The following is a 57,671-nucleotide window of genomic DNA, read 5'->3' as shown; positions in this document are numbered from 1 at the left end:
GTTTGAGTTTTTCGTCGGCGCTCAAGGCCGGGGTGGCGGGTTGGCCGTCGTTGGTCAGGCCGTATTGCTCACCGACACCGAGTACGCGCATGGCCGGCACCACGATCTGCGCCGACTGCTGCAGATTGCTCGCGTCCTGACGCAGGTAGAGCAGCACATCGACGTAGTCGCCGGGAATCAGTTGCCCGGCGGCGCCGATCACTTCATCCACGGCCACGGTGAGCGCGCGCTCATCACTGTGAATCATCCGCGCCAGTGAGCCACCGGCCTGAAAGCTTTCGTCGTTGAGCCAGGTGCCTGCGCTCAAGTGCCGCCACGGCGTGCGACCCACCGCTTGCTCGACACTGGAAAGGCTGCCGGCTGGCGCACTGCGCAGTTTCTCCACCGCCACATCGGCAGCCGTGAGCGGCGTGAACGGCGGCACATCGTGCAACAGCACGACCACTGGCTGGCGGGTCTGATCTTCGGCGGCGGCCAGGGTTTTTTCCATGGCGACTGCCGGGGCGGCAGGCACTTGGGCAACGGGAGCCGGTTGCCGACTGAGCATCAGGCCCCAGTAGCCGACGACGATTGCCCCCAGCAACAGAACGGCTGCAAGACCCATGGTGACGCGACTGTTCATGACGGCTCTCCCTTTCCTCACTGCACCGACAGCCTGTACTTCCTGCCGAGAGAATTTTTCGCGATCAGGCAGCTATGAACATGCAACGATTTCGCTATTTCCAAGCTAGCTGATCCGAGCCAAAACGCCATTTCTGACAGGAAAATAACTCACTAAAGTATGAGTCCTGGCCAATTAACTGTAGGGTTTGGCTCGACTAACGTTCTGGTTAATCCTTTGTGATTAATCCGTTCTTACAGTTGTTGAGCAGGGGTTTGTTGACAATGCTCTGATAGCACGGTGAAAGCATGCCGCTGTAGCGTTGGATCGGCGCCAGAGGCGCAAAGGAGTGGACGTATGATTCTCGAATATCTGCTAGCCAGGGCCCGTCTGTTTCTCAAAAGCGAGGAAGGGGCGTCGGCAATCGAGTACGCAATCGTGGTGGCAATGGTAGCCGTGGTCGTCGTGGTGTTCGTGACACCTGTCGGCAACAAGGTACTGGCGATTTTCAACTCAGTTCTGACCAGTCTCGGCGGAACGGCGCAGGTCCGGCCTACGCCTTGATCCCCCCCGCTCGCCCCCTTTCAATGCCCGCGCGAGTGAGCAATCGCGCGTCCGGGCGTTGACGAGGCAAGTGAATTTCCAGCGTGTGGCCAAGGGCTGACGCAAAGGAGAATGCTCATGGTGGTTGAATATCTGTTGATGCGTGCGCGGGCCTTTCTGACCAGTACTGAAGGCGCGTCGGCCATCGAGTACGCGATTGTGGTGGCAATGGTGGCGGTAGTGGTCGTGGTGTTCGTGACACCGGTTGGTGCCAAGGTGCTGGCGATTTTCAACAGCGTGCTGGTATCCCTTGGCGGCACTGCACAAACCGCTCCGGTACAAACCCCCTGATGTGAGTCGCGTCCGGCGAATGTCGCGCTACACTCGATCTCACTTCCAGCTTTTCAGGGACTGCCCATGACTGCCTCCTCGCTCCCCCGCCAACAGTTGCTTCTGGTTGACGACGAAGAGGACGCCTTGCTTGAGCTGGCCGAGTTACTGGAGGGCGAGGGCTTTGTCTGTCACACCGCCACCTCGGTGAAACTCGCCCTGCATCACCTCACCCGCTTTCCGGATATCGCCCTGGTGATTACCGATCTGCGGATGCCGGAAGAGTCCGGCATGTCGCTGATCAAGCGTCTGCGCGAGCACACCTCACGCCAGCATCTGCCGGTGATCGTGACCTCCGGACATGCCGACATGGAAGACGTCAGCGACATGCTGCGCCTGCAGGTGCTGGACCTGTTTCGCAAGCCGATCTACCACGTGCGCCTGCTGGAAACCCTGGACAATCTGTTCCCCAAACCGAAGACGCAGGCCGGGTAATTCACTCAGGGTGTTTTGGAAGAATTGACTGCCTGCCCGCGAGGAACAGGCAATCAAGATCAGTGTGCTGTCACACGCTGACGGGCGGCCGAAGCACTCGGTGATAGCGCCAATGCCAACTGGGTGCGGTTGTGCATATGGGTCAGGCGCAAGACCTGCGAGACATACAGTTTCACGGTGTTTTCGGTGATGCCCAACTCGCAGGCGATCTGATAGTTGGTCTGCCCTTTGCCCACCAGCCGCGCCACATCCAGTTGCCGTGGCGACAGCTGATTGAAGATCGCCGGGATCTCCTGCTCGGCTTCGGCGCCGTCGCCGCCGAGCATGTCTTTGACCACCGCCGCCGGATTGCGCCGAACCTTGTCCAGGTCCTGGTAGAGATCATCGATGGATTCCGAGAGAAACTGCAGCTTCTGGTTCAGGTGCCCCAACTGGACATTCTTGTGCCGCTCTTGCAGGGCCGCTTCCTGACGCTTCACGCCTTCGAGCAGTTCATCCAGCTGGATCGGCTTCTGGTAGTAGTCGGCAATCCCGGCACGCAGGGCCTTGATCACGTCCTGTTTGTCGGCGCGCCCCGTGAGCATGATCGCTTCGAACACCCGGTGTTTGCCGCTGATGCGTTGCAGCTCCTGCACCAACTGAATGCCATCCATGTCCGGCATATGCAGATCGCTCAGCACCAGACCGATTTCCGCGTCTTCGCTGAACCGTTCGATCGCCTGCGTGCTGGATTCACACGGCACACAGCGGTAACCGCTGCTTTCGAGAAACTCGCACAACTCTTCGACAATCAACGGCTGATCATCGACCACGAGCACTTTTACCGCCGACGTAAGCTTGTTCACGAACCACTCCATTGCTCGGGCCAAAGCTGACTTTTTCTGCACTTTGGCGATGTAACGACTTCATTTGAAAGTAGACGCACTTTCCGACTATGTACATAGGACTAGTGGCATCTGGCGACTAATGGATCCAATGTATCGAAGCCAGTACACCTGCCAGCACGAACGGTGCAAATGGCAGCTTCTTTGACGCTCCTGGCTCTAAATATCGAAGACGTTCTCTAAGCCATTGACTCATATGAAGCCAGACTCTTGGCGCGACCAGCAGCCAGAGTAAACTGGCGATACCAGCGCCGATAAACGCACAAAGAATGAATAAACCGTTCGTCGCAAGGCCCATGGCTGTCATTAATTTCACATCGCCTGCGCCCATCCGGCCCATGAAATACCCAGGAACGGTCAACATCAGGGCGATCGCGGCGGCCCACCATCCCTGCTGCGCATCGGCTCCGAACCAGGTCGTGCCAGTCGCCAGCAAATGGATCAGCGCCAGCGCTCCTGCACCGAACGTCAGCACATTGGCGATACGCCGTTGCCGGGCATCCTGGGCGGCGCACAGGGCCAGCCAGATCAGGAGAACTAAACTCTGCATCCGGTTAAATCCATCCGATTTTGCTGAATGATTCTATGCTGATACTACGCAGTGAAAGTCAGGGTAGACGCACTCATGAAAACCGGCTTCGCAAAATCACAGGCAGGCGCAGTGGCGATCGAATTCGCCTTGGTATTCGTGATTTTTTTTGCCGTGTTCTACGCGCTGGTCAGTTACAGCCTGCCGTTTCTATTGATGCAGAGCTTCAACGAGGCGACGTCCGAAGCCGTGCGCCGCAGCGTCGCGGTGGATCCGAATACCCCCGGTTATGCCTCGGTGGTGGTGAGCACTGCCAACACAGCGTTGACCCAACAGTTGCAGTGGGTGCCATCCGCGCTGAACCTGGTGGTCGGCGTCGATACCTCGGCGGTGTATGACGCCACTCAAGGTACGCTGACGGTCAGAGTCGATTACCCCACCAGCAAGCTCAATCAGGTCATTCCATTTCTGGTGCTGCCGGGCGTGGGTGCAGTGCCGAGTCTGCCCGCCACCCTCTCCGCCGCGTCGAGCCTGAAATTTTGACCGCCGGCGACAATCTGTTCGGGCGCCTGCTCAAGCGCGCGCCACCGCCGGCCAACGAACTGCCCGATCATCTCGGCGCACCGCCGCTGGGCCTGCACCTGCAACTGAACCACGACGGCGGCGTATTGCAGATCGCCGGGCCGTTGCGCCACCAACTCGCGCTCGCGCAACAGCCACCCCACGACTCGCCGCTGCCGTTGTCGGCTTATTTACTCGCGCACAGTACGTTGGCAATTGAAGGCCGCCCGCAGGACTGGCAAGGGCAAATACTCGATCTGGATTTTCCCGGCCTCAGCGATCAGACCCTGCACCTGCGCGGTTGGGTGCAGCCTTCGGCCGAGGGCTGGATGCTGCAACTGATGGACATCGGCGACCTGCTGCTGGAGCGCCAGCAGTCGCGCAATCGTGAAACCTGTCAGGCCCTCGCCGGGCAGATCAGCGAACACCTGCGCGTCTGCAACCTGACGCGTTTGCCGATGGTGCTCAGCGAGCAATTGCAGGCCATCGCCCAGCGCTGGCATATCCCGTGTCTGGCCATCGCCCTGCTCGACGAACAGGCACAGGGCTGGCAGATCTACGAGCAATATCGCGCCCACGACGCGCCGCTGCTGTGGCAGTATGGCCAGCGTCTGGGCACGCCGCTCGACAGCCTCAACGGCAGCGCGCCGCAACGCCTTGGCGCCCATCATGGTTTGTACGAACACGCGCGGGTGGAGGCCACGTTTGGCAACGCCGATGGTTTCGCCGTGCCCTACAGCGATGATCGTGGGGTGGTCGCGTGGCTGCTCTGCGGCTTCTACAACGTGGACGTTGCCGCCCCGCACCTGAACGACCGCGACTGGATGGCCCTGACCAGCGCACTGGCCGGCCCGTTACTCAGCCGCCTGCGAGAACAGCAACATCATCACTACACCGAACGCCTCGAATCGCTGCAGACCCTGCTTGGCACCGGTTGGTGGGAAATGCTCGGTGACGAGGTGCTGCTGGCCCCGTCGCTGCTCAACGTATTGTCGGCGGACAGTGCGCGCATGCCAGTGCAAGACTGGCTGGCACTGATTCATCCGGCCGACCGCGAAGAACTGCGCAGTCGTCTGCATGCCCTGCAATTGCACGGCGAGCCCCTGACCCTGTGCGTGCGCCTGCACCGCAGCGGCCCCGGACAAACGCCCCTGTGGTATCGCGTTCAGGGCCAGGTCGCCGGCAGCGGTGAACAGCGGCGGCTGGTGGGATTCATGCTCGACATCAGCGACATCCAAAACCAGCAGCAACGCGCCGAAGCCGCCCATGCGCGGCTGGATAACCTGATCGCCAGTTCGCCGGCGGTGATTTATGTGCAGCGCTACGTCGAGGGTGCGCTGCTTCCCGACTTCTTCAGCGCCAGCCTGCAGCCGCTGCTGGGCTGGACGCCGGCCGAGGGCTGCGCCGCCGACTGGGTGCAACTGATTCACCCCGAAGACCGCGAGCTGTATTTCGCTCGCACCCGGCAACTGTTGCGCGAAGGCTCGGCGCGCGCGCGTTTTCGCTTGCGCGACGCACGCGGCGACTACCACTGGCTGCTCGACGAAGCCAAACTGCTGCGCAATGATCTTGGTCTGCCGGTCGAAGCCGTCGGGCTGTGGCTGGACGTCACCGAAGCGACCCTCGCCGCCGAACAGGTCAGACACAGCGAAGAGCGTTACCGGATTCTGGTGGAAGACTCTCCGGCGATGATCTGCCGTTATCGCCCGGACCTGACCCTGACCTTCGGCAACCGGCCGCTGGCGACCTACCTGGAATGCACCCCGGAGCAATTGCCGGGGGTCGATCTGGGCAGTTGGATGTCCGACGAACAACGCGCCGCCTTCGTCCAGCGTCTGGCACTGCTGACCCCGGAGCTACCAGTGAGCACTGCCGAAATCAGCCTGCAATTACCGGGGCGCGAACATGCATGGTGGGTGTGGTCCGATCGCGGGGTGTTCGATGAACACGAGCGCCTGCTTGAAGTGCAGGCCGTGGGCCGCGATAACACCGAGGTGCGACGCTCGCAGCAGCAACTCACGCAAAGCGCAAAAATGGCTACCCTCGGCGAAATGGCCACTGGTCTGGCCCACGAAATCAATCAGCCGCTGAACGTGATGCGCATGGCCATCGTCAACGTGCTCAAGCGCCTGGGTAACGGTGATGTGCAGATCGACTATCTGACCGACAAACTCAATCGCATCGACGCCCAGGTGCAGCGCGCCGCGAAAGTGGTCGATCACATGCGCGTGTTCGGCCGTCGTTCGGAGATCGAGCAACAACTGTTCAACCCGGCCTCGGCCATCGAAGGCACCTTGTCGTTGCTGGCCGAAGGCATGCGCGGCAAAGGCGTCGACCTGCGGATCAGCGAAACCGCTTTCAGCGTGCAGGTGCGCGGTTACGTCGATCAGTTGGAGCAGGTGCTGATCAACCTGATGGTCAACGCCCGCGATGCGCTGCTCGGCAAACGCGAGAAAGACTCATCGTTCAAGCCATGGATCTCGATTTATGCCGAGCGCGATGAGCATAAGGTGCGACTGTGGGTCGAGGACAACGGCGGCGGCATCGACCCGCGCTTGCTGGAGCGGATTTTCGAACCGTTCTTCACCACCAAACCGGTGGGCGTCGGCACCGGGCTGGGGCTGTCGGTGAGCTACGGCATCATCGAAAACATGGGTGGTCATTTGAGCGTGCGCAACTCGCCGGAGGGTGCACGTTTCTGCATCGAGTTGCCGATTGCCCCGGACGCCTAAATCACCAGATAGGCCTTGCCGGTCTGGCCGCAGGTCATGTTGGCGCCGACGTCGACGTCCATCAGGTTGATGCCCAGGCTTTTCAGCAGGTTGTTGAGCAAGGGGTCGAGCAATGGGCTGAGCACGCTGGTCACCACGGGCAACAAACGGCTGCTGACATCACTGATCAACGAGGCCACTCCGGTGACAATGGCACCGAGCGGGTTGCTGCCGACCGGTTGGTAAACGATCAGGTTGATACCCGCCAGGGTGTTGCTCAGGCTACCGACGATATTGTTGGTGGGAATCGCCGATTGCACGCTGGAGGGCAATTTGAGGTTGGGCGGAGTCGCGAACGGCGTGCCACTGGAAAACACCAGGTCCTGTGAATTTTGCGCGACCGGGGTGTCGAGTTTGATCGCGATGCCGCCGGCACCGTATTGAACACGGGTCGCGGCGTCGCAACTGCCGAGGCCGAGAATCTTGTGGCAGGTCACGATGCCCAGATCCACCAGCGGTAAAGGCGAGACCACAGGCTCGGCCGCCGATGAAAAGGCGTTGGTCGGATCAATCTTGCCAAGTTTGAGGTCTGCAATCGACGTGACGGTGTGGGCTGTCAGGCTTTTGGTGCCGGTAGTGCCGGTCGGACAGCTGTAGTCCGTGACATAACTTTTCGCGCCGCCGGCATCCAGCGCGATATCGATTTGCGGGCTCGGCAGCAGTTTCGGATCGAGTTGCTCGCAACCGGCGCCCAGCAGACAGAGCACGGAGTTGAGCGTGTCGACCAGATTCAGACTCAGCAGCGCATTGAGGGTCGGGGTCAGTGTGCCGACCAGCCCCAACACCGCATTGGCCAGCCCGGCCACCCCGGACAACACCGGCAGATTCACCGAGAGCATCGTGCGAATCTGCGCCGTGCGCACATAAATCCGATCCGCCCCCAATGGGTTGGCCTTGGCCCGCGCCGGATCACCAATCGCCGAGAACTGCGGCGGCTCGATCACCTTGACCCGCACCGTGACATTCGCCAGCCCCAGCACGCTGATCGGCAAGGTCGCGGCCACCGCGCTTTTGCTGTTGGCCAGTTGCACCACACCCTGAATCAGTTGCAGCAGTTGCAGGTTGGCATCCAGCCCGGCGGCGGTGGTGCCGGTCTGCAACTGCAGGATGTCGCCGAGTTTGACCGGCGCAGCATTGATCGCCGCAACCTGCAGCTGACCCAGCGCAGTAATCACCGTGGCGGTCGCGCCATTGAGCTGCACCACCGTCGCGGCCGCCTGAATCAGTTGGGTGACCGTGGCCTGGGTGTTGAGCAGTTGCGTGTAGTTGCCGGCGGCGACGTTGAGGTTGATCGCCAGTTGATTGAGGTAACTGAGCAGGTTGATGTCGGTGTTGAGCAGACCGTCCCAACCCAGTGCCGTGAGGTTGACGTTGCCGCCGAGCAGCCCGGAGAACAGCGGATTGAGAATGTTCGACTGGGCGGTGTTGATGCTCGCCAGCGTACTGCGGATGTTCAGTTGCGCAACCGTCGGGGTCGGTTGCGCGGCGACGGCTGAGGCGTTGAGTGTGGTGTTCAGACTGACCGTCGAGCCGCTGAACAGGGCCTGTACGCCGCCGGCAAAACTGGTGGTCACCGTGCGGCTGGCGACCACTTTGATCGCGCTCGACCGGGTGGCATCGACGGTAAACGCGCGCAGCCCGCTGACCGCGGTCTGCACACTGCCGCAGGTCGTCGCGAGGGTGTTGTTGCTATCGATGATGTAGCCATTGCGCACTGCGCTTTGCCCGGCATAAGTGGCTGCACTGAGGCCTGACTGACAATTGCCGCCGCGACTGACCGCTTCCAGCGCCGCACTGTCGACCACCCGCTGCAACTTGCGCTGCTCCATGTACAACCGACCGGTGTCGACCACCAACAGCATCAACACCAGCGCCAGACTGAGGGTGGCAGCCGCCATCAACCCGATCGCCCCGCGTTGCCGGGCCGGGCCGTTGAACTGCGTACGAGGCGACATGGCGCACTCCTTTGCCGGCGCGTTGCCGAGCGCTACCTCCGATGGTGGATTTGAGTGTAGACGGCGCTAATGGCAACGCGCCATTTGGTGCTGCACAAAACCCTGCAGACCTCGTCTTCTCGCGAATGCGCTGTGTCATTCCACATGGATGTGGCTGACACGCCGTCTTCGCGAGCAAGCCCGCTCCCACAGGGAGATTTGTGGTGGGGCAAAAAAATGGGAGCCTCTTGGGCTCCCTTTTTTTACAGCGAACTAGCGCGGTGGATAGTTGGCCAGTATCCGGGCCACCGTTTCGCGCACCGCGTTGCTGCGATCCTGCGGATTGGGCGTGCTGCTGAGCATCTGTTCATCGCTGCCGCGCCACACCAGTTTGCCGTCCTTGCCGTCGAGCAGGTCGATCTGGATCGTTGCCACCTTGTAGGTGATGTTGCGGGTTTCGTTGTACATCGGCGCGCCCCAATACCCGTTCCACGGGCCACCCCAACCGCCGCCGTAGTTGGTGGTCACTTGCTGCTGGCGATCCTCGACAATCAGGTAGGTCTGCACGCTCAGGTCGCCTTTGGCCCCCGCCGCGGCGGGACGCAGACCGCGCTGGTCGAGCTGATCGCTGACGGCCTGGCGGATGCGTTGCTCGGTCAGGTCGCTCTTGATCCGTGGATCATCCGGGCGATATTGCAGCGCGGGTTCTTTCCAGCTCCAGCTGCGATAGGCGGCGAAATCGCGGCTGGCGTCAAAGTCGTGATTGACCTGGTTGGCGGCGCAGGCACTGAGCAGCGCGGCCATGGCCAGTAAAGCGAAACGACGGAACATGGTTGTTCTCCGGTTGAAGGCCTGAACCTGCGAAGCGTTCTCACCTGAAGTCTAGCTCGGCGGATAGGCCGACAGGGCTTTTTCCAGAGCCTCGCGAATCGCGTCGGTGCGCACCAGTTGGCTGCCCTGATTGGCGGTTTCGGCGCTGGCGCTCCACACCGGTTGCCCGGTGCCGGCGTCGAACAGATTGACCTGCACCACCACGACCTGCTCCTGATAGGTGCGAACAATCGGCACAGTGTTGTACATGCCGTAACCGCGACTATAACGATCATAGCCGCCGTACCCACCGTAGTAGCCGTAGTCGTCCTGCACCTGACGCAAGCGGGTTTCCAGACGCAGATTGGCGCTGACCAGCAAGTCGGCCGGACGGTTGTCGTGCAACGGACGCAACCCGCGTTGGTCCAGCGCGTTGCTGACGGCTTCAGCCACTTGCGCCGAGTCGGCCCAGGCCGTGCCCGGCGGCAATTGCCCGTTGAGCCAGGCCCAACTGCGATAGCGCCCGTAATCACGCGGTGGCGCCGGGTAGGCGCTGCGATCAAAGGTGTTGGCCGCTTGCGGCGGCGCCGGCGGCAACGGCCGCGACTGCGCGACATACGGGTTGCTGCCTTGGCAGGCGGCCAACCCCAGACAGATCAGCAATAAACCGGATTGAGCTTTCATGTGGTGCTCCGATCAGATCGGCCGGCAGATCCAGTGCAAGTAACGCCCAAGCCCGGCGAAGCTTGGGTGGCGACGGTGAGCGAGCTCCATCTCCAGCAAATCCACGAGTTCGGCGCGGGCCTGAAATTCCACCGGCATGTAGTCGTGGAAAACCCGGATCCCGCTCTGGGTTTCGACCTGCCACAACCCTTCGAGTTGCGTTGCCAGCTCCCGCGGATCAAGCGGCTGCTGCGGGGTCAGGCTCTGCTTTTCACCGGCCATGGTGTTTTTGCGCATTTTCTTGAAATGGCCCTTGAGCAGATTGCGATAAATCAGCGCATCACGGTTGTAGAACGCCAGCGACAGCCAGCCACCGGGCTTGGTCAGTTGATGCAGCACCGGCAGGATTGCGTGTGGCTCGGCCAACCATTCGAGCACCGCGTGGCAGATCACCAGATCGTAGGGTTCGGTGAGCTGACCGAGCAGTTCCTGCCACGGTGCCTGAATGAACGTCGCGCTCTGCCCGGCTTCGGCGAAGCGCTGGCGGGCACCTTCGAGCATCGGTTCGGCCGGCTCGGTGAAGGTCACTTCATGGCCGCGTTCGGCCAGCCACAGCGACATGTGGCCCAGACCGCCACCGACGTCCAGCACGCGCAGCGGTCGGTCCGGCAATGCTTCGGCCAGGTCGGCCTGCAACACCGCGAGACGAATCGCGCCTTTGGCGCCACCGTAGATTTTTTCGGCGAAGCGGGTCGCCAACTGATCGAAATGCCGGTCGCTCATCAGCTGAACCGCCGTTCGCTGTCGGCGAGCTTGCTGCGCACCACTTCATTCATGTCCAGCCCCAACTCGCTGCACAGCAGCAACAGATACAGGACGATATCGCCGACTTCCTGCCCGGCATGCGCCAGTTTGTCCGCCGGCAACTGGCGTGACTGGTCTTCGGTCAGCCACTGGAAAATCTCCACCAACTCGGACATCTCGACGCTGGCGGCCATGGCGAGGTTTTTCGGGCTGTGAAATTGCCGCCAGTCATTGCGGTCGCGAATGGCGTGCAGGCGTTCGGTCAGTTCAACAAGGTTCATCGGGCTCTCCTGAAGGCGTATAGCTTCGGGGGGATGTCGGCTGAACGCAAGCGGCCATGGCTCGCTCCCACACAGGATTGAGGCAAACCCTCTATAGTTGCAGGGAACTCGGCCACCCGCGCGGTGGCCCAAGGCTCAGCTCTTTCATCAGGATGCACACATGCAGGTAGAAAGCTTTTTCGAATGGCTCGGCCAGGCACTCGGTTCGATCATCCGTTTCATCGTCGACGGCCTCAGCGGCCTGTTCAACATTCTGAGCAACGCCGGCGGCAATTTTGTCGATGGCCTGGCGAAGACGCTGGGCATGGACACTTCGATCATCAGCATCCTCGCGCTGATCGTCGGCCTGATGCTGCTGTGGTCGGCGATTCGCGCGTTCATGAATGCGTCGATCATTGCCGGGATCATCTGGCTGCTGTTGGGGTTGTGGTTGTTGAGCTGGATTATTCATTAGCCCTTGTGGGAGCGAGCCTGCTCGCGAAGGCGTCAGATCAGTCAAAACTGTTCTGAATGACACACCGCTTTCGCGAGCAGGCTCGCTCCCACATTGGTTGCATCGCAGGCCGTACGAATCGCTACAATCCCCGCTCCCCCAAGGAGCCCGCATGTCCAACCTGATTGCCGACTGGCGCGACCGCCCGACTCACCGCAAGGTCTGGGCGCTCGCCGCGCCGATGATTCTTTCCAATATTTCCGTGCCGCTAGTGGCGCTGGTTGACAGCACCGTAATCGGCCACCTGCCCCACGCCCATCAGTTGGGCGCAGTGGCGGTCGGCGCCAGCCTCTACACGTTTCTCGCCTGGGCCATGGGCTTTCTGCGCATGGGCACTACGGGGTTTGCCGCTCAGGCCGCCGGGCGCAGCGACGGCGCGGCGTTGCGGCAGATTCTGTTGCAGGGTTTGCTGCTGGCGCTGGGACTGGCAATCGTGCTCGGCACTCTCGGCGTGCCGTTGAGCGGCGTGGCCCTGCACTTCATGCAGCCGTCGGCCGAACTCGATCAACTGACCCGCGAGTTCTTCCACACCCGGTTATTCGGGCTGCCGGCAGCGCTTGCCAGTTACGCCCTGGTCGGCTGGTTTCTCGGCACCCAGAACGCCCGGGCGCCGCTGGCGATTCTGCTCAGCACCAACCTGATCAACATCGCTCTCAATCTGTGGTTCGTGATTGGCCTGGAATGGGGGGTGGTCGGTTCCGCCCGGGCCTCGGTGATAGCCGAGTGGAGCGGCGCCCTGCTCGGCCTGTGGCTGACCCGTGGCGCGTTGCGCGCCTATCCCGGGCACATCGTCTGGGCCGCGTTGAAGGTGTGGCGGAGCTGGCGCCCGTTGCTGGCGGTCAACCGCGACATTTTCATCCGCAGCCTGGCGCTGCAATCGGTGTTTTTCCTGATCACCGTGCAAGGCGCGCGCTTGGGCGATGCCACGGTGGCGGCGAATGCGCTGCTGCTCAACGGCCTGCTGTTGACTGCGCATGCGCTGGACGGTCTGGCCCATGCCGTCGAAGCGTTGTGCGGACACGCCATCGGCGCCCGCGACCGGCTCGCCCTGCGCCGTTCACTGGTGGTGGCCGGCGGCTGGTCGTTGCTGGCCAGCGTCGGTTTTGCCGCGCTGTTTCTGTTGGGCGGACACTTGTTCATCGAGATGCAGACCGACATCCAGAGCGTGCGCGATACCGCGTTCATCTACCTGCCCTATCTGGCGGTACTGCCGCTGATTGCGGTCTGGAGCTACTTGCTCGACGGCCTGTTCATCGGCGCCACCCGCGCCCGAGAGATGCGCAACGGCATGCTGCTGACCGTCGCCCTGCTGCTGCCGTTTGCCTGGGCGCTACAAGGGCTGGGCAATCACGGCCTGTGGATAACGTTTCTGCTGTTCATGGTCTTGCGCAGCCTGACCCTCGGCGTATTCGCCCTGTGGCTGCGGCGCGACGACGGCTGGTTCAGCGGCGCCGCTCACTGAGCCGGTGTGTGTCTGACGAACCCGACGACCTGATCGAGCACTGGCGCCAGGTGCCGCAGCGGCCGCGACAGACTCGCCACCAGCGTCACATGATTGGGGCGCGAGTAGTACAGATCCTGCACCGGCACACCGGCCTCGCGCAGTTTGCGCGCCAGGCCTGCGGTGTTGCGCGTCGGGTTGACCAGATTGTCCTTGGTCGCGGCGATCAGCAGCGCCGGAGGCTCGCCCTGCCTGACATGGTTGATCGGCTGCGATTGCGGCGGTGAGTCCGGCCAGAAGAATACCGGACGCACCTGCGGATTCTGGATGGGCAGAAAATCATACGGTCCGGCCAGTCCGATCCAGCCGCTGAGGTCTTCTGGCGACATGCCCACCGCACCCAGCAGGCCAGGATCCAGCGCCAGCATCGCCGCGTTGTAAGCGCCGGAACTGTGGCCCATCAGGTACAGCCGTTGCGGGTTGCCGGAGAACTCGCGAATATGCGCCCGGGTCCAGGCCACCGCCCGCGCCGAGTCTTCAAGAAACAACGGATAGCGCACCTGCGGGTAGAGCCGATAATCCGCCAGCACCGCTACAATCCCCCGCGACGCCAGCGCCTCGCCGACAAACGCGTAATCGCCACGATCACCGCTGTTCCAGCTACCGCCGTAGAAGAACACCACCACCGGCGCGTCCTCCAGCGGCTGGCGCGGCACGTAGACGTCGAGCTTCTGTCGCGGATCATCGCCATAGGCAATCCCGGCGGTTTTGTGGAACGTGTCGTCGGGGGTCAGCGCATTGAGCACCTTGACCGGGGAACATCCCGTCAGCACCAGCAGCAGAAACCCGCCGAGGACTGCGCCGAACCGCTGCCACAGAGGATTTGTCATGGATGTCGCACCTCAAGATTGATCGTTCTGCCACTGTCGCCGCACATGCTCGAGCCGTTCCTGCTGGCTCAGCCCGTCCGGCACGTCTGGCAATACCGCTCGGGGATGCTGCAAGCGTAGCCACAACCAGCCATCCAGCACCGTGCGGTCGCTGAAATCCAGGCTCAGCCCCTCCTGCACATGGGAGGCCATGCGCGAGTAGTCGGTTCCCATTGATTGGCACCAGCGCCAGATGTGTTGTTCCAGCAGGCAGCTTTGCAAACGTTCGCGCTGACGATGGGTGAGGCTTTCGTCGATCCCCAGCGGTTCGACCGCCCACTGCGGGTTGCGCAGTTGCTGCCAGCCCTGACTGCCGATGGCGAGGTCGGCCCAGGTGCCGCCGTACCAGCGCAGCAGACGAATCGGCCCGAGCCAGCGGCTCAAGTCGGCGGCGTCACAGGCGTCGAAGAAATAACTTGCCGTCTGGCGGTTGTAATAACCGAGCAAGGCACGGTGATTGAGCCCGAACGAGACCGTCAGCATCCGTCGCAGGTGGCTCAGCATTACTGCCTGCGAGGCATCACTGGCGAACAACAACCCGCGCCAGGTCTGCGGATCACGCTGACACAGCGCCGCCAGTGCCGGGCAGTCATGCAGGTCGACCAGCAGCGGACCGTGCTCGCTTACCGCTTGAAACTCGGTGCCCTGGAACAGCCGCGTGCAACGTACGCTGGCGAACCCCTGGCGCAATGTCGCCAACGCCTGCTGCGCATCGGCGCCATCGAGCAACAGCCACTGTACCTGCGGGGCAAAGCCGACGCCGCTCAAGCGGCGCCGTCCTGATCCAGCGACGCGACCAATCGGCAACTGCAGATCGACGCCGTGCAGTGGTTGTAACTGCCGCCGCCGGGCATCAGACACAACAGCAACAGCGGTTCGGCAGACTTGAGCCATTGCGCCAGGCCCGCGCTCGGCAGCACGTCCGGCAGCGCCAATGGCGCTTCGCAGTCTTCGATCACCGCCGGCTCCTGCAGCACACCACTGATCACCGGCTGATCCGGATCGCCTTCATGAAAACTCACCACCACTTCAACGCCTTCGCGCAACGATGTCAGTGAGGCGTCGCTCAACGCTGCTGCGAGCGGCAGCCAACAATGGCTGGCGGCAGCGCCTTCGCCCTGATAAAGCCAGTCGAACTGCACCGCCACCGGCCGCTGATCGTCGGGCTGCGGTTCATCGACCGTCACTACCCATGCACGTTGCAGACTGTGCATGCGCGGCCTGGCACAGGTGCTCGTCAATGTCGGCAGTTGCGCTTGGGCAGCGGCGACGATCCGGTTGCTGTAAGACGGCTCGCTGGCGGGATCGGCACGATGCTCGATCCGGCTCAGCAACCAGCGGCGGTTGCATTCGGCAAACGGATGCGCGGTCAACGCCAGCCACTGCGCGGCGCGCAAGGTCGGCAGATCGCTGTGGCCATAAGCTTTGCCGGCCTGCGCCGAACCCGCGTCCACATCGCTGGCGTCCACTTGCATCTGCCAGCGTCTTACCGCCGGGGTGCTCGCGCCATCGTCCACAGACGCCGCGCCGGCCACGGGAAAACGCCCTGGATCATCGACAAAGACCAGACAGTGTCCGTCCGGTCGGTGCTCGAAGTAGTAGTGGATCCGCGCCTGCGCGCACAGCCGCTGCACGAATTGCAGGTCCGACTCCCGGTACTGGGTGCAGAAAGTGTGCACCGGGTATTCGCACTGCAAATCAAAACGCCGTTGCGCACCAACGATCCCATGCTCCTTGAGCACCTGCGCGAGGATCTTTGGCACGCACTGGCTGCTGAAAATCCGCTGACTGAAACGCAGCGCCAGACAACTCAGCTTCGGTCCCAGTGTCACTCGACACAATCGGGCGCCCTGATCGTGCTCATGCTGAACGACACTCTGCAATTGCCCGCTCAGGCCATTGTGTCCGGGACCGAACTGCAGGAACGCCGAGCGGTAAAGCAGGCCGACCAGGTCCAGTTGCGGATCATTGATCAACAGATCGATATCAAAGGCGAAGGGTTCGCTGATGCCCTCACTTCCGGTAAAGGCCAGCACCTCGAAGGGCTCGGGCAGCCCCGCTACATCGAGACGAAACGACGGCTCGTTGACTGATTCGAACATGGGCGGATCTCTACAGGAGGGGCGGCCGGGGATTCTCGCCGAGAGCCATGGCCGAGTAGAGAGCTGAAGTACAACTTAGGAAATGACCTACGCGAAAAGCAGACCGGATCACTTCTCCGGCTGTGGCAGGCAATTATTTCGCAGGGGATTTGGGAAATGTCCCACCGGGTCATCCGAATTTTCCACAGCTTGAGGGAAAATTTCAGACAACCCGGTGCAACAGCACCTGACTCAGGAAGACAGGTAGGAGGAGCGGGTCAGACCCAGACGCAAGGCATCGAGGAACTGCGTGCGCTCGCTGGCACTGATGCGGGCACTGGCGCACTTGTCGCGGTAGTGGGTCATCAGTTCTTCCGGCGACAAGTGCACGTAACGCAGCATGTCTTCGATGGTGTCGTGGGTCTCGATACCGGCGTGGTACACGCTGCCATCGGCGTTCTGGTAGATGTTCACCGAGTCGGTGTCACCGAACAGGTTGTGCATGTCGCCGAGGATTTCCTGATAGGCGCCGACCAGGAACACGCCCAGCAGATAGTCTTCACCTTCGTTCAGACCGTGCACCGGCAGGCTGGTCTCGATGCTCTGCTCGTCGACGTACTGGTTGATCTTGCCGTCGGAGTCGCAGGTCAGGTCTTGCAGCACGGCGCGACGCAGCGGCTCTTCGTCCAGACGATGCAGCGGGATGATCGGCAGCACCTGATCGATCGCCCAGGTGTCCGGCAGGCTCTGGAACACCGAGAAGTTGCAGATGTACTTGTCGGCCAGCTTGTCGTTGAGTTCGTCGAGCACCTGGCGGTGCGAACGCTGACGTGCCTTCAGCGAGTTGTGCAGGCGACGGCACACAGCGAAGTAGCACTGCTCGGCCAGGGCCTTTTCCGCCAGGGTCAGTTTGCCGTCGGCGTACTGCGAAGCCACGTCGCTCATGTAGTGCGTGGCGCGCCAGTAAGTCTCGGTGACCATCTCGATGTCGGTCGGGCCGAGCAGGTCCACCAGCCACTGCACGGTTTCCGGCAGGTTTTCCTTGTTTTCGATCAGCGGGATTTCGTCGTTGTGTTTCTCTACGTCGGTCACCTGCACCACCAGCATCGCGTGGTGCGCGGTCAGCGAGCGGCCGCTTTCGGAGAAGATGTGCGGATGCGGCAGGCTCTGCGCGTCGCAGAACTCCTTGAGCATGCCGACCACGACACCGGCGTAATCGTCCATGTCGTAGTTGATCGAACTGGCGTTGCGCGAGTGAGTACCGTCGTAGTCGACACCCAGACCGCCGCCGACGTCGATGTGATCGACCGGCAGACCCAGGTTGCGCAGCTCGCCGTAGTAACGGATCGCTTCCTTGAAACCGTGCTGGTAGTCAGCCAGGTTGGCGATCTGCGAACCCATGTGGAAGTGCAGCAGACGAATGCCCTGATCGAGGCCGGCCGCGCGGAAGCGCTCGACCACCGACAGCAGTTGCGCCGCCGACAGACCGAACTTGGATTTCTCGCCACCAGTGTCCGCCCACTTCGACGACGCCAGCGACGACAGGCGCACGCGCAGGCCGACCTGTGGCTTGACCTTGAGCGAGGCGGCTTCTTCGATCACCAGGCCGACTTCGGATTCTTTCTCGATGACGATGAACACATTGTGGCCGAGCTTCTGCCCCATCAGCGCCAGACGGATGAACTCGCGGTCCTTGTAACCGTTGCAGACGATGGTGCCGCCCTTCGGCGCCAGTGCCAGCACTGCCAGCAACTCAGGCTTGGAGCCGGCTTCCAGACCGATGGAAACGTTCTGGGTGGCGATGATGTTCTCGATCACCGCTTCTTGCTGGTTGACCTTGATCGGGTACAGCGCGGTGTACTTGCTCTGGTATTCCAGGCGCTCGATGTTCGAGTCGAAAGCACCGGTCAGTTGACGGACACGGTCTTGCAGGATGTCGGGGAAACGTACCAGCAACGGCAGAGACAAGCCGCTCTTGCGCAGTTGGTCGACTTGTTCGAACAGGTCGATAGGCGAGCTGCTCGGGCCGTTCGGACGAACTTCGACGCGACCGGCGTCATTGATCGCGAAATACCCGGCCCCCCAATGGCGAATCCCGTAAACACTGCGGCTGTCCGCAACTGTCCATTGGCTGCCATCGTCTTTACGTGTGCGTCGTACGGACATCGAAGTCCCCTATAAAGAAGTCATAGTGCGTCGCCTGATCGCAGGCCGGCGCAGTCTAAAGAATGAAAATGACGGTTCGTCAGCGCGGCGGTAGACCGCGCTGACCGCGTGTAGTTTAGAAACCGGTCATGAACAGGCTCTGTGAAAACCATGGAGACGACGCCGGATCTGAACTGCTTCAGTGCCGGATCAAGCCGCAGATGGATTTCACAGAGGCTGCTAGCCGCCGGACTTCTTCGCTTTGAAACCGTGTTTGATCAGCTCAGCCAAGAGTAGCTCGACATGATCGCCCTGGATTTCGATGATCCCGTCCTTCAACGCCCCACCGGTGCCGCAACGTTTCTTCAACGTTGTCGCCAGCTCCTTGAGGGCGTCTTCGGCCAGTGGCACGCCGGTAATGGTGGTCACCGTTTTGCCGCCACGGCCCTTGCTCTCGCGACGCACGCGGGCAATGCCGTCCCCGGCCGGGATCACGGTTTGTTTGCAGATACAGGCGTCCACCGGTTTACTGCATTCCGGGCAATGACGACCTGCGTCGGTGGAAAATACCAGGCCACCAAGGGCGGCGAAGGATGCGGCTTTTTTGGCCACCGGCAATCCTCTTGGGAGGACAAAGACTGATCGCGACCTTGGGCAAGGTCATCGACCGCGAAGCCCCACTCAGGCAGGGGCAGCGCTACTGCACCGTGCGCTTGAACAAAAGCAGGTCGGTGCAGCTTGAAAAGGTCGCGCAGTGTAACGGCAAAAAGCGCAATTGCTAAGAGCCAATCGGCGCCAATTTATGTGTTCTTTGCGACGCCGCTTTGTTGAGCCTTCAGATAGCGCTTCAACGCGGCCAGAGAGTCCGGGCAGTAAGGCTTTTGCTCGATTTCCTGCAGCACCTGATCGACCGGAATAAAGCGTGCTTCCAGCACTTCTTCCGGCTGCAGTTCCAGCGGGCCGTCCCACACCGCGGAAAATGCCGAGCACCACAGGCGATTGCCGGTGTCCTCGAAGAAAAAATGATCGTGGGCGGTCAGTTCCACCCCGCTCACCCCCAACTCCTCTTCCAGCTCGCGGGCCGCCGATTCGGCGTAGGTCTCATCGGCCTGCACCATGCCGCCGGCTGCCACATCCCAGTAACCGGGATAGATCGCCTTGCTCAGGGTGCGCCGGTGTACGCAGAGCTCACCAGCGGAATTGAACAACATGATGTAGGTGCCGCGCCCGATCAGCCCGCGCTCACGCAGATCGGCCCGCACCAGGGCGCCGAGCAAGTTGTCCTGCTCGTCGACCCAGGCGATCTGTTCGGCATCGGAGGCGGCGCGGTGCGCCGCCTCTTTGGCGCTATCGACCATGACTCAGCCCTGATTGAGCAATTGACGCAGATCGATCACTGCGGCGTTGGCCCGGGAAATGTAGTTGGCCATGACCAGCGAGTGGTTGGCCAGCACGCCGAAGCCGCTGCCATTGAGGATCATCGGGCTCCAGACCGGCTCCTGCGATGCTTCCAGTTCACGGATGATCTGGCGCACGCTGACCGTGGCGTTCTTTTTCGCCAGCACATCGGCAAAGTCCACTTCGATGGCGCGCAACAGGTGCGACAGCGCCCAGGCCTGACCGCGTGCTTCGTAGAACACGTTGTCGATCTGCATCCACGGAGTCTCTACGACTTCCTCGTCAACTTGCGGTACTTCGCCAACCGCCGGCACTTCGGTTTTCAGCGCGGTGTTGAGCTTGACACGGCCGACACTGGCGGACAGGCGTTGCGACAGCGAACCCAAACGGGTGCCGACATCGCCCAGCCAGTTGTTGAGGTTGTCGGCGCGGGCGTAGAACAAGGCGTTTTTCTGCGTTGGATCAGACAGACGCGCCTGGTAACGGCTCAGGGAGTTGATGCCTTCCTGATATTCCGATTCGCTCGACGGCAGGATCCAGCTCTTGTTGTCGAAGTTGAAACGCGGTTCGGCCTTGGCCAGATCAGCATCCTCGGCCGACTGCGACTGCGAACGGGCAAAGTCCTTACGCAGGGCACGGGTCAGGTCACGCACCTGCACCAGCACGCCGTATTCCCAGCTCGGTGTGTTGTCCATCCACAGGCCAGGCGGAAAACGGTCGTTGGAAATATAACCGCCCGGTTTGTTCAGCAACGTACCGGCAACGGTCTTGAGGGTTTCGACCGTGGTGTAGCCGACGACCATCTGCTTGCCTTCTTTCTCGGCAGCCGCCTGGGCGTTTTGTGCCACCGGAAACAGCGCCGGCTCCTGGCTCCAGTACCAGCCAAGGCCGATGGTCACCAGCAGATAAATGCCGATCAGCGTGGCCAGCGCGCGGCTGAACAACAGCCCGCCCACATAGCTGCGGGTGGCCGACTTCGGCTCAGCGGCACGTTCAGGCGCGCTGCCCGCGCGGTTCTTCCAGTCCAGCATGGCGATATCCTTTCAATCACTTGGGTTCAACGGTTCGACCACAACCATACAACAACGTGCCAAGGCCGGCACCCGCCATTGAAGAGAAGCAGAAAATCCACGGAACGCGCGGCATCGACCCGCAAATTCTCTAGGGGTTTCCCTGATACAGCGCCATCAACAAAGCTGCGAAACAGGCATTTGCAGATCAGCGTCTGTCTGCAGCACAGCGTGGTGCACACAGGCTTGTTTACGCTTCGAGCAGCACCATATGCCCGGTTTTCGGGAGGCTCACCGACGAACAGGTTCAATCCGATACCGCCCGGTCAGAAACTGAATTGTGCAGCACCGCAGATTATTGATTCACGACACTCATATAAGGGAAAAGAGGTGCTAGCATAGAGCCACCAGTCGATCTCAGCATGCGCCCTAACTAGTAGTCAGGATATGACCGAGCCAGAAGACCCCAGCCGTGAGCGCCTCAAGCACCACTTTGCCCAGCGGGTAATTCATCAGGCACGTCAGATTCTTGAGATATGGCAGCGCCTGCAACGCAGTGAGTGGTCCACCGCCGACCTCGCCGAACTGAGCGAGGCCAATCTGCGCCTGCTGCGTTTTGCCGAGCGCTTCGAGCAGCCCGAGCACACGCAACTCGCGCGTCATATCGGCCAGTCGCTGGAAGCGGTGGACGCCAATCGCGGACGCCTGAGCAGCGGCCTGATCACTGACCTCAATCGTTTGATGCAGCGTCTGTCGCGCACCGGTCTGCGCCACGGTGATCAACTCGACCAGACCTTCCTGCCGCCGCTGCGCAAACCGATCTACGTCATGTTGCAGGATCACGACCGCGCCGAGCGGCTGGCCAAGCAGTTGGAGTTTTTCGGCCTGACCGCGCAGGCGCTGGACAGTGTCGCGGCGTTTCGCTCCTCGATGGTCGAGCGCTTGCCCGCCGCGATCGTCATGGACGTGGACTTCAGCGGCGCAGGCGTCGGCCTGCAACTGGCTGCCGAAGCCCAGGTTGGCCTGGAAGAACCGCTGCCGCTGCTGTTTTTCAGCCTGCACGAAACCGACACCCCGACGCGCCTCGCCGCCGTGCGCGCCGGCGGCCAGGAATTTCTCACCGGCACCCTCGAAGCGTCGAGCCTGCTGGAGAAGATCGAAGTCCTGACGTGCGTCGCCCAGTACGAACCTTACAAAGTGCTGATCATCGACGACTCTCGCGCCCAGGCCTTGCACACCGAGCGCCTGCTCAACAGCGCCGGTATCGTCACGCGCACCCTGATCGAACCGATCCAGGCGATGGCCGAACTGGCGGACTTCCAGCCGGATCTGATCATCCTCGACATGTACATGCCGGCCTGCACCGGCACCGAACTGGCCAAGGTCATCCGCCACAACGACCGCTACGTCAGCGTGCCGATCATTTATCTTTCGGCCGAGGACGATCTGGACAAGCAGCTCGACGCCATGAGCGAGGGCGGCGATGACTTCCTTACCAAACCGATCAAGCCTCGGCATCTGATTACGACGGTGCGCAACCGCGCCGCCCGCGCGCGCAATCTCAAGGCACGCATGGTCCGCGACAGCCTCACCGGCCTGTACAACCACACGCACATCCTGCAATTGCTCGAAGACTGCTCGTTCCGCGCCCGTCGCGAGAACAAGCCGCTGAGCTTTGCCATGCTCGACATCGACCACTTCAAGCGAGTCAATGACAGTCACGGCCATCCGATGGGCGACCGAGTGATCAAGAGCCTGGCGCTGTTCCTCAAGCAACGCCTGCGCAAGACCGACTTCATCGGCCGGTACGGTGGCGAAGAATTCGCCATCGTCATGCCCGACACGGATATAGAAGCGGCGCACAAAGTGCTCGACGAGATCCGCCAGCGCTTCGCCGAAATCCACTACCCGGCGCAACCGCACGATTTGTGGTGCACCTTCAGCGCCGGCGTGGTGGAAATGCACGAGGATTCCGACAGCCTGATGATGGCCAGCCAGGCCGACGAAGCGCTGTACCGCGCCAAAGGTGCCGGACGCAATCGAGTGCAGACCGCACGCGACTCAAAGCAAAGTGCCACCTTTTCATCGGAATCCACTGATTCGGTCATAACCCTGTAACAGAACCGCAATAAATTCAGGCGCTTACCATTTCTGCCGTTGGTAGCCGTCATGCGCCTGAAGTTGCTCACCAATCTCAACACTCTGCTGCTGGTCACCGTCTGCGTGGCGCTCGGCGCGACGCTGTGGTGGTCGCAAAAAGCCTTGGAGCGTCCGTATCTGTTGATGGAGCGCTACCTCGGCCTGTCGCAGCAATTTCAGAATGACGTGGCACGCAATGTCGAGGACTACCTCGCCAGCGGCGACGCCCTGCGCCTGAGCAGCGCCAGCCAGGCCATCGACGGCCTGCAGAAGGAGCTCGGCGAACTGCCGCCGGCACAGGCCGAGACCCTGCGGCCAAGCCTGTCGAGCCTCGAAGAGTTCAGCAAAACCGACCTGCTCGCGGCCGGCAAACTGGCCGGTGATCCGCAGGCGTTGCTGTTGCAAGCCGAACGCGAACTGAGCGCCAGTCTCGATCAACTCAGCACCTACGCCAATGGCAACGCGACGTATCTGACGCCGCTGCTCGTCGCTTCGCAGCACTTGGGCAAGCTGTCGCTGGCCCGCGACAAACTGGTCAGCAGCGGCCGCAGTGAACTGGCCGCCGACGTCGAGCGCGAAGTCGACAACATCCTCACCCAGGCTCAGGCCATCGACGCCCTGCCCCTGCTCGGCGTGGTCGCCAAGCATGAATCCGGCAGTGATGATTTCGCCGCGATGATGGGCATCGAAAGCACAGAAAAAGCCGCAGCCGAAGACGCCGGGGTCGGCCTCAAGCGCGAACTCAACAGCCTGCTCGGTCGCTACCCGGCGGAGCTGGCACGTACCCGCGAGCAGATCCAGAAACGCACCGATCTGAGCACCGCGACCCATTTGAAGATCGCCGCCGTGCAACAGGCGATCGCCGGGCTTGAGCCGGTGGTACGCGCCCAGCACGGGCAGATTCAGGGCGAAGTGCGCCTGATGCAGGGCGTGATGATCGGCCTGATTCTGGTGATCGCCCTGCTGATCGACACCCTGCAGCGGCGCCTCGCCCGCACCCTGACCAACCTCGCGCCGGCGCTGTCGACCTGGGCCGAAGGCGATTTCAGCAACGACATTCAGTTGGGCAAGACCAACCGCGAACTGCATGACATCGAGGCTTCGCTCAACCGCTTGCGCGCGTATCTGGTGGATCTGGTCGGGACGATTCGCGGCAACGCCGAACAGGTCGCAGGCAGCAGCCGCACCCTGGCCGAGCTGAGCAATGACCTGCACACCGGCGCCGAGCATCAGGCGGGCGACACCGCGCTGATCCGCGATTCACTGGGTGAGCTTGAAGCGACGATTCAGCAGGTCGCTGGCGATGCACGACAGGCCGCCGATGCCAGTCGCCATGCCGGACTGGCCGTCGAGCACGGACAGACCGTCATCGGCCAAAGCCTCACCGGGCTGCACGCACTGGTCGGCGAAGTCCAGGGTAATGCGCAAATGATCGAGCACCTGGCCGAAGAGTCGGCGACCATTGGCGGCGTACTGACGGTGATCCGCTCGATCGCCGACCAGACCAACCTGCTGGCGCTGAATGCGGCGATCGAAGCGGCGCGGGCCGGGGAAATGGGCCGTGGTTTTGCGGTGGTGGCCGAAGAAGTGCGCTCACTGGCGCAACGCACGGCGGGCGCCACGGCAGAGATCCAGACACTGATCGCCGGCCTGCAAACTGCTGCCCGACAATCGGTCGAAGGCATGCGCGCGCAAGTCGAACACGCCGAAGCCACTGCCAGTCAGGCACAAGCGGCGGACGGCGCGCTGGATAAAATCGTCGGCGCGATCCAGACCATTTCCGACACGGCGATCCGCATCGCCGATATTACCGCTCAGCAAAGCGGCGCGGTCAGCGAGATCCGTGATCACAGCGAGCGGATCCATCAATTGGGCGGGGATAACCTGCTGCGCATCGGCGAAGGTCGCGAACAGGGCGAGAACCTGCTGGTATTGGGCGGGCAATTGCATACCGCCGTGCAGGCATTCCGCGTCTGAAAAATCGCCTTCGCGAGCAAGCCTGCTCCCACATTGGAATATGTACCCCTGTGGGAGCGAGCCTGCTCGCGAAGGCGTCAGCACGTTCACTACAAGTGACCGGATCAAATCACTCAGTCATAAATTTCGCGCAAACATCGGTCATCGTGCTGGCTATTGCAGAGAACTGGACAGTCACAAAGCCTTTGCGGCATAGTCGCCGGGTTCTGACGACTGCTCATTCATAACAAGGAACACGCAGATGGCGACGCTACTGGTGCTGCACGGCCCCAACCTGAACCTGCTCGGCACCCGCGAACCGGGCACCTATGGGTCAACGACCCTGGCGCAGATCAATCAGGATCTGGAGCGCCGCGCCCGTGAAGCCGGCCATCATCTGCTGCACCTGCAAAGCAATGCCGAGTACGAATTGATCGACCGCATCCACGCCGCTCGCGGTGAGGGTGTCGATTTCATTCTGATCAATCCAGCAGCATTTACACACACAAGTGTCGCATTACGTGACGCGCTGCTGGGAGTGAGCATCCCATTCATCGAAGTGCATTTGTCCAACGTGCACAAGCGCGAACCTTTCCGCCATCACTCTTACTTCTCCGATGTAGCGGTGGGAGTGATCTGCGGCCTTGGCGCCAGCGGTTACCGACTGGCCCTGGAGGCCGCACTAGAACAGCTTGAAACACAGGCAACGACTTGAACCACAAGCGTTAAACGCCCCTGACCGACCCTTGGGAGTTGATGATTCATGGATATCCGTAAAGTTAAGAAACTGATCGAATTGCTGGAAGAGTCCGGCATCGACGAGCTCGAGATCAAGGAAGGCGAAGAGTCCGTACGCATCAGCCGTCACAGCAAGACCCCGGCTCAGCAGTACTACGCTCCGGCGCCGATGCAGGCTCCGGCCGCTGCACCTGCCGCCGCTGCTCCAGTAGCTGCTGCCGCTCCGGCTGCCGCTGCTGCTCCTGCACTGAACGGCACCGTGGCCCGCTCGCCGATGGTAGGCACCTTCTACCGTAAATCTTCGCCAACCTCGCCAGCCTTCGTTGAAGTCGGCCAGACCGTGAAGAAAGGCGACACCCTGTGCATCGTCGAAGCCATGAAGATGATGAACCACATCGAAGCTGAAACCAGCGGTGTGATCGAATCCATCCTCGTCGAAGACGGCCAGCCGGTTGAGTACGACCAACCGCTGTTCACCATCGTTTGAACTGCGGAGAGCCTTTGATGACTGCGAAGTTGGAAAAAGTTCTGATCGCTAACCGCGGTGAGATCGCCCTGCGGATTCTGCGTGCCTGCAAAGAGATGGGCATCAAGACCGTCGCCGTTTACTCCAAGGCCGACAAAGAGCTGATGCACCTGGGTCTGGCAGACGAGTCCGTCTGCATCGGCCCGGCTTCTGCCGCTCAGTCCTACCTGCACATCCCGGCCATCATCGCTGCCGCTGAAGTGACTGGCGCTACCGCCATTCACCCAGGCTACGGTTTCCTCGCGGAAAACGCCGATTTTGCCGAGCAGGTCGAGAATTCCGGCTTCGCCTTCATCGGCCCGAAAGCCGAAACCATTCGCCTGATGGGCGACAAGGTATCGGCCAAGCACGCGATGATCGAAGCAGGCGTGCCTACCGTTCCAGGTTCCGACGGCCCGCTGCCGGAAGACGAAGAAACGGCGCTGCGCATCGGTCGTGAAGTCGGCTACCCGGTGATCATCAAGGCCGCAGGCGGCGGTGGTGGTCGCGGCATGCGAGTGGTGCACAAGGAAGAAGACCTGATCGCCTCGGCGAAACTGACCCGCTCCGAAGCTGGCGCGGCGTTCGGCAACCCGATGGTTTATCTGGAAAAATTCCTGACCAACCCGCGTCACGTCGAAGTTCAGGTACTGTCCGACGGCCAGGGTCACGCCATCCATCTGGGCGACCGCGATTGCTCGCTGCAACGCCGTCACCAGAAGGTTCTCGAAGAAGCGCCGGCACCGGGCATCGACGAGCAGGCGCGCCAGGAAGTTCTGGCTCGCTGCGTCAAGGCGTGCATCGACATCGGCTACCGTGGCGCCGGCACGTTCGAGTTCCTGTACGAGAACGGTCGTTTCTACTTCATCGAAATGAACACCCGTGTTCAGGTGGAGCACCCGGTTTCGGAAATGGTCACCGGTATCGACATCGTCAAGGAGATGCTCAGCATCGCCGCTGGCAACAAGCTGTCGTTCACGCAGGATGACGTGGTGATCCGCGGTCACTCGCTGGAGTGCCGGATCAACGCTGAAGACCCGAAAACTTTCATGCCGAGCCCGGGCACGGTCAAGCATTTCCACGCCCCGGGCGGCAACGGCGTTCGCGTCGATTCGCACCTGTACAGCGGTTATGCAGTTCCGCCGAACTACGACTCGCTGATCGGCAAGCTGATCACTTACGGCGCCACCCGCGACGAAGCCATGGCGCGCATGCGTAATGCCCTGGACGAGATCGTGGTTGACGGGATCAAGACCAACATCCCGCTGCACCGTGAACTGACCCGCGACGAAGGCTTCTGCAAAGGGGGTGTGAACATTCACTACCTCGAGCACAAGCTGGCTGGCGAGAAGCACTAAGCTTCAGCCCGCACCTGACAAAGCCGCCTTCGGGCGGCTTTGTTGTTTCTACAGCTTTCAAATCCCCTGTGGGAGCGGGCTTGCTCGCGAAAGCGGTGCATCAAATACATTTATTTGTCTGGCACACCGCCTTCGCGAGCAAGCCCGCTCCCACAGGGTGCAATGCAGCTCCCACAAACCCTGCGCGCTCGCGTAAACTTGCGCGCTTCTCGCTGGCCGCTAGGCTGCAATCATATTTTTTCAAAGGTGCCCGCCATGCCTTGGCTGCAAGTACGTCTCGCCATCAGCCCGGAACAAGCCGAAACCTACGAAGACGCTTTCCTTGAAGTCGGCGCCGTTTCGGTGACCTTCATGGACGCCGAAGATCAGCCGATCTTCGAGCCGGAACTCAACACCACCCCACTGTGGGCGCACACGCATCTGCTGGCCCTGTTCGAGGGCGGCACCGAGCCTGCGCCGGTGCTCGCGCATCTGGAACTGCTGACCGGCAGTCCGCTGCCCGAGCATCACAGCGAAGTCATCGAAGACCAGGACTGGGAACGCAGCTGGATGGACGGCTTCCAGCCAATGCGTTTCGGTCAGCGCCTGTGGATCGTGCCGAGCTGGCACGCCGCGCCCGAGCCTGACGCGGTCAATCTGTTGCTGGATCCGGGCCTGGCGTTCGGCACCGGCACCCACCCGACCACCGCCCTGTGCCTGGAATGGCTCGACGGTCAGGACCTGAAAGACTGCAACGTCCTGGACTTCGGCTGCGGCTCGGGAATTCTGGCGATCGCCGCCCTGCTGCTCGGCGCGAAAGAAGCCGTCGGCACCGACATCGACGTGCAGGCGCTGGAAGCCTCGCGCGACAACGCCGGGCGCAACAACATCGCCGATGAGCTGTTCCCGCTGTACCTGCCGGAAGATCTGCCGCAGGTCAAAGCCGACGTGCTGGTGGCCAACATTCTGGCCGGCCCGCTGGTTTCCCTGGCGCCGCAGCTGTCCGGCCTGGTGAAAACCGGCGGTCGTCTGGCACTGTCAGGCATCCTCGCCGAACAAGGTGAAGAAGTCGCTGCCGCCTATGCGCAGGACTTTGATCTGGACCCGATCGCCAATCGCGATGGCTGGGTGCGTATCACCGGCCGTCGGCGCTAGAATGACCGCCTGCATAAACCGGATCGCCGCATGACCGACAGCTTCGTCACCCAGTGCCCGCATTGCCAAACCAGCTTCCGCGTCAGCCATGCTCAGTTGAGCGTGGCCCGCGGGGTGGTTCGCTGTGGCTCCTGCCTGCAAGTGTTCAACGCCGCCAAACAGCTGCTGGAACAACACGCCGGCAAGGAAGCGGTCACTCCGGTGGCGCCGTCCATTGTCCAGCCAGCACCGTCTCAGGCGGTGGTCAGCGAGCCGCCGCCAGTGGTCGAAGCACCCGTCAATGACGAACCGCCCGCGCCGCGCGCCATCAGCCAAAAGCAATGGAGCGCCAGCGAGCTGGACCTGGACAGCCTCGATCTGGACGAAGAACTCGCCCGCCTCGAACAACGGGAAATCCAGCCGACCACCGAATTCGGTCGTCAGCGCGAGGAGTCCCTGAGCGCCCGCCGCGACAGCCCTGAAGCCGATGAAACGGAGTGGCGCGACAGCCTGTTCAGCGCACGCGACGATGAACGTCTGCCCGAGCCCGAAGATGACGTCGAGCCAGATGCCGTCGAACCGGAACCGGTAAACACCGCGCGCACCGAGCCTTCCCTGTCGCTGGAGCCGGTGGATCTGGACGATGAACCGCCGATCCCGCAACTGCGCCTGCACGACCCGATCGATCCGAATGCCCGTCGTGAACGCCTGTCGGCCAACGTCGAGCCGGACGATGACGAGTTGCCATCGGTCGAACCGCTGCGCAAAAAACGTCAACGTGCCGAAGTGTTGCAGGACCTGACCGACGACCCGCTGCAACTGGACTGGCAGAAACGCCGCTCGCCCTGGGGCCGGCGTCTGCTCTGGGGTTTGCTGGTGCTGCTCGCCGCCGCCGGTCTGGCCGGCCAGTACATCGCCTATCACTTCGATGAACTGGCGCGACAGGATCAGTACCGCCCATGGTTTCAGCAGTTCTGCCCGCAGATCGGCTGCACGGTGCCGTCCAAGGTCGACATCGGCAAAATCAAAAGCAGCAATCTGGTAGTGCGCAGCCATCCGGAATTCAGCGGGGCGCTGGTGGTGGATGCGATCATCTACAACCGCGCGACGTTCTCCCAGCCATTTCCGTTGCTGGAGCTACGCTTCGCTGACCTCAACGGTCATCTGATCGCCAGTCGTCGCTTCAAACCCGGCGAATACCTCAACGGCGACCTTGAGGGCATGGCGGAAATGCCGCCGCAGACGCCGATCCACATCGCGCTGGATATCCTTGATCCAGGCCCCAAAGCGGTGAATTACAGCCTGAGTTTCCACTCGCCCGAGTGAGTCGCTTCATCGCTTCAGGTTTGACGGCAGTTTTCTGACTTCGCCCGCGCTTACCAAACCGCTGGTAATAACAGAATAACTGTTCAGATTTTGTTCAATTCAGCCTTTATCCAGTCATCGAGAGCGGGTATCATGCCAACCCTTTTTCGAACTCTCATGATCCGGCCCCACTTCAGGGAAGTCCTATGTCGGCGGTACGCATCGGCCCATATACATTGCAGAACGGTTTGATTCTCGCCCCGATGGCGGGCGTCACCGACCAGCCCTTTCGTCAGCTGTGCAAGCGTTTGGGCGCAGGGCTTGTAGTCTCGGAAATGGTCACCAGTGACATGAGCCTGTGGAATACCCGCAAGTCGCGCATGCGCATGATCCACGAAGGCGATCCCGAGCCACGCTCGGTGCAGATTGCCGGTGGCGATGCGCAGATGCTGGCGGACGCGGCACGGGCCAACGTCGAACTGGGCGCACAGATTATTGATATCAACATGGGTTGCCCGGCAAAGAAGGTCTGCAACAAGGCCGCCGGCTCCGCGTTATTGAAAGACGAAGCACTGGTGACCGAGATCCTGCAGGCTGTCGTCGCTGCAGTGGATGTGCCGGTGACCCTGAAGATCCGCACCGGATGGGATCGCGACAACAAGAACGGCCTGACTGTGGCGAAGATCGCCGAGCAGGCCGGGATCACCGCGCTGGCCGTGCATGGCCGCACGCGCGCCGATCTGTACACCGGCGAAGCCGAGTACGACACGATTGCCGCGATCAAGCAGGCGGTGTCGATCCCGGTGTTTGCCAATGGCGATATCGATTCGCCGGAAAAGGCCCGTTACGTGCTTGACGCGACCGGTGCCGATGGCCTGCTGATAGGCCGGGCTGCCCAGGGGCGGCCATGGATTTTTCGCGAGATCGAACACTTCCTGCGTACCGGCGAGAAATTGCCGGCGCCGGAGCTGAGCGAAGTGGAACGCATCCTGCTGGAGCATCTGGCCGCACTTCACGCCTTCTATGGGGATGTGATGGGCGTGCGTATTGCCCGCAAGCATGTGGGCTGGTATCTCGCAACCTTGCCGGGCGCCAGGGAGTTTCGCGCCCACTTCAATCGTTTGGATGGTACGGAAACACAATGCGCCAACGTTCGGGAGTTCTTCGCCGAGCGTTACAAGAGCCTGACAGGGGACGAAGAAGGGGTGGCCGCATGACGATGATGACCGAGACTTTAGTGAGTGGAACAGCACCCGTGAGCGACAACGTGAATTTGAAACAGCACCTCAATACCCCGAGCGAAGAAGGTCAGACCCTTCGCGGGAGTGTCGAGAAGGCGCTGCACAATTATTTCGCCCACCTTGAGGGCGCGTCCGTCACGGATGTGTACAACCTGGTGCTCTCCGAAGTCGAGGCTCCCCTGCTCGAAAGCGTGATGAACTACGTCAAGGGCAACCAGACCAAGGCCAGCGAGCTGCTCGGACTCAACCGCGGCACGCTGCGCAAGAAACTCAAGCAGTACGATCTGCTGTAAGCATTCAATCAAACCAGAAAGGCGCCCGCGTAAAACCGGTCGCCTTTTTTGCTGACTTCCTTTGCTTTTGATGGAAATTGAGATGACCGACCAGACTACCCGCCTGCCGATCCGCCGCGCCTTGATCAGCGTTTCCGACAAGACCGGGATCCTCGAATTCGCCAAGGAGCTTGAAGCCCTCGGCGTCGAGATCCTCTCCACCGGCGGGACGTTCAAGCTGCTGCGCGACAACGGTGTTGCCGCAGTGGAAGTCGCGGATTACACCGGTTTCGCGGAAATGATGGACGGTCGGGTGAAAACCCTGCACCCGAAAATCCACGGCGGGATCCTCGGTCGTCGCGGTATCGACGATGCAATCATGAACGAGCACGGCATCAAGCCGATCGACCTGGTTGCGGTCAACCTGTACCCGTTCGAAGCCACCATCAACAAGCCCGGCTGCGACCTGCCGACTGCGATCGAGAACATCGACATTGGTGGCCCGACCATGGTTCGTTCGGCAGCGAAAAACCATAAAGACGTGGCGATCGTGGTGAATGCCAGCGATTACGCCAACGTTCTGCAAAACCTCAAGGCCGGTGGCCTGACCTACGCTCAGCGTTTCGACCTGATGCTCAAGGCCTTCGAACACACCGCCGCCTACGACGGCATGATCGCCAACTACATGGGCACCGTGAATCAGGCTGCCGACGTGCTGAGCACCGAAGGCCGCAGCGAATTCCCGCGCACCTTCAACAGCCAGTTCATCAAGGCTCAGGAAATGCGCTACGGCGAGAACCCGCACCAGAGCGCGGCGTTCTACGTGGAAGCCAAGCCTGCCGAAGTCGGCATCGCCACCGCGACCCAACTGCAAGGCAAAGAACTGTCGTACAACAACGTGGCCGACACCGACGCCGCGCTGGAATGCGTGAAGAGCTTCGTCAAGCCGGCCTGCGTGATCGTCAAGCACGCCAACCCGTGCGGCGTGGCCGTGAGCCCGGACGCCGAGGGCGGCATCCGTCAGGCCTACGAACTGGCCTACGCCACCGACACCGAGTCGGCCTTCGGCGGCATCATCGCCTTCAACCGTGAACTGGATGCCGAGACCGCCAAGGCGATCGTCGAGCGTCAGTTCGTGGAAGTGATCATTGCTCCAAGCGTCAGCGCAGAAGCTCGCGCCATCGTCGCCGCCAAAGCCAACGTGCGCCTGCTGGCCTGCGGCGAGTGGTCGGCGGACCGCGCTCCGGCCTGGGACTACAAGCGCGTCAACGGTGGCCTGCTGGTGCAGAGCCGCGACATCGGCATGATCGGCGCCGACGACCTGAAAGTGGTGACCAAGCGTGCACCGACCGAACAGGAGATCCACGACCTGATCTTCGCCTGGAAAGTCGCCAAGTACGTTAAGTCCAACGCCATCGTCTACGCCAAGAACCGTCAGACCATCGGTGTCGGCGCCGGCCAGATGAGCCGCGTAAACTCCGCGCGTATCGCCGCGATCAAGGCTGAGCACGCCGGTCTGCAAGTGGCCGGTTCGGTGATGGCCTCGGACGCGTTCTTCCCGTTCCGCGACGGTCTGGACAACGCGGCCAAGGTCGGTATCACTGCGGTGATCCAGCCGGGCGGCTCGATGCGTGATGCTGAAGTGATCGCTGCAGCCGACGAGGCTGGCATCGCCATGGTCTTTACGGGCATGCGCCACTTCCGTCACTGATACAACTCGATCCAAATGTGGGAGCGGGCTTGCTCGCGAATGCAATCTGTCAGCAACAGCCGTTTTGCCTGACACACCGCTTTCGCGAGCAAGCCCGCTCCCACATAAAGCGCTCCAGTAGCGCCTGACAGAATTTGAGGTTCTTGAAATGAATGTTTTGATCATTGGCAGCGGTGGCCGTGAACACGCCCTGGCCTGGAAAGTGGCTCAGGATCCGCGCGTGCAGAAGGTTTTCGTCGCGCCGGGCAACGCCGGTACCGCGATTGAAGCCAAGTGCGAAAACGTCGCCATCGACGTGCTGGCCCTTGAGCAACTGGCCGACTTCGCCGAGAAAAACGTTTCCCTGACCATCGTCGGCCCGGAAGTGCCGCTGGTGGCAGGCGTGGTCGATCTGTTCCGCTCCCGTGGCCTGGACTGCTTCGGCCCGACCGCCGGCGCTGCACAGCTGGAAGGCTCGAAAGCCTTCACCAAGGATTTCCTCGCGCGCCACAAGATCCCGACCGCCGACTACCAGAACTTCACCGAGATCGAGCCGGCCCTGGCTTACCTGCGTGAAAAAGGCGCACCGATCGTGATCAAGGCCGATGGCCTGGCCGCCGGTAAAGGCGTGATCGTTGCCATGACCCTGGCCGAAGCCGAAGACGCCGTGCGCGACATGCTCGCCGGCAACGCCTTCGGCGACGCCGGTTCGCGCGTGGTGATCGAAGAATTCCTCGACGGCGAAGAAGCCTCGTTCATCGTCATGGTCGACGGCAAGAACGTCCTGCCGATGGCCACCAGCCAGGACCACAAACGTGTTGGCGACGGCGACAGCGGCCCGAACACCGGCGGCATGGGTGCCTACTCCCCTGCCCCGGTGGTCACCGCCGACGTGCACCAGCGCGTGATGGATCAGGTGATCTGGCCGACCGTGCGCGGCATGGCCGAAGAAGGCAACGTCTACACCGGCTTCCTGTACGCCGGTCTGATGATCGACAAGGCCGGCAACCCGAAAGTCATCGAATTCAACTGCCGCTTCGGTGACCCGGAAACCCAACCGGTGATGCTGCGTCTGCAATCGAGCCTGGTGCTGCTGGTCGAAGCCGCTCTGGCGCAAGCGCTGGACAAGGTTGAAGCGCAGTGGGATCCACGTCCGAGCGTCGGCATCGTGCTGGCCGCCGGCGGCTACCCGGGCGACTACGCCAAGGGCGCGGTGATCAACGGTCTGGACACAGCCGCAGGCCTGGAAGGCAAAGTCTTCCACGCCGGTACGGCGCTGAAGGATGGCAACGTGGTAACGGCCGGTGGTCGCGTACTCTGCGCCACCGCCATGGGCGCCAGCGTCAGCGAAGCGCAGCAGCAAGCCTACAAGCTGGCCGCCGCCATCGACTGGGAAGGCTGCTTCTACCGCAAGGACATTGGCTACCGCGCCATTGCCCGTGAACGTGGCGAAACCCAGGAATAAGCTGTCCTTCACGTCCGGCGCGGGATGCAGTCCCTCGCCGGGCTGTTCCGCCGCCGCGCATCGTTATATTCTGGCATCAACCTACGAAGGGATTTCGCCGTGCGCTGGCTCAGGATTGCCATAAGTTTCACCGTCACGTTGCTGACCTTGCTCTGCATGCTCCCGGCCCAGGCCGCGCAAGGCAGTGGCTGGTCGGTATTGCTTGACGATCAGGGTAATCTGCAACTGAGCGACATCCGCTCGGCGCGCTACACCAATCAATTCAGCCCTATCGAACTTGATCGCCTTACGGCGGCCGAGCCCGATGGCGCACTCTGGCTGCGTTTCAAACTGGCACCGGGCAAGCACGAGCAGGTGCTGCGGATCTTCGCTCCCGACCTGTCCAACCTCAGTCTCTACGTGCTGGACGGCGACAAGCTGATCGAGCAACGCACTTCCGGCACCCAGCAGCCACAGGTCGAGCGGCCACTGCCGAGCAGCGACTTCCTGTTGCCGCTGCCGCAAAGCGACAAGTCCCTCGACGTTTATCTGCGGATGGTTTCCGACCATCAACTGCGCCCGCACATCACCCTGCAATCGGCGGTGATGAGTGCCGCCAACCAGAACCAGACGCTGATCTTCGGTCTGCTGTTCGGCTGTCTCGGCATGTTGCTGCTGCACAACATCGTGCGCTACGCCTACTCCCGCTCGCGCAGCAGCCTGTGGCTGGCGGTCTGCGAAGGCCTGCTGGGCCTGAGCCTGTTGCTGTTGCTCAACCTCGCCGGCCCGTGGTTGCCGAACTGGCACGCGATCCAGACCCCGGGCGCCTATCTGGCGTTGCTGCTGACCGCCCCAGCCGGGCTGATGTTCGCCCTGCGCTTCTTCGCCCCACTCGGCCCGCACCCGCTGAACAAACTATTGCTGGGCGACATTCTGTTCATCGTGATCTGCAGCCTGCTGCTGTTATTCGTCAACACCCTGCCGCTGAACATCATCACCTACGCGCTGGTGGCGCTGGCCGGTCTGAGCATGTTGCTGGTCGGCGTCTATCACTGGCAGAAGGGCTACCGTCCGGCGCGGCTGTTCGTTGCCGGGATGGTAGTGTTCAACATCGGCACGCTGATTATTTTGCCGGCCCTGCTGGGGCTGACCCTGGTGGCGCCGCAAGGCCTGATCATGACCCTGATGGGTTTCATCTGCATCAGTGGCTTGCTGATGAGCATCGCCTTGGGTGAACGCCAGCGCAGCATCACCGAAAGCCGGTTCAGCATCAGCCGCGACCTTGCCGCGAGCAATGCCGAGATCAACGCCAAGGCCGAGTTCCTGGCCAAGATCAGCCACGAGATCCGCACCCCGATGAACGGTGTGCTGGGCATGACCGAACTGCTGCTGGGTACGCCACTGTCGGTCAAGCAACGCGATTACGTGCAAACCATCCACAGCGCCGGCAACGAACTGCTGACGTTGATCAACGAGATTCTCGACATCTCCAAGCTCGAATCCGGACAGATCGAACTGGACGATGTGCAGTTCGACCTCAACGCGCTGATCGACGACTGCCTGAGCATCTACCGGGCCAAGGCCGAACAGCAGAACGTCGAGCTGATCAGCTTCATCCAGCCGCAAGTGCCGCGCGTGATCAGCGGCGACCCGACCCGCCTGCGCCAGACCCTGCTGAGCCTGCTGGAAAACGCCCTGAAGAAAACCGACGAAGGCGAAGTGCTGATCGTCGTCGCCCTCGACGAACGCAGCGTCAAACCGCGCCTGCGCATCGCCGTGCAGGACAGTGGTCAGCCGATGGAACCGGAGGAGCGCGATGCGCTGATGCACGCCGAACTGCACAGCAAACACTTCCTCTCGGCCAACCGTCTGGGTGGCAACCTCGGGCTGGTGATTGCGCGGCAACTGATCCGCCTGATGCACGGCGAGTTCGGGATCAAGAGCGGCGCCAATCAGGGCAGCACCTTGTGGCTGACCCTGCCACTGGACCCGGATCGTCTGGAACACCCGACCTCCGACCTCGACGGCCCGTTGCAAGGTGCGCGCGTGCTGGTGGTGGACGACAACGATACCTGCCGCAAAGTGCTGGTGCAGCAATGCAGCGCCTGGGGTCTGAACGTCAGCGCCGTGCCATCGGGCAAGGAAGCGCTGGCGCTGCTGCGCACCAAGGCGCACCTGCGCGACTATTTCGATGTGGTGCTGCTGGACCAGAACATGCCCGGCATGACCGGCATGCAACTGGCGGCCAAGATCAAGGAAGACCCGAGCCTCAATCATGACATCCTGTTGATCATGCTCACCGGCATCAGCAACGCGCCGAGCAAGATCATCGCGCGCAACTCCGGGATCAAACGCATCCTCGCCAAACCGGTGGCCGGCTATACGCTCAAGACCACGCTGGCCGACGAGTTGAACCAGCGCAATAAAGGTCAGGTGGTGTTCCAGCCGCAAGTGGTCACTCCCGCGACGGCGGCCAAGGTGCCGAGCGATTTCCGCATTCTGGTCGCCGAAGACAACACGATTTCGACCAAAGTGATTCGCGGCATGCTCGGTAAACTCAATCTGCAACCGGACACCGCCAGCAACGGCGAAGAAGCCCTGCAGGCGATGAAGGCTCAGCGTTACGACCTGGTGCTGATGGACTGCGAAATGCCGATCCTCGATGGCTTCTCGGCGACCCAGCAGCTACGGGCGTGGGAGGTCAGCAATCAGCGTATACGCACGCCGATTGTCGCGCTGACCGCGCACATCCTCGCCGAACACAAGGAACGCGCGCGTCAGGCCGGGATGGATGGCCACATGGCCAAACCGGTGGAGCTGTCGCAACTGCGCGAGCTGATCGAACACTGGGTAGCCCAGCGCGATCAGCACAACCGTACGGCTTCGACGTTCTGAAAGCAATCCGCTACGAACGTGCCTCGACTGATGGCGTGTTCATGCAGGTTTCACCGCGCAGGGTCAACGTTGCGACATTACCCTGAATCCTGTCTTTGAGCTTCAGAGCCATTTGATGCCTTATAGGCGCATACAACGTTTCCGACAGACTTGCCTGGACGTAACGGCTGCTGATCGGGCCTTGCACCTCTTCAGCCCGATAACAGTAAGGCAACGGGTTGGAGCTCAGTCGTCGATCAGTTTTGAACTCTATACATACACAGCTGAACGAAGTGGGTGTTGGTGCGACGATTACGAGCAAACGAACATCCATCACAGGCGGCGTCGTGTGGGTTGGCTGATCTTCGGGCACTTGTTGCATATACTTGCGCAATAAACTGATCGCCGGGTTGAGCTGCGTTTCGTTGACCATTTGCGATAACACTTCGGCGGTCACTCTCTCTTTATCGACTTCCAGCCGAGACATCGCCGAAACAGCCCACTGAACTGTCGATTCGGCGCTATCTGAAGATATATCAAATTCGTCGCGCGCTTTGGCAGACCACATCCAGACACCACCCAAAACTTCAATATAGGTGTCATACCAACTAGTACCCGGAGTTGATTTCACTCTTTTACTTGCGGCCAGCTGCGCATACAACAACGCATTCACTACATCATCATAAGCAATGACTTCTATCGCCGAAGGCACTATCAAGACTGCGCCCCCTACAATCAACACCGAATGATCACAGTTCATTTCAACACCTCGATAGAGAAAGGACAGCCAACAAATGACCGCCCTTCCCTGCATTCATCAGATATCGTAATCAAGCGTCTCAGTAGCGTAAGCCACAATTTTGGATGCAATGAGCTGCCGAGTAGCTTCAGCCAGGGTTTCGTTCTTTTCGAACGCCGTCTCACCACGATACAGACCGACGTTACGAACATCCGTATCGACGAACAATACTTTGGTCGACGAATTTCCACGTGTAAATCGTACGGTGCCAATGGCAAAGATGTTCGTGCCGTTCACATCAATACACGAGCCTACGGTCACGCCACCGACACCTTGATTCAGAATGTTGCGCTCATAAAGCGTCAACGCGGTATCGCGTTTTTGCAGAGCGGCAATTGCATCACCTGCGGTTTTCAGCATTAATGCAGTGGACGGCCCCGGTACCGTGAGACCTGTGACTATCGAGGCGAGGATCTCCAACACCAACTTGTCCATGCGCACGCTGGTTCCCGAGACATTCAGATTGTTGTAGTACATGCTGAGGCTCATCCAACCCGCTTGCCCCATAACCTTACAGAACTGCGCATACCATTCTTTGCCTTGGTGCTCTAGTGGAAACATTTTGGTTGCAACAAGCGATGCATAGTGATAAGCATTCTGCGCATCTTTCCTGTTTTGGTCAGTAAGATTACCACTAAAGGTAATCAGCCCGTCCCTCACGACCGAAGCCGTGGCAGGAACTTCGACTTCATCTGCCGCAGAAAAAAAACCACGCGCCCTGGAAACAACTGGCACGCCCAGATCGTAACAGTCCAGCGCCTCTACACAGGCATCAATATAGGCTTCACTAAATACATTACTCACAAGAAATTCCTTATACATTAAAACAAGCTCCTCATGAACTTGCCGAGACCAAACAATAATCAACTATCACCCCACCGACAAACTTAAACATGTAACTTCATTTACAGAGAACAAATAAGCAAAAACCATAATCCCTCACACAAAACAAACAACACGCACCTTTAAAACCTGTCCCACAACCAACAGATCGACTGATAAACTCCGGCTCACCCCCTCGGAATGCGAGCGCAAACCATGCTCCACGTGTTATTCAGCGTTTACCTGAAGATGCTGGTGCTCTACAGCCCGTTCTTCGTGTTGTCCTGCTTCATCAGCCTGACCCGTGGCTACTCGCGCAAGGAACAGCGGCGCCTGGCCTGGAAAGTGGCGATTGCCACCCTGGTGTCCAGCGTCCTTTTGTATCTGTTCGGAAGGGTGATTTTCGATGTATTCGGGATCACTGCGGACGCATTCCGCATCGGTGCCGGCAGCGTGCTGTTCATTTCGGCGTTGGGCATGGCCCAAGGCAAGCCTGTGGTGCAGAGTGACAACGTGCAACAGGACGTGACGATCGTCCCGCTGACCATCCCGCTGACCGTCGGCCCGGGCACCATCGGCGCCCTGCTGGTGATGGGCGTCAGCCAACCACACTGGGACGACAAACTGACCGCGATCATGAGCATCACTCTGGCCAGTTTCACCGTAGGGGTGGTGCTGTATCTGTCCAATCACATTGAACGGGTTCTCGGTGATCAGGGCCTGCAGATCGTCAGCCGGCTGATGGGCCTTTTCGTTTGCGCACTGGCGGCGCAAATCATCTTTACCGGGATCAAGGGCTACCTGGTGTCCTGAACGAAAAAGGGCTGCGGAGGAAAACCTCCGCAGCCGGTCTGATCTGCCAACTCGCAATGGCTTACTGGTCGCTGGACAGCCCGATCAACGCACCGAGTTCCAGCAAGGACTCGGTAGCTATTGCACTCATCAGCTCCTCCAGGCTAACGGTCACCGAAATCTCGTCAGGTAACGCAATACCGAGTGTCACCTGCTGTTGCCGTGCCGCCTCCACGCTCGCGGCATTACGCAAGATGATGCTGCTTCCCGAGTCGGGATCCGTCAGCAGCAGGTGACCGCCGGACATCGAGACCAGCCACCGCTGCATCGGCTCCAGCGTCAGCGCCAGATAGATTTTTGCCGCCTCGGGAAAATCGAGGTCGACAATCAGGCAGTCAAGGCTGTCCCAGCTCTGGCGGTCGAGCGAAAGGTAGGAGGCGGATTGCGCAAAACGCAGGACCAACGTATCGACGCCAGCCGGAATCGGCGCAACCTTGCCGGTTGACTTGATGCCATCGATAACCAGCGTATCTGCAACCCGGCTGACCCCTTCCACAGTCATCCATGCATCAATGCGCGTAACGTCTTCACTGGCGTTGCTGAACAATTGGCCCGTTACAGGATCATGCAGCACCAGGGTCTGACCATTCGCCACGCCCAGATAGTGCGGCCAGTCACGGCCTGACACCGTGGCGCTGAGCAGACGACCGGCAGCGACGTCATACCAGCGGCAAAGACCATCACTCCGGCCCGCTGTCAAGTACGGAGCGCTGTGCTGACCTGCAAGCAATCGCGCCAGCTTTTGCTCCCGTGCCTGAAGGGAATCCACATCGTTGAAAAACTCGACTTCAACGCCGACGATACGCGGCGATTCACCTTCGAACAGGTCGAACAACACATGGTCATGCCGGCGGGCGCGCAGACCTGATGCATGGGGCACGGCCCAGGCAAAAGTGTGTCGTGGCATGACTCGCTGCATCGGGGCAAGCAAATGTGCCTGCAGCAAACGTGTTCCCGAACCGAATGCCGTCGCCAGGCTTTCAGGTGTCATGAAGGGTTGACGATAGATTCGACCGGTTGCCCAGTCCATCAACCACGCCGCTTTTTTGTCAGGCGTCAGTCTCAACACGCGCATGGCTTTGCCCGCCGTGTCGGCAATCAGAAATTGCTGATCCAGATAGATGACATACAGCGATGTCTTGCCCGTTGCATCGCTGATACCTCCGACTTCCACGCCATCGGCGGACCCGTTCTGAATGTTGGTCCCGACCGTTTCCCACCACTTGAACCCTTGCCCAGTGCGCTGCTGGCGGGCCCACAGCCATGCGTGATTGAGTCCCACCAGCCGCGTCTGGCCGTCGTCATTCATCTGGAACAGCATGCCTTCGTCAGTGAGGATGACGTATTGTCCGCCCTGGCGGTGAATATGCTGCACCTCAAGCGGCAAGACACTTTGCGCAAAGGTCTCGGGTATCTGATCCGCTGCGGCAATGTGCTGTCGATAAACAAGACGATGGCCCAGATGGTGAAACAACACTTTATCGCCGGTCGATTGAAGCGGATCAAGCAGCACGCAATCGAGGAAGTCAGGTGTACCTTCCGTATCGCGCAGCACTGGTCGAATGAACCGCCCATCGTCGCTGCGTACCCACACTCGGGTGAGAGTACGCAAATTCTCATCGAAGGCATCGAGCGCAATGAACGCGCCCAATGTGAACTCCACCCTCTGTTCATCAAACGGCTCATGGTGCCGATTCATGTGCTGTTCGAGGAACTCCCGGACATTGTCGCGCCCTTCGCGTACGGGGCTTGGCTGATCAGTATTCGTATCGGAAATCGCGGTTATGACAAGAGAGTCTTCCCCGAGCAGGTAAGTGATCTTGTAGAAGCTTTTCCACTGATCTTCAAAGCGCTGAACCACCTGCAGCAAACCCTCTGGCGTCTCCTGAATCGCAACAATGCAGGCGTTGCCCCACGAATGTATTCTCATCACCCGATAAGCGCGCTTGATCTGTCCGGTGACCAGATCCGTACGCCAGATGATTCCCTGCACCGGGCAGTAGTAAAACATCTCCTCGCCGATCGTCGGTCCCATGCAGATCTGCGCCGCATACTGTGGGTCCAGTCCGCGCACCAGGTGCAGGGCATCTTCGGTGTGGTCGTACCAGGCCGTGGTACGAACGCCCGTCAGGGCATCGTGATAGTTGCGGATGACCGTCGGGCCATCGGCCAGACGATGAGCGCGGGCGAGTTCGCGCAAATGCTTGCGTGTGGCCGGGCCGTCGGCATCGTTGAGCGCGTCGAGTTCAGCAAAGAGCAGCGCTCCCGTTGCCCAGCCAACCTGATAGAACCCCTCCGCAAGTTGCAGGTACACGACACTCCTGGCGGGCACCTGCACCCGCATCGAGCCCAACTGAAAAGTATCCAGTTCCAGCTTCACCGCCGCTGCACTCACCCATGGGGCACGCAATGACCAGGTCATTGGATCATCGGAGGAAACCTGCAGCCGCAACGACTTGACGCCCTCGGCCAGGGTGATCGAACAGTGCCCGCCAACGGCATCGATGTCATAGCATAGGTAACCGTGCACCTCTTGCGGCAACGGGGGGACATGCAGAAAACGCTGGTCAGGGCCAATCACCACACTGACGCGGGTTTCCACGTAGTTGGGCACCATTTTTTCCATGATGTATTCGGTCGGTGCCTGGTAAAAGCTGAACCAGAATTGCTGCTCGCCTCCCCGCTTGTATTTTTCCAGTGCCAAAGCCGTTTCCATGTCTTCTCTGAGCGTTGTCGCAAAAGGCAGACCTTCATGGACGAAGCCCAGGAAGCACTCCGGCACACTCGGCAGCACGACGCTTTCAATACCCGGCGCTGTATCGAAGGAAATCGAGTCGCGAAGGTCGAGGGCCTCTCGAATGCTGAATGCCATGCTGCGATCCCCGACGATCCTCGGCTTATGCAGAAAGGAGTAATCTTCCGCGGCGAAAATTTTGTGGCCACCGAAGGTAATGAGCCCTTTGCGCAAATCAAGCCCGGTATAGACCGCACAAGGATTGGCGATATAGGTATCGCCTTGTACCGAGTGATTTTCAGGTCGATAGGCCGCATGCACGTCATTCAGATACCGGCCGATCCGTCTTCCACGATCAGCCCTGGCGCTGAAGCCCTCGACCAAAGCGCCGATGCCCACCGCCAGCCCGCCCAGAATCACCCCCGCGCCGCCGAGAAAGGCCGCCGCCGTGCCCGCACCGGCAACACCCACGCCCAAAGCGCCAACACCCAGCGCCAGCCCAGCTGAATCGAAGGCCAGCTGCGTGGCATAGACCGCTCGCTGGATATCGTTTTGGGCATTGACCAACAGATAAATGTCGAAGCCGATGCTGGCCAGTTGCAGAACGGTTCCGACACCTTCGTTCAAGACGCTGCCCAATGCATTGCTGACGATCGATGAGGTGGTTTTGGCCACCCGCAGACCATCGGTAAAGGCATGACGCACCAGATTCAGCAGTTGTACTGCGTCGACCACCAGCCCGTGAGCCATCTGCGCGTAGGCCAGGTAACCGTGGATGCGCACTGCCGACGTCAACGCGGTCGCCCCCATCCCGGACTCCGCGTTCTGCAACCCGAGCAGCAGGGCTTGAATGGCAAATCCGGCATTGAGCGTGTGCACCGCACCGACATCCGTCGGATCGATCACTGGCGACCCCGCGCGTCTGCCGGACAACGCTTCAAACGTATCGCTCAGGTAAGACTTGATCCCTTGCAGGCGCGTGTCATCGGTCTGCACTGTGCGTGTGCGCTGCGGATCACTGGCACTGACCAGGGTGATTTCGCTGCGCCCTTGCGCAGTGCTCTTCAGGGAGTCGAACACCGGAACGAAGTCACGAGACAGTTGATGCTGGTCCTGTAACCGCAGGGTCGCGCTTTCGATCGTCCGCGCCCACTTGTGGCTGTCCACACTGCTCAGCGCCTGTCCCAGACGCGCGTTCTCTGACAAGGAACGCGCGCGCAAGGCGGCATGCTGACTCCAGGGTTCGACGGCACGCCCGCCACCCAGCGGATCACTGCTGAGCAAATGCTCAACGCTAATTTCCGAAGGCAACGATTTACCGGCAATGCTTGCGCCGTCGAGTTCGATGACTTCGAAAACGCTGGCAGCCCCCTGTTCCAGACCATATAGCCTGGCAATCACTTGCTCCTGCATGAAGCGCTGGACGCCTTGTTGCAGATCCTCGATCCGGGCGAACGCATACAGCCCGAAATTGGGATCGTAGAAGCGATAGGATGTCTCGCCTTGCGCTACAACCTTGCTCACCAGCATCGAATGATTGTCTGTGTTGAGCAACAGGCTGCCGGCAGCGGTTTTCGCTTCCAGCGTCTGCATCACAGTGGCCAGGTTCGCCGCCGGTCTCTTCTCGCCCAATCGCGCCATGGGAACGCCACGCAACTCGTCCAGCACCTTGAGCAGGGCATGGGCTTGCGGTGCGTCGGGAGTGAGGTTGGCGATCGCCAGTTTGCCGATCAGCGCGCGCTCGGCCGAAGCGCCTTTTTCCAGCGCGGCGGCCATCACCAGCGCCAGTGGATAGCAGCGTCGGCCCGGATCCCCTGCACCGCGCAGCAGCAAATCCTGCGGCAATTGTCTGGCCGTATGTGCGCCCGCCGCGAAGAACGCCTCGCGCACTGCCGCGCCCCGCGCAAGGATCGACGCCCGGCGCTCACTGAAGGCAGCGACTTCGACCCGACTCACGTACTCGCGCCATTGCCGCACGCTGATCGGTTCGGCAAATGCCTGCGCCTTCAGCACCCTGGAGTTCTGCCCGAGCGATTCGCGCTCCGATGCATTGACTCGTGCCTCGACCGGTGCAGGATCGCGACTGAGCAGTGTCTGTTCGATCACCTCGTAGCGCGCGACCAGGCCACGCTCGCGCGTATCTTCGGCAAAGGCGACGGTGGTTGCCCAGGCGTCTGCGAACCCGACCTGATCCAGTGTCGCGGCACCGAACAGGCCGCCGAACATCACCCGATGCAACGGGCTCAACTGATCCAGCGGCAACTTGCCCGCCGCGATGCGCGCCAAGGCCTCGTTGAGGTTACCCAGTGACTCGGCCCCCATGGACGTTGGAGCTTTGTCGACTGTCTGGTTCAGCACCTGCTGTCGAGTATCAAAGTCGAGGTGGATGGGAACGTTGAACGTCACATCACCGGTCAAGCGGTCATTCATGGCCCGTACAAACGGCTCACCCAGATCATCAAGCAGTTGCTGCAGGACCGAAGTCAGCAACACTGATTTTCCTTCTATGACCGGCCAGCCAAGTTTGAACGTGAGGGTCCGCTCTTTCAGCAAGTCGGCCAGATTACCGGCGTAGCGCGACTTGACCTTGCCCGAATTCCACTTCTCATGTTCTTTTGCCAGCCAGTCTTCGGGGGTATCCTTGACTGCCCAGCCGGAGATCATTTCTTCTTCGGTAAAGACGTTGAAGCCGTCGACCTGCTTCATATGATGGCGAATGTTGTTCAGCTGTTCACTCTGCAGTTCTCTTTCGACATAGCCGATTACACCGCCTTCAAGTGCGCCCGGACCGGTCATGTAGATGGTGCCCAAGGCGTCGAAACGAATCCCGTCCTGATAATACTGAGCTATGGCGCGTATGAGCTTCTCTGATGAATATTCACGCGATGTATTGGGCAAGCGCCCATCAGCCTGTGCTTCAGAGACGACCTTGATTGCAATATCATCGACTGACGACACATCTGCTGGCGTCACGCCTGCGAGTATCATGCGGCGCTCAACCTCATACAGGCAGTCATAAGCCACCCGGATGAAGTGCATGCTCGCATTGACCATCTTGCTGCCAGGATGAGCCAGAACATAGGCATTCATTTCCTTCGACGACGGATTGCCCCAGGCCGCGCCGCGCCCGATGGCATCCTGGGATAAAGACGTCGGCTGCGGCGAAGCGAAAATCTGCTCCACACCCGGCCTGCTCCGGGCAAATGCGCTCAGTGCCTCGAGATGCTCGGCGGGAATATGCCCGGTTCTGTCGACATAACGTTGCCGATCGCGCCCCGGCATCAAGGTATCGTCATGGTTGAGCAATAACTGCAGGACACCGATCTTCGCGTCTGTGCTGAAACCACTGATGTCCACGCCGCCCGGTCTCTCGATCAGCGGCGGCAAATAATCCATGTCGCTGTAACGCCCGCCCTCGAGAAACTCGGCCTGCAGTCGCACCACGTCACTGGCAGCAGCAAAGTTGCCGCGCATGGCGACTTCGCGCTGGTAGACGTCAGCCAGAAAATGACTGGCAAACTCCTGGCGAACATCGCGCAGGCGCAAGTCCTCACCCACCATGGCCTGATGCGAATCCAGACATTTCTGGCGGAAGGCTTCGAGCGTCGCACGGTCTTTGCCATAACCCCGCACCATCAGGTCGATCCGCGCCTCGTCTGCGCGTCCGGCCCAGCGTGGATGATTCAGGTAGTCGAACATCTGCTGTTTGAGTACCCGTGCGCGGTCTTCGATCATTCTCGACAGTCCCGTCGGGGTTACCTTTTCGTCCTTTAATACCTTCATCGTGTCCGCACGGGCACTGTCGAGAATCACCCGATTCATTTCAAAGGCCAGCAGCGCATCACTGTCATACCAGAGATTGAATGCATATCCCTGCGACGCCAGTACCTTGCGCCAGATGTTCATGTAATCGCGCTGATTCGGCCCGACCTCACTGCCACCGACCCAGACAAAATGCATGATGCGCGGTATCGGTTTGCCAGCGGAGAGCATCTTCACAGTCGCACTCAAGCGGCGGTCGTAGTCGCCCAGTTTCAGGCGCAGTTTATTGACCTGAGCATCCGCGGCGTCCAGCTGTGTTGATTCAATCGCGTCCTTGAGCAATCTGATCGCTATCAATTGTTCTGCAAGACTGGTAGCCGCCGTAGCTCCGTCGTAGTAGCGCAAAGGAGCCTCCCCCAGGCTACCGCTGACGGACTCAAGTTCTGTGCGCGCAATAAGATCGGCGAACACTCTGCCCATCGTGACTTCATCCATAGTGCTCAATGCAATTTCCTTTTTTTTGGCCAAACGAACCCATCGCGACGACATGAACCGTCGCGACACAGAGAAAAAACAAACTTCAAAAAACCCAACGAAGACTTTCGTCAGGCCGGCACCGCTCCCAGCAACTGCGCCAGCGTTGTACTGCCGTCGCCATCATCGACTTCGACGATTTCCCGCAGCCTCTGCACCAGGCTCGATACCGGATAGGAACGCCCGCCCTCGAACCCGAGGAAGACGTCACCGCGCATCGCCGGATCCGCCGAGCACACATCCCGCAGGATCAGGCTGTGCTGGCGATCCGGGTCGACAATCAGCAAGTGCTCGTCGACAAACGACAGTTGCAGTGTTTGCGGTGCGTCCAGCGCCCAGACCAGCTTGCCGGGAATTGCCGGGACCTCGCCCAGCGGGTGACGGCAATCGACAATCACCGAGTCCAGCCGCAACCAGCAGGCCCTCGACAGGTGATACGTGACGCCGCCCTGCCCCAGGCGCAACACCAGACAGCTCACGTCATCAGCGATCAGTGGCAACAGGTCTTCAACCTTGTTCTGGCCCTCGACCACCAACACCTCGGCCTCGCGCCGCATGTATTCGAACGGGCCGATGCTCTGCTGACCGGGGTAGACGTGTACGCGGTGTGCCTGAAGTTCGTGCAGCAGCACATGCCGATGGCGGGTGCCGAGCAATTCGCAATCGTGTGGCAGATCCTGGCCTGCTACACGAATCAGTTGTGCATTCGCCACGTCGTACCATTGCAGGTTGCCCGCGCCAGACTCCACGGCGATGTAGGGCCCATGCTCGGCGGTCTCCAGCAATGCCTGCAGAGACTCCGGCAAATGTTCCGCGTGCTCGCTGGCCCAGTGATGATCGACGCCGATGATCCTTTCAGCTTCCTGATATCGCAGCTTGAGTGACACGCCGTTGACCGATGTCCCGTACAGACCGGAGCCGTCATTGCGCACGGTGCTGAACCGCCAGTCGTCCCACTCGGCCTGCGGTGCCGGCAGCATGTCGCTCGCCAGTAACTGGGCGCCGCTGCCGAATGCTGGCTCGAGTTGCCGGCTGTCGAAGAACCGCTGACTGCAGATTTCACCGTTGACGACATCGAACAGCCAGACCGCCTGGTTGTCCGGTGTGACCCCGAGCAGGCGCATTTCCCGTTCGTGCCCCGGATCGCACAGCAGCAAGCGGTTATCCACATACCAGGCACACAGGCTGCGATCACCGGCGGCGTTGCGCAGACCCAGAATGGCGAAACTGTTGACCGGGTACTTCGCCGCCAGCGTTTCGAGTGCCTGCCACCACTGTGCGCGCGCCCTGAGCCAGCGCTCACTCAAGCCACCCAGATGCACTTCACCCTCTGCGGTCAGATTGAAGAACAGACCGTCGTCGGTCAGGGCCAGATACCCGTCCTGTACCGGCACCACGTCATTCAACCCGTCGGGCTGCAGCCATTGATGTGTCCATTGCGCCGGCCAGCGCTCGCTGCCAGCGGACGCGCTGCGTTGCACCTTGCACAGCTTTTGCGCCAGCCGGTCGTAGATGAAAAACAGCTCGTGCTCATCGTTGACCGGCAGAAGCAGCAGATCACCAAGCTGTTTGATCGAATCGACCCAGCCGCGGTCATGCCCGAAGGCAAACGGATGAATGCACAACAGGTCACGGCTGCGAATCCAGACCAGGTCACGTTTGCCCGGATCGAACGCCCAGCAGACCGACACGTAAGCGGCCGGTTGCCAGTCGACGGTACTGACGCCTGCGCGTTCGGGCACCGGCGATAACGTGAAATAGTGACCAAGCACTACCGACCAATCCGTCAAGGTCGGGTTGGCGAACACTCGCTGGCCCAGCTCACGGTCAATCTCTCGGGTAACTGCCACCAGTTGCAGTTGGCCTTCATGGATCAGGTAGTTGAATTGCGTGACTTGCCGATCGGTACCCAGCCATTGCTGTTCGATATGAATCACGCCCTGCGCATCGACTTCAATACGCCGAATGCTGCACTGCCCCTCCATGACAAGCAGACGGTAGCGGCACTTGAGCAAACCGCTGACGGCATCGATCTGCCAGATATCGTAGTTGTGCAGCTCATAGAAAAACGCAGAATCGTCGACCACCGCCGCCAGCAGCATTTCATCGGCCGCCAGTACCTCTTCACTGCGGATGTACAGAAAACGATCCTCGGCAGCGTCGTACCAGGCCGTGGTGTGACGCGGCTGGCTCTCGGGCTCGAAAGGAATCGGAAAGTGATGAACTGGCGTGTAAGGCAGCACCAGCCGATGCTCCCGGGCCAGTGTCTGGTAATGCGTGAGCAGCGACTGCTCATTCTCCCCGGCTGGCGCGCTCTGCTCGATAATGTCCAGTCGTCCGTCACTGCGGTTGACCTTGAACGATTGCCGCCCGGTCAGCTGAAGCATGACCTCATGCCGACCTCTGCCGCCGAACGTCACCTTCACCCCACCCACCGAAAGAACCCCGCCGACGTCGATCCGCACATCCCTCTCGGTGGCCCAGGCGGCTACCAGATTCCAGCGGCACTGCTGCAGGCTGGGGGACTGCAACTGGAGATTGACCCCGCGATTGAGGATCAGTGAGCAGGCGCCGCCCGCACCCTCGATGCGGTACGACACCTTGTCGTGCCAGACCTGCGGCATCATTGGCACCGCCAGCGCACGTTCGTGGGCATCCAGCCGCACCTCGATCACGGTTGGCCGATACGACGGTGCGAGACGGTTGATGATGTAGTGCACGGGAAAGGAGTAGAACGAAAACAGAAAACGCCACTGGCCAGCCGCATCCTTCTTCTCCAGCTTGCGGGCGGTATCGAAGCCGGTGTCATGACGCAGCGTCGAGAAAGGGAGCGCCTTGTATTCGTAACCGTAGAACGTGGTCGGCGTGCACGGCAGGACGACCAGTTGCGTGCTCGGCGGATCGAAGTGGATGTAGCCGGGAAGACCCAGTTCACGCCGCAGATCGAGCGCTTGTTGATCATCCGGATTGAAATCCGGCACCCCGAAATGGTCGCGCAGCCGATACACCTTCGGACTGTCGAGCACCAGCATCGTGCGATTGAAGTCCAGGCTCTGGACGACCAGCGAGGGGTGAGCGACCCACGCCCCGAGTCCGTCGTCATAACGATAACCGACACCCCGACAGGCCCGCTCCAGATCATCGAAGAACAGCCCGACCTCCTGCGCCTGCTCAGCGATCCTGGCAAACCCCTGGGCCAGGGCCGCCACACCCACGGCCAGTCCGCCCAGGATCACCCCGGCTCCACCGAGCACGGCGGCCGCTGTTGCCGCGCCCGCCGTGGCAGCCCCCAGACCACCGGCGGTCAACGCCAGACTGGCGGAGTCGAAGGCCAGTTGGGTGCCGAATTGCGCGCGCTCGATCTCGTTGTCTGCCGTCGCCAATTGATAGATGTCGAAACCGACATTGGCCAGCCCCAGCACCGCGCCCACGCCTTCGTTGGCGACATGTCCCAGCGCCTCGCCAACCACCGGCGCACAGGTGCGGGCGATGATCTTCTCTTCATTGAGCGCGGTTTTTACCAGACTGATCAGGCCAGCGATATCCGTGACATTGCCATGCACCAGCTGCGCGTAATTGACGTAAGCATGCAAGCGCACGGCGGTGGTCAGGGTGCGGTCATCCCCCTCTCGTCCACGCAGGACGTTCATCAGTGCCTGGATGGTGAAGCCGGTATTGAGCGTGTGTACGGCACCCGCCTCTGCCATCTGTGGCGAGGCTCGGGTGCCCAGTGCCGAAAACTGCTCCGACAGATAATTTCTGATGCGCAGCAGACGGTGATCGGAGCTCACCACCTGCACCACATGCTCGGCCTGCGAGGGATCGATCAGGTTGATCCGGTACTCGCCGGCAGGCGTCATCTCCAGGGTTTCGAACAACGGCACCAGCGGTTTTGCCGCAGCATGCAAGTGCTGTAGAGCGTCAGTCGCCTGGGCAATCTGCTGTCCCCACCAATGACTGTCCAGATCGCGCAGGCTGCGCCCCAGGTGCGGATTACTGACCAGCGAATGGCCGCGAGCACTGTTCAGGCGCCGACGGATCGGTCGCTGTGTATGCTCCGGCAGCACATTGTCGGATTCCAGCAATTGCCCGACGCGCAAACCGCCGGACAGATCCAGCGCCGCTATCTTTTGCCCCTGCAGCTCGATCAGATCAAATGTCGGGCGCGCGTCGTCGCCATAGGCCGCATAGTATTTCGCCATGCCCTGTTTCTGGAAAAGGTCGGTCAGTGCCAGTTGGAGCTGGTCTGGCTGGCCGAACTCGAACACGCCGAAATTGGGATCATAAAAGTGATAGGTGGCGCGCCCACCATTGAAGGTTTTCGCCACCAGCATGGCGTGGTTATCCGAGTTGAGCATCAGCGTGCGCGAGCTGGCGAACGCCTCCAGCGTGGTGCCGAGCTGCTGCAGATCGACCCGCCCCAGCGGCTTGCCGATATCGTGCAACTGCACGCCGCGCAACTCCTCGAGCGCCTCCAGAAATACAATTGAATCGCGCTGCTGCGGCTCGACGGTGGCCAGAAAGAATCGCTCGCGCAAGCGTCGCGACGCCGCCACGCCGTGCTCCAGAGCAGCGCTCATGATCAGCGCCAGCGGGTAACAACGGCCACCGGGATCCCCTGGCCCCTGGAGCAACAGATCCTGCGGCACCAGTTTGACGTCACTGGCCTCGATTTGCCCCAGTACCTGACCCAGCCGCAGGATCACCTGCTCACGATGTTCGCGGGTGGCGATGGTCTGGATATGGGCAACATGACGGCCCCATTGAAACAGCGTGTGCGCCTGCGACAGCGCAGCTCGTTTCAACGTTAGCGCGCTGTCCGACGAGACCATCGGCTGGTCGACATGGCTGGCGAGACCGGCCATGAATTGCGGCGCCCGATGCTGATACAGATGGCGTTCAATGGCCGCATAACGCACCGATGCTCCTACCTCGGCAACGCTGTTGGCGAGGTTGTCGAGCTCGGCCGCGACCTGCTTGAAGCTTTGGTTATCCAGCGAGCGTACGCCCAGTAGCTGGCCCAGCAATACCCTTTGCAAGGCGCTGGCCTGGAACAAGTGCAGCGGCTCCTGCGCAATACCACTGAGCAGCTCATCCAGCGCCAGCCCGTGAACGCTTGCATCGTCGAGCGACGCCGGAGCCTTGAGGCTGGCAGGCTGGGCCTTGATGGCCTGGCGGTCATCGAAGCCGAGCCCCGGTCCGTCAGGGAACCGCAGCGGGCCGTTATGCCCTTCGCGCATCGCGGCCACAAACGGTACACCGAGTCTGTCGATCATCCGTTGCAATACATCCGTCAACAGCACCGGCCGGCCCTCAATGACCGGCCAACCCTCCTCGAACACGATGCTTTGCTGGGTGAGCAATGCCGTTATATCGCCGCTGTAGCGCGCGCTGTACTGCCCTTCGCGCCAGCGTTGCTGCTCGTCGAGCACCCACTGCTCGGCATCACTGGCGTTGTCTTTCCAGGAGTGATCCTGCTCTTCCTCGGTCTTGTCGTTGACCATCCACAGCGGTTCGATAGCCGCCTCCACACGTAACGCTTCCGCTTCGCGCGGGACGAAGTTGTGCCGTTCGTAATCGGCCATGCCATCGCGCATCGCCGCCGGGCCGGTCAGATAAATCGTCCCTTCGCTCTGCGGGCGAATACCGTCACTGAAGTAGCCCGCGATGGCCAGCATCAGAAAGTTGGCCGCCACGTCCTCGGTCATCGACAGTTCGGCCAGAGGGCCAAATGTCTGCTCGAGCACTTCGCGCGCCAGCCCTGTCATGCCGTCAAAGTCGCTCAGTGCGACGCCACGCTCGGCAGCGAGGCGACTCGTCTGATCAATGGCCTCATAATTGAACCGAAACCGCTCGATCACGCTTTTGAGCATCGGCGATTGCGCGTGAGCCATCAGGAACGAGTTGCTCAACGTGTTCTGCACGGCAACCGCACGCAGGTCCTGCGGCCGCACAAGCAGCTCGGCCGGCGCCTGAAACACCTCGTTCAGCGCTGGCTGCTGCCGGGCAAACGCCTCGAGCGCGGCGCGGTGTTCCTCGGGAATTCGGCCCACATAATCGGTGTACCGGTCACGCAATGCCTGGCGTCCCGGCATCCAGTGCGGGTTGTGATCGAGCAGCAATTGCAGCACGCCAAGGCGCGCATCGCCGCCGAACGTACTGATATCGATGCCGCCCATGGTTTTGACCAGTGGCGGCAGATTATCGACATCGACGTAGCGCCCCCCCTCGTCATACACCGCCTCGACCCGCACCACATCGGAGGCGGCGGCCAGATTGCCGCGCAACCGGGTTTCGCGATCATAAATGTCCTGCAATCGCAGGGGTGCGTCGAGGTCACGCAAGTCGCGCAACTGCAGATCCCCGCCTGCCAGAGCCAACAGACTGCGCCGGTTTTGCTCGATCAGGGTTTCCAGTTGTGCCGCGTCCTGGCCATAGGCACGGGACAGCAGGTCGACCCGCGCTTCATCTGCCGATAACCCGCGCTCCAGCGCCGCATTGATGTGCATGAACATCTGCTGCTTGAGGACGATGACCCGCTCTTCGTACAGCGTACCCAGCCTGGCGTCGGTAATATTCTCGCTGCCGCCGTGCTGCATGGCGTCAGCCTTGGCGGCCTCGACGATCAACTTGTTGGTTTGCCAGGCCAGTAACGCGTCACTGTCATACCAGAGATGGAGGCTGTAACCCTGCCCACTCAATACTTGCTTCCACAGATTGAGGTAGTCATGCTGGATCGCGCCCAGACCACCGCCCAGCCAGACAAAGTGCAGGTTCTTTACAACCGGTATTGCGGCAGTCTTCGCGTAAGTCTCGCTGTTTCGCAGACGGGTCTCGAAAGCCTGAATACTGCTGTAGATTCGCGATAAAGCGTCCTTCGGCGGTTCAGCTTGGCCATTGGAGTCACGGCGCACACGCGGTACGCCAATCAACTGTTCCAGCGAATGTTTGAGCAGTGTCAGCGGTTCAATCAATCGCGGTGAATCAAGCAACCCGATACATGCAAAGTAATAGCGCCAGACTGACTGATAAACGTCACTGCCCCGGTGTACCAACAGGGCCCGCTCAAGATCAGTCTGTTTGAACAGGCTGATAAAACTGACATAACCGCTAGCATCTTGAAGTCTTTGATCGTGCATGAAAGCTCCTCCGTTACTTGACCAACATCATGTGTGCAGATGGGCACTTGGATGACGAACAAGCTAACGACTGGCGAACCACCGCTCAAACTTCATAACTTTCAATACATGTCAAAACAGACAAATCAAAAACAACTGATAACGCATGTAACAGCAACAAGTTATTGCGACAAGCCTGATATATAAATCAACACAGCTGGAAAATATTCAGCACAACTGCGCGCGGACTGTTGCTGTGATCTTTCAAGATTCAGAATAAGTCCGACAAGATGTAAGTAACAAGAAAGATCCCACGCGGCGCTGGAGCAGATCACACACGCCCCGCTGAAAAATATGACGCCGGCAAATCCGGAAACACTTTACCTGCAATGTCCGGCATGGCGAGGGGGCAAGCCCCCTCGCCTGCGGTCATGATTGCGGCTTTTCGCCGTACCAGCGCGGCGTGTAGACCCACTCGCCACCTTCGGCCTTGGGGAACGTGCACGTGGTCGAAGAACCAATCAGCACCATGGTGCGCATGTCCACCTGATCCGGGGTCAGTTGCCCCAGTGTGGTGACCCGCAGGGACTGCCCCGGCCGACCGATGTCGCGCCCCAACACCACCGGCGTCGCCGCAGTGCGATGTTGCGCAACGATTTCCAGTGCACGTCCCAGTTGCCACGGACGCGCCCGGGAGATCGGATTGTAGAAGGCCAGGGCCAGATCGGCGGCGGCCGCCAGATCCAGACGCTTTTCAATGATCGACCACGGCTTGAGGTTGTCCGACAGCGACATCACGCAGAAATCATGCCCCAGCGGCGCACCCGCTTGCGCAGCTGTGGCGAGCGAGGCGGACACCCCCGGCAGGATTTCCAGTTCGACGCTGTGCCAGGCCGGATCGCTCGACTCGTGCAACGCTTCGAGCACCGCCGCGGCCATGGCGAACACGCCGGGGTCGCCGGATGAGACCACGATGACCGAACGCCCCTCGGCCGCCAGCCGGAAGGCGTGGCGGGCGCGCTGCATTTCTTCGCGATTGTCGGTGCAGTGCTGCACCTGATCATCGCGAAACGGGCCGGCCATGCGCACATAGGTTTCGTAGCCGAGCACATCGGTGGCCCGCGCCAGTTCCGCCTTGACCGCAGGCACCATCAACTCGGCAGCGCCGGGGCCAAGGCCGATCACCGCCAGGCGCCCACGTTGACGACCGATCTGCGCGACGTCCAGCGGCTGTTCGGCGAGGGCAATCGCCAAGCCGTTGGCACTGCTGATCGAGGCCTGTGGCAGTGCCTGACGAGCCAACTCGCCGAGGTCTTTTTGCGCCGCGACAAAGCGCAGTGGCACACCCAGTTCGAAGGCGGCTTCACGCAGTTCGGCCGACGCCATTTCAGTATCAGCCGCCAGCAGACAGGCCAGCGACTGCTGCGCAACCCCGGCCTGCTGCAATGCGGCGCGCACGGCATGCGGCAGATCGTCCAACTGCGCACTCACCGCCACCGCCACACTGCGTGGATAGATCAGCAGCTCGTTGGCGCTGGCGACACGCTCGGCACTGCCAACATGAATCGAACGTTGCGCCTGCGGGTCTTGCGGCAACTGCGCCTGATCCAGCCACGGCGCCGCCCCTTCAATGCGCACGCTGTGCCCCGCCAGCAGATCGGAAACGAAACGCTTGCCCAGTTCCAGATCAGCCAGCGCATAACCGCTGGGTGGATTGAGCAGGCAGGTGCCAAAACGCAATTCGCCACTGGTGGTGATCGCCGCGGCGACCTGCAATGCGGCAGCGATTTCCCGGGCCATGACATTCACTCCGCCGAGGCCACCGAGCAGCGGCACCACTGCGCTGCCGTCTTCAGCAACGGCGAGCACCGCCGGTTCAGCACCTTTCTCCAGCAACAACGGCGCCAGGGTGCGAATGACAATACCAGCCGCGCACAGGGCAATGATCGGCGTGTCTTGCTGATACAACTCACGCAGGGTCGCGCCGAATTCCTGATAGCTGCAGTCGGCGCCTTCGACGCGTCCGGCGAGGCCGTGGATCTGCGCTGTCGGATACAACTGCTGGATCCGCCGTGCGGTAGCGAGCGCGCCTTGTCCGAGGATGACAATGGCCGGTGTGGATGGCGTCATCAACCTTGCCACCGTTCGCCCGGGACGATGATCAGCGAGAAGTACGGCGAGGACATCGGCTCGACCTGATCCAGCGGCACGATCTTCTGATTGGCCATGGTCGCGCGTTCGACGTACAGCGCCCGCTCGGCCAGACCGAGCTCTTCGAGTACCGCACGGACCTTGGGAAAGTTGCGCCCCAGTTTCATGATCACCGCCGCATCGGCGTCGGCCAGACGGCGCTTGAGATCCTCATGCGGCAGCACGCCGGAGAGCACCGACAGGCTCTGGTTGCGATACACCAGCGGCGCGCCGAGCACCGAGGCGCCGCCGAGCATCGAGCACACGCCCGGTACCACTTCGGCTTCATAGCGCGTGGACAACCGGTCATGCAGATACATGTAGGAGCCGTAGAAGAACGGATCGCCTTCGCAGATCACTGCAACGTCGCGCCCGGCGTCCAGATGCGCCGCAACTTCTTCGGCGGCATCATCATAGAAATCGCTGATCACTTGCTCGTAGGACAGCGGCGCCGGCAGCACTTCGGTGGTCACCGGGTACACCAGCGGCAACAGATTCTGCGCGTCCTGCAGGTGCGCTTCGATAATGCCGAACGCATTGCCCTTCTTGCCCTTGGCGACAAAGTACGCCACCACTGGCGACTCGCGCAGCAGACGCAGGGCTTTGACGGTAATCAGTTCCGGATCACCGGGGCCCACGCCGAGGCCGATCAGACGTCCTTTGGCCTGCATCATTCGATCTCCGTGGCGAGGGCATTGACTGCTGCGGCGGCCATGGCGCTGCCGCCCAGCCGACCCTGCATGATCACGAACGGTACGCCGCGACTGTCAGCCGCCAGCGCCGCTTTCGATTCGGCGGCGCCGACAAAGCCCACCGGGAAGCCAAGAATCAGCGCCGGTTTCGGTGCGCCGGCGTCGAGCATTTCCAGCAGATAGAACAGCGCGGTCGGCGCGTTGCCGATCACCACCACGCTGCCTTCCAGATGCGGACGCCACAGTTCCAGCGCGGCCGCCGAGCGGGTGTTGCCCAGCTCACGGGCCAGCTGCGGCACGCTGTCGTCACGCAAAGTGCAGATCACCTCGTTGTTGGCTGGCAGACGGGCGCGGGTCACGCCTTCGGAGACCATCCGCGCGTCGCACAGGATCGGCGCACCGGCCGCCAGCGCATCGCGCCCGGCCTTGCCGGCACCTTCGGAAAACTGCAGACCATCGACCGCCTCGACCATGCCGCAGGCGTGGATCACCCGCACCGCGAGTTTTTCCAGATCGGCCGGGATGCGCGCCAGATTGGCCTCGCTGCGAATGATCGCGAAGGAGTTGCGATAGATCTCCTGACCGTCGCGGATGTAATCAAGCATCAAGGGGGCTCCGTGAGCGGGCGTCGAGCAGGATCGCGGCCGCTTCAATAGTAAGGTTGCGTGCGTGCAGCGTGCCGAAACCCGGCAGCGCTGCATCGCGAAAATAAAGGTCGTAATGACCGGGGCTGACCGCCAGCAATGTCGCCGGGGCGCAATGGGCCGCCGCACAAGAGCGCGGGCAACCGGACAGGTGCACGTGCTGCGCCTGTGGCAACAACGTCGCCA

43 protein-coding genes (2 of these 43 only partly in view) are annotated in these 57,671 nt (G+C 61.0%); 20 read left to right on the top strand and 23 right to left on the bottom strand.

Annotated features, from left to right (window positions below):
• A protein-coding gene (gene cpaB, locus LVD08_RS17240; RefSeq protein WP_247268743.1) for a Flp pilus assembly protein CpaB crosses the window boundary here: on the bottom strand, positions 1-622 show its 5' portion. It extends 314 nt beyond the left edge of the window; only the first 622 of its 936 coding nucleotides appear in the window; the start codon lies at positions 620-622; its stop codon lies off the left edge, out of view.
• 336 nt (positions 623-958) lie between these two features.
• Here cpaB and LVD08_RS17235 point away from each other — a divergent pair, with 336 nt between their 5' ends.
• From LVD08_RS17235 to LVD08_RS17225, 3 genes are all read left to right on the top strand, one after another.
• A complete protein-coding gene (locus LVD08_RS17235) occupies positions 959-1,165 on the top strand; it encodes a Flp family type IVb pilin (protein ID WP_095138203.1) in 207 nt (68 codons plus the stop codon).
• A 117-nt stretch (positions 1,166-1,282) separates the two neighbouring features.
• The gene (locus LVD08_RS17230) at positions 1,283-1,495 is read left to right on the top strand and encodes a Flp family type IVb pilin (protein WP_096794831.1); all 213 of its coding nucleotides are present in this window, start codon (positions 1,283-1,285) and stop codon (positions 1,493-1,495) included.
• A gap of 66 nt (positions 1,496-1,561) precedes the next feature.
• Entirely contained in the window at positions 1,562-1,969 is a 408-nt protein-coding gene (locus LVD08_RS17225) for a response regulator (RefSeq protein ID WP_095138201.1), read from the top strand.
• 59 nt (positions 1,970-2,028) lie between these two features.
• Here LVD08_RS17225 and LVD08_RS17220 read toward each other — a convergent pair whose 3' ends face one another.
• Both LVD08_RS17220 and LVD08_RS17215 read right to left on the bottom strand, forming a co-directional pair.
• Complete coding sequence (locus LVD08_RS17220; protein WP_096794830.1) at positions 2,029-2,814, bottom strand: response regulator transcription factor; 786 nt, start codon at positions 2,812-2,814, stop codon at positions 2,029-2,031.
• A gap of 118 nt (positions 2,815-2,932) precedes the next feature.
• Positions 2,933-3,403, bottom strand: a complete 471-nt coding sequence (locus tag LVD08_RS17215; RefSeq protein WP_097089922.1) for a prepilin peptidase — start codon at positions 3,401-3,403, stop codon at positions 2,933-2,935.
• 75 nt (positions 3,404-3,478) lie between these two features.
• On the opposite strand from LVD08_RS17215, the gene LVD08_RS17210 reads away from it, so the two are divergent.
• Positions 3,479-3,925: a TadE/TadG family type IV pilus assembly protein gene (locus LVD08_RS17210; RefSeq protein WP_247268742.1), complete on the top strand. Its 447-nt coding sequence runs from the start codon at positions 3,479-3,481 to the stop codon at positions 3,923-3,925.
• Positions 3,922-6,675 carry an ATP-binding protein gene (locus LVD08_RS17205; protein WP_247268741.1) on the top strand — a complete coding sequence of 918 codons (2,754 nt, stop codon included), beginning with the start codon at positions 3,922-3,924 and terminating at the stop codon, positions 6,673-6,675. Before LVD08_RS17210 ends, LVD08_RS17205 begins: the two co-directional genes overlap by 4 nt.
• On the opposite strand, the gene LVD08_RS17200 is transcribed toward LVD08_RS17205, so the two are convergent.
• From LVD08_RS17200 to LVD08_RS17180, 5 genes are all read right to left on the bottom strand, one after another.
• Positions 6,672-8,669, bottom strand: coding sequence for a pilus assembly protein TadG-related protein (locus LVD08_RS17200; RefSeq protein ID WP_247268740.1), 1,998 nt, complete (start codon positions 8,667-8,669; stop codon positions 6,672-6,674). The two genes, LVD08_RS17205 and LVD08_RS17200, sit on opposite strands and share 4 nt — an antisense overlap.
• Before the next feature lie 252 nt (positions 8,670-8,921).
• The gene (locus LVD08_RS17195; RefSeq protein ID WP_247268739.1) at positions 8,922-9,479 is read right to left on the bottom strand and encodes a DUF4136 domain-containing protein; all 558 of its coding nucleotides are present in this window, start codon (positions 9,477-9,479) and stop codon (positions 8,922-8,924) included.
• Between the two features lie 51 nt (positions 9,480-9,530).
• Positions 9,531-10,142, bottom strand: coding sequence for a DUF4136 domain-containing protein (locus LVD08_RS17190; protein ID WP_247268738.1), 612 nt, complete (start codon positions 10,140-10,142; stop codon positions 9,531-9,533).
• A gap of 12 nt (positions 10,143-10,154) precedes the next feature.
• Complete coding sequence (locus LVD08_RS17185; RefSeq protein WP_247268737.1) at positions 10,155-10,904, bottom strand: methyltransferase; 750 nt, start codon at positions 10,902-10,904, stop codon at positions 10,155-10,157.
• Complete coding sequence (locus LVD08_RS17180; RefSeq protein ID WP_007951009.1) at positions 10,904-11,206, bottom strand: MazG-like family protein; 303 nt, start codon at positions 11,204-11,206, stop codon at positions 10,904-10,906. Before LVD08_RS17180 ends, LVD08_RS17185 begins: the two co-directional genes overlap by 1 nt.
• Before the next feature lie 160 nt (positions 11,207-11,366).
• On the opposite strand from LVD08_RS17180, the gene LVD08_RS17175 reads away from it, so the two are divergent.
• Both LVD08_RS17175 and LVD08_RS17170 read left to right on the top strand, forming a co-directional pair.
• Complete coding sequence (locus LVD08_RS17175) at positions 11,367-11,660, top strand: hypothetical protein (RefSeq protein WP_007963021.1); 294 nt, start codon at positions 11,367-11,369, stop codon at positions 11,658-11,660.
• A 151-nt stretch (positions 11,661-11,811) separates the two neighbouring features.
• Positions 11,812-13,161 (top strand): MATE family efflux transporter, encoded by a 1,350-nt coding sequence (locus LVD08_RS17170; protein ID WP_247268736.1) that lies wholly within the window; start codon positions 11,812-11,814, stop codon positions 13,159-13,161.
• Here LVD08_RS17170 and LVD08_RS17165 read toward each other — a convergent pair.
• The 7 genes from LVD08_RS17165 to LVD08_RS17135 form a co-directional block, all read right to left on the bottom strand.
• The gene (locus LVD08_RS17165) at positions 13,155-14,030 is read right to left on the bottom strand and encodes an alpha/beta hydrolase (protein WP_247268735.1); all 876 of its coding nucleotides are present in this window, start codon (positions 14,028-14,030) and stop codon (positions 13,155-13,157) included. The two genes, LVD08_RS17170 and LVD08_RS17165, sit on opposite strands and share 7 nt — an antisense overlap.
• Before the next feature lie 12 nt (positions 14,031-14,042).
• The gene (locus tag LVD08_RS17160; protein WP_247268734.1) at positions 14,043-14,837 is read right to left on the bottom strand and encodes a DUF4123 domain-containing protein; all 795 of its coding nucleotides are present in this window, start codon (positions 14,835-14,837) and stop codon (positions 14,043-14,045) included.
• Positions 14,834-16,171 (bottom strand): contractile injection system protein, VgrG/Pvc8 family, encoded by a 1,338-nt coding sequence (locus LVD08_RS17155; protein ID WP_247268733.1) that lies wholly within the window; start codon positions 16,169-16,171, stop codon positions 14,834-14,836. The genes LVD08_RS17160 and LVD08_RS17155 overlap by 4 nt, the downstream gene beginning before the upstream one ends.
• A gap of 231 nt (positions 16,172-16,402) precedes the next feature.
• Positions 16,403-18,316: an arginine decarboxylase gene (gene speA, locus LVD08_RS17150; RefSeq protein ID WP_003221289.1), complete on the bottom strand. Its 1,914-nt coding sequence runs from the start codon at positions 18,314-18,316 to the stop codon at positions 16,403-16,405.
• A gap of 219 nt (positions 18,317-18,535) precedes the next feature.
• Positions 18,536-18,907: a translation initiation factor Sui1 gene (locus LVD08_RS17145; protein ID WP_007914613.1), complete on the bottom strand. Its 372-nt coding sequence runs from the start codon at positions 18,905-18,907 to the stop codon at positions 18,536-18,538.
• A gap of 188 nt (positions 18,908-19,095) precedes the next feature.
• Positions 19,096-19,653, bottom strand: coding sequence for an NUDIX hydrolase (locus LVD08_RS17140; RefSeq protein WP_247268732.1), 558 nt, complete (start codon positions 19,651-19,653; stop codon positions 19,096-19,098).
• A gap of 3 nt (positions 19,654-19,656) precedes the next feature.
• Positions 19,657-20,724: a DUF2333 family protein gene (locus LVD08_RS17135; protein ID WP_007963034.1), complete on the bottom strand. Its 1,068-nt coding sequence runs from the start codon at positions 20,722-20,724 to the stop codon at positions 19,657-19,659.
• Between the two features lie 426 nt (positions 20,725-21,150).
• Between LVD08_RS17135 and gcbA the strand changes: the two genes are divergently transcribed.
• The 12 genes from gcbA to LVD08_RS17075 all read left to right on the top strand — a co-directional run bounded on the left by gcbA (position 21,151) and on the right by LVD08_RS17075 (position 37,359).
• A complete protein-coding gene (gcbA, locus tag LVD08_RS17130; RefSeq protein WP_027613596.1) occupies positions 21,151-22,821 on the top strand; it encodes a diguanylate cyclase GcbA in 1,671 nt (556 codons plus the stop codon).
• Between the two features lie 51 nt (positions 22,822-22,872).
• A complete protein-coding gene (locus LVD08_RS17125) occupies positions 22,873-24,819 on the top strand; it encodes a methyl-accepting chemotaxis protein (protein WP_247268731.1) in 1,947 nt (648 codons plus the stop codon).
• Between the two features lie 241 nt (positions 24,820-25,060).
• Positions 25,061-25,513, top strand: a complete 453-nt coding sequence (gene aroQ, locus LVD08_RS17120) for a type II 3-dehydroquinate dehydratase (protein WP_025111759.1) — start codon at positions 25,061-25,063, stop codon at positions 25,511-25,513.
• A 48-nt stretch (positions 25,514-25,561) separates the two neighbouring features.
• The gene (accB, locus tag LVD08_RS17115) at positions 25,562-26,023 is read left to right on the top strand and encodes an acetyl-CoA carboxylase biotin carboxyl carrier protein (RefSeq protein WP_027613594.1); all 462 of its coding nucleotides are present in this window, start codon (positions 25,562-25,564) and stop codon (positions 26,021-26,023) included.
• 17 nt (positions 26,024-26,040) lie between these two features.
• Positions 26,041-27,399, top strand: a complete 1,359-nt coding sequence (accC, locus tag LVD08_RS17110) for an acetyl-CoA carboxylase biotin carboxylase subunit (RefSeq protein WP_027613593.1) — start codon at positions 26,041-26,043, stop codon at positions 27,397-27,399.
• A 255-nt stretch (positions 27,400-27,654) separates the two neighbouring features.
• A complete protein-coding gene (prmA, locus tag LVD08_RS17105) occupies positions 27,655-28,533 on the top strand; it encodes a 50S ribosomal protein L11 methyltransferase (protein ID WP_027613592.1) in 879 nt (292 codons plus the stop codon).
• Between the two features lie 30 nt (positions 28,534-28,563).
• Complete coding sequence (locus LVD08_RS17100) at positions 28,564-29,838, top strand: DUF3426 domain-containing protein (protein WP_247268730.1); 1,275 nt, start codon at positions 28,564-28,566, stop codon at positions 29,836-29,838.
• A 185-nt stretch (positions 29,839-30,023) separates the two neighbouring features.
• Positions 30,024-31,034: a tRNA dihydrouridine synthase DusB gene (gene dusB, locus LVD08_RS17095; RefSeq protein ID WP_007961945.1), complete on the top strand. Its 1,011-nt coding sequence runs from the start codon at positions 30,024-30,026 to the stop codon at positions 31,032-31,034.
• Positions 31,031-31,351 (top strand): DNA-binding transcriptional regulator Fis, encoded by a 321-nt coding sequence (fis, locus tag LVD08_RS17090; protein WP_003221275.1) that lies wholly within the window; start codon positions 31,031-31,033, stop codon positions 31,349-31,351. Before dusB ends, fis begins: the two co-directional genes overlap by 4 nt.
• 82 nt (positions 31,352-31,433) lie before the next feature.
• The gene (gene purH, locus LVD08_RS17085; protein ID WP_247268729.1) at positions 31,434-33,041 is read left to right on the top strand and encodes a bifunctional phosphoribosylaminoimidazolecarboxamide formyltransferase/IMP cyclohydrolase; all 1,608 of its coding nucleotides are present in this window, start codon (positions 31,434-31,436) and stop codon (positions 33,039-33,041) included.
• Positions 33,042-33,189: 148 nt separating this feature from the next.
• Positions 33,190-34,485 carry a phosphoribosylamine--glycine ligase gene (gene purD / locus LVD08_RS17080; protein WP_027613589.1) on the top strand — a complete coding sequence of 432 codons (1,296 nt, stop codon included), beginning with the start codon at positions 33,190-33,192 and terminating at the stop codon, positions 34,483-34,485.
• Positions 34,486-34,584: 99 nt separating this feature from the next.
• On the top strand, positions 34,585-37,359 hold the full coding sequence (locus LVD08_RS17075) for a hybrid sensor histidine kinase/response regulator (protein WP_247268728.1): 2,775 nt from the start codon (positions 34,585-34,587) through the stop codon (positions 37,357-37,359).
• 10 nt (positions 37,360-37,369) lie between these two features.
• On the opposite strand, the gene LVD08_RS17070 is transcribed toward LVD08_RS17075, so the two are convergent.
• A complete protein-coding gene (locus LVD08_RS17070) occupies positions 37,370-38,098 on the bottom strand; it encodes a hypothetical protein (protein ID WP_247268727.1) in 729 nt (242 codons plus the stop codon).
• A 57-nt stretch (positions 38,099-38,155) separates the two neighbouring features.
• Positions 38,156-38,959, bottom strand: coding sequence for a hypothetical protein (locus LVD08_RS17065; protein ID WP_247268726.1), 804 nt, complete (start codon positions 38,957-38,959; stop codon positions 38,156-38,158).
• A gap of 216 nt (positions 38,960-39,175) precedes the next feature.
• On the opposite strand from LVD08_RS17065, the gene LVD08_RS17060 reads away from it, so the two are divergent.
• Entirely contained in the window at positions 39,176-39,772 is a 597-nt protein-coding gene (locus LVD08_RS17060) for a MarC family protein (protein WP_007961956.1), read from the top strand.
• A gap of 61 nt (positions 39,773-39,833) precedes the next feature.
• Here the strand turns inward: LVD08_RS17060 and LVD08_RS17055 are convergent, their stop codons facing one another.
• The 6 genes from LVD08_RS17055 to cobG all read right to left on the bottom strand — a co-directional run.
• The gene (locus tag LVD08_RS17055) at positions 39,834-46,802 is read right to left on the bottom strand and encodes a TcdA/TcdB pore-forming domain-containing protein (RefSeq protein WP_247268763.1); all 6,969 of its coding nucleotides are present in this window, start codon (positions 46,800-46,802) and stop codon (positions 39,834-39,836) included.
• 110 nt (positions 46,803-46,912) lie between these two features.
• Entirely contained in the window at positions 46,913-53,980 is a 7,068-nt protein-coding gene (locus tag LVD08_RS17050) for a TcdA/TcdB pore-forming domain-containing protein (RefSeq protein WP_247268725.1), read from the bottom strand.
• Between the two features lie 408 nt (positions 53,981-54,388).
• Positions 54,389-56,089 (bottom strand): precorrin-3B C(17)-methyltransferase, encoded by a 1,701-nt coding sequence (cobJ, locus tag LVD08_RS17045; RefSeq protein WP_247268724.1) that lies wholly within the window; start codon positions 56,087-56,089, stop codon positions 54,389-54,391.
• On the bottom strand, positions 56,089-56,823 hold the full coding sequence (locus LVD08_RS17040; RefSeq protein ID WP_371917839.1) for a precorrin-2 C(20)-methyltransferase: 735 nt from the start codon (positions 56,821-56,823) through the stop codon (positions 56,089-56,091). The genes cobJ and LVD08_RS17040 overlap by 1 nt, the downstream gene beginning before the upstream one ends.
• Complete coding sequence (locus LVD08_RS17035) at positions 56,820-57,446, bottom strand: precorrin-8X methylmutase (RefSeq protein WP_096794809.1); 627 nt, start codon at positions 57,444-57,446, stop codon at positions 56,820-56,822. Before LVD08_RS17035 ends, LVD08_RS17040 begins: the two co-directional genes overlap by 4 nt.
• Positions 57,439-57,671, bottom strand: the 3' end of a protein-coding gene (gene cobG, locus LVD08_RS17030) for a precorrin-3B synthase (RefSeq protein ID WP_342453912.1). 1,066 nt of this gene lie beyond the right edge of the window; only the last 233 of its 1,299 coding nucleotides appear in the window; its start codon lies beyond the right edge, outside the window; its stop codon occupies positions 57,439-57,441. The genes LVD08_RS17035 and cobG overlap by 8 nt, the downstream gene beginning before the upstream one ends.

This window comes from Pseudomonas sp. YL2 (assembly GCF_023063025.1).
In the GTDB taxonomy this organism is placed as follows: domain Bacteria; phylum Pseudomonadota; class Gammaproteobacteria; order Pseudomonadales; family Pseudomonadaceae; genus Aquipseudomonas; species Aquipseudomonas putida_A.
The sequence above is the reverse complement of the archived record's forward strand: the minus strand, read 5'-3'. Positions and strand labels throughout refer to the sequence as shown.

What these genes read in the sequence shown, in the direction of transcription:
- fis (WP_003221275.1), top strand. Translation starts at nt 31,031, where the DNA reads ATGACGATGATGACCGAGACTTTAGTGAGTGGAACAGCACCCGTGAGC.
- LVD08_RS17165 (WP_247268735.1), bottom strand. Translation starts at nt 14,030, where the DNA reads ATGACAAATCCTCTGTGGCAGCGGTTCGGCGCAGTCCTCGGCGGGTTT.
- purD (WP_027613589.1), top strand. Translation starts at nt 33,190, where the DNA reads ATGAATGTTTTGATCATTGGCAGCGGTGGCCGTGAACACGCCCTGGCC.
- LVD08_RS17190 (WP_247268738.1), bottom strand. Translation starts at nt 10,142, where the DNA reads ATGAAAGCTCAATCCGGTTTATTGCTGATCTGTCTGGGGTTGGCCGCC.
- purH (WP_247268729.1), top strand. Translation starts at nt 31,434, where the DNA reads ATGACCGACCAGACTACCCGCCTGCCGATCCGCCGCGCCTTGATCAGC.
- accB (WP_027613594.1), top strand. Translation starts at nt 25,562, where the DNA reads ATGGATATCCGTAAAGTTAAGAAACTGATCGAATTGCTGGAAGAGTCC.
- LVD08_RS17060 (WP_007961956.1), top strand. Translation starts at nt 39,176, where the DNA reads ATGCTCCACGTGTTATTCAGCGTTTACCTGAAGATGCTGGTGCTCTAC.
- LVD08_RS17175 (WP_007963021.1), top strand. Translation starts at nt 11,367, where the DNA reads ATGCAGGTAGAAAGCTTTTTCGAATGGCTCGGCCAGGCACTCGGTTCG.
- LVD08_RS17210 (WP_247268742.1), top strand. Translation starts at nt 3,479, where the DNA reads ATGAAAACCGGCTTCGCAAAATCACAGGCAGGCGCAGTGGCGATCGAA.
- LVD08_RS17055 (WP_247268763.1), bottom strand. Translation starts at nt 46,802, where the DNA reads ATGGATGAAGTCACGATGGGCAGAGTGTTCGCCGATCTTATTGCGCGC.
- LVD08_RS17135 (WP_007963034.1), bottom strand. Translation starts at nt 20,724, where the DNA reads ATGCTGGACTGGAAGAACCGCGCGGGCAGCGCGCCTGAACGTGCCGCT.
- LVD08_RS17035 (WP_096794809.1), bottom strand. Translation starts at nt 57,446, where the DNA reads ATGCTTGATTACATCCGCGACGGTCAGGAGATCTATCGCAACTCCTTC.
- aroQ (WP_025111759.1), top strand. Translation starts at nt 25,061, where the DNA reads ATGGCGACGCTACTGGTGCTGCACGGCCCCAACCTGAACCTGCTCGGC.
- LVD08_RS17170 (WP_247268736.1), top strand. Translation starts at nt 11,812, where the DNA reads ATGTCCAACCTGATTGCCGACTGGCGCGACCGCCCGACTCACCGCAAG.
- gcbA (WP_027613596.1), top strand. Translation starts at nt 21,151, where the DNA reads ATGACCGAGCCAGAAGACCCCAGCCGTGAGCGCCTCAAGCACCACTTT.
- accC (WP_027613593.1), top strand. Translation starts at nt 26,041, where the DNA reads ATGACTGCGAAGTTGGAAAAAGTTCTGATCGCTAACCGCGGTGAGATC.
- LVD08_RS17040 (WP_371917839.1), bottom strand. Translation starts at nt 56,823, where the DNA reads ATGATGCAGGCCAAAGGACGTCTGATCGGCCTCGGCGTGGGCCCCGGT.
- LVD08_RS17225 (WP_095138201.1), top strand. Translation starts at nt 1,562, where the DNA reads ATGACTGCCTCCTCGCTCCCCCGCCAACAGTTGCTTCTGGTTGACGAC.
- LVD08_RS17235 (WP_095138203.1), top strand. Translation starts at nt 959, where the DNA reads ATGATTCTCGAATATCTGCTAGCCAGGGCCCGTCTGTTTCTCAAAAGC.
- LVD08_RS17155 (WP_247268733.1), bottom strand. Translation starts at nt 16,171, where the DNA reads ATGTTCGAATCAGTCAACGAGCCGTCGTTTCGTCTCGATGTAGCGGGG.
- LVD08_RS17100 (WP_247268730.1), top strand. Translation starts at nt 28,564, where the DNA reads ATGACCGACAGCTTCGTCACCCAGTGCCCGCATTGCCAAACCAGCTTC.
- LVD08_RS17230 (WP_096794831.1), top strand. Translation starts at nt 1,283, where the DNA reads ATGGTGGTTGAATATCTGTTGATGCGTGCGCGGGCCTTTCTGACCAGT.
- LVD08_RS17180 (WP_007951009.1), bottom strand. Translation starts at nt 11,206, where the DNA reads ATGAACCTTGTTGAACTGACCGAACGCCTGCACGCCATTCGCGACCGC.
- LVD08_RS17215 (WP_097089922.1), bottom strand. Translation starts at nt 3,403, where the DNA reads ATGCAGAGTTTAGTTCTCCTGATCTGGCTGGCCCTGTGCGCCGCCCAG.
- LVD08_RS17065 (WP_247268726.1), bottom strand. Translation starts at nt 38,959, where the DNA reads ATGTATAAGGAATTTCTTGTGAGTAATGTATTTAGTGAAGCCTATATT.
- LVD08_RS17070 (WP_247268727.1), bottom strand. Translation starts at nt 38,098, where the DNA reads ATGAACTGTGATCATTCGGTGTTGATTGTAGGGGGCGCAGTCTTGATA.
- LVD08_RS17195 (WP_247268739.1), bottom strand. Translation starts at nt 9,479, where the DNA reads ATGTTCCGTCGTTTCGCTTTACTGGCCATGGCCGCGCTGCTCAGTGCC.
- prmA (WP_027613592.1), top strand. Translation starts at nt 27,655, where the DNA reads ATGCCTTGGCTGCAAGTACGTCTCGCCATCAGCCCGGAACAAGCCGAA.
- speA (WP_003221289.1), bottom strand. Translation starts at nt 18,316, where the DNA reads ATGTCCGTACGACGCACACGTAAAGACGATGGCAGCCAATGGACAGTT.
- LVD08_RS17125 (WP_247268731.1), top strand. Translation starts at nt 22,873, where the DNA reads ATGCGCCTGAAGTTGCTCACCAATCTCAACACTCTGCTGCTGGTCACC.
- LVD08_RS17140 (WP_247268732.1), bottom strand. Translation starts at nt 19,653, where the DNA reads ATGGTCGATAGCGCCAAAGAGGCGGCGCACCGCGCCGCCTCCGATGCC.
- LVD08_RS17185 (WP_247268737.1), bottom strand. Translation starts at nt 10,904, where the DNA reads ATGAGCGACCGGCATTTCGATCAGTTGGCGACCCGCTTCGCCGAAAAA.
- cobJ (WP_247268724.1), bottom strand. Translation starts at nt 56,089, where the DNA reads ATGACGCCATCCACACCGGCCATTGTCATCCTCGGACAAGGCGCGCTC.
- dusB (WP_007961945.1), top strand. Translation starts at nt 30,024, where the DNA reads ATGTCGGCGGTACGCATCGGCCCATATACATTGCAGAACGGTTTGATT.
- LVD08_RS17200 (WP_247268740.1), bottom strand. Translation starts at nt 8,669, where the DNA reads ATGTCGCCTCGTACGCAGTTCAACGGCCCGGCCCGGCAACGCGGGGCG.
- LVD08_RS17050 (WP_247268725.1), bottom strand. Translation starts at nt 53,980, where the DNA reads ATGCACGATCAAAGACTTCAAGATGCTAGCGGTTATGTCAGTTTTATC.